This is a genomic window from Knoellia sp. p5-6-4, from assembly GCF_029222705.1.
Classification (GTDB): domain Bacteria; phylum Actinomycetota; class Actinomycetes; order Actinomycetales; family Dermatophilaceae; genus Pedococcus_A.
On the sequence record NZ_JARGZF010000001.1, the window covers coordinates 790,850 to 846,844 of the forward strand.

General features: G+C 71.6%; 55 protein-coding genes and 1 tRNA gene (2 of these 56 only partly in view). 21 read left to right on the plus strand and 35 right to left on the minus strand.

What is annotated here, in order from left to right; all coding sequences use genetic code 11:
• Window positions 1-328: the 5' portion of a hypothetical protein gene (locus P2F65_RS03770; protein WP_275804315.1), read on the minus strand. The gene continues 302 nt to the left of window position 1, outside the view; only the first 328 of its 630 coding nucleotides appear in the window; it begins with the start codon at window positions 326-328; its stop codon lies beyond the left edge, outside the window.
• Window positions 329-433: 105 nt separating this feature from the next.
• On the opposite strand from P2F65_RS03770, the gene P2F65_RS03775 reads away from it, so the two are divergent.
• Complete coding sequence (locus tag P2F65_RS03775) at window positions 434-1,060, plus strand: GNAT family protein (protein WP_275804317.1); 627 nt, start codon at window positions 434-436, stop codon at window positions 1,058-1,060.
• On the opposite strand, the gene P2F65_RS03780 is transcribed toward P2F65_RS03775, so the two are convergent.
• From P2F65_RS03780 to P2F65_RS03810, 7 genes are all read right to left on the minus strand, one after another.
• A complete protein-coding gene (locus tag P2F65_RS03780) occupies window positions 1,053-2,171 on the minus strand; it encodes an MraY family glycosyltransferase (RefSeq protein ID WP_275804319.1) in 1,119 nt (372 codons plus the stop codon). The two genes, P2F65_RS03775 and P2F65_RS03780, sit on opposite strands and share 8 nt — an antisense overlap.
• A gap of 31 nt (window positions 2,172-2,202) precedes the next feature.
• On the minus strand, window positions 2,203-3,489 hold the full coding sequence (gene glyA / locus P2F65_RS03785) for a serine hydroxymethyltransferase (protein ID WP_275804321.1): 1,287 nt from the start codon (window positions 3,487-3,489) through the stop codon (window positions 2,203-2,205).
• Window positions 3,486-4,262 carry an L-threonylcarbamoyladenylate synthase gene (locus tag P2F65_RS03790; protein WP_275804323.1) on the minus strand — a complete coding sequence of 259 codons (777 nt, stop codon included), beginning with the start codon at window positions 4,260-4,262 and terminating at the stop codon, window positions 3,486-3,488. Before P2F65_RS03790 ends, glyA begins: the two co-directional genes overlap by 4 nt.
• 45 nt (window positions 4,263-4,307) lie before the next feature.
• On the minus strand, window positions 4,308-4,985 hold the full coding sequence (locus P2F65_RS03795) for an NAD(P)-binding domain-containing protein (RefSeq protein ID WP_275804325.1): 678 nt from the start codon (window positions 4,983-4,985) through the stop codon (window positions 4,308-4,310).
• 63 nt (window positions 4,986-5,048) lie between these two features.
• Window positions 5,049-5,942, minus strand: a complete 894-nt coding sequence (locus P2F65_RS03800) for an LLM class F420-dependent oxidoreductase (protein ID WP_275804327.1) — start codon at window positions 5,940-5,942, stop codon at window positions 5,049-5,051.
• Window positions 5,942-6,814 (minus strand): SDR family oxidoreductase, encoded by an 873-nt coding sequence (locus P2F65_RS03805; protein ID WP_275804329.1) that lies wholly within the window; start codon window positions 6,812-6,814, stop codon window positions 5,942-5,944. Before P2F65_RS03805 ends, P2F65_RS03800 begins: the two co-directional genes overlap by 1 nt.
• A gap of 1 nt (window position 6,815) precedes the next feature.
• Window positions 6,816-7,490: an NAD(P)-binding domain-containing protein gene (locus P2F65_RS03810; protein ID WP_275804331.1), complete on the minus strand. Its 675-nt coding sequence runs from the start codon at window positions 7,488-7,490 to the stop codon at window positions 6,816-6,818.
• A 133-nt stretch (window positions 7,491-7,623) separates the two neighbouring features.
• On the opposite strand from P2F65_RS03810, the gene P2F65_RS03815 reads away from it, so the two are divergent.
• On the plus strand, window positions 7,624-8,220 hold the full coding sequence (locus P2F65_RS03815) for a TetR/AcrR family transcriptional regulator (protein WP_275804333.1): 597 nt from the start codon (window positions 7,624-7,626) through the stop codon (window positions 8,218-8,220).
• 24 nt (window positions 8,221-8,244) lie between these two features.
• Here the strand turns inward: P2F65_RS03815 and prmC are convergent, their stop codons facing one another.
• The 3 genes from prmC to rpmE form a co-directional block, all read right to left on the minus strand.
• Window positions 8,245-9,093, minus strand: coding sequence for a peptide chain release factor N(5)-glutamine methyltransferase (gene prmC / locus P2F65_RS03820; RefSeq protein ID WP_275804335.1), 849 nt, complete (start codon window positions 9,091-9,093; stop codon window positions 8,245-8,247).
• Window positions 9,090-10,169 (minus strand): peptide chain release factor 1, encoded by a 1,080-nt coding sequence (prfA, locus tag P2F65_RS03825; RefSeq protein WP_275804336.1) that lies wholly within the window; start codon window positions 10,167-10,169, stop codon window positions 9,090-9,092. The genes prmC and prfA overlap by 4 nt, the downstream gene beginning before the upstream one ends.
• 97 nt (window positions 10,170-10,266) lie before the next feature.
• Window positions 10,267-10,482, minus strand: a complete 216-nt coding sequence (gene rpmE, locus P2F65_RS03830; protein ID WP_091755781.1) for a 50S ribosomal protein L31 — start codon at window positions 10,480-10,482, stop codon at window positions 10,267-10,269.
• A gap of 236 nt (window positions 10,483-10,718) precedes the next feature.
• On the opposite strand from rpmE, the gene P2F65_RS03835 reads away from it, so the two are divergent.
• Window positions 10,719-12,056, plus strand: coding sequence for a PQQ-binding-like beta-propeller repeat protein (locus P2F65_RS03835; protein WP_275804339.1), 1,338 nt, complete (start codon window positions 10,719-10,721; stop codon window positions 12,054-12,056).
• On the opposite strand, the gene P2F65_RS03840 is transcribed toward P2F65_RS03835, so the two are convergent.
• From P2F65_RS03840 to P2F65_RS03905, 14 genes are all read right to left on the minus strand, one after another.
• A complete protein-coding gene (locus P2F65_RS03840) occupies window positions 12,050-14,137 on the minus strand; it encodes an ATP-binding protein (RefSeq protein ID WP_275804341.1) in 2,088 nt (695 codons plus the stop codon). The genes P2F65_RS03835 and P2F65_RS03840 overlap by 7 nt on opposite strands.
• A complete protein-coding gene (locus P2F65_RS03845) occupies window positions 14,134-15,576 on the minus strand; it encodes a glycosyltransferase family 2 protein (protein WP_275804343.1) in 1,443 nt (480 codons plus the stop codon). The genes P2F65_RS03840 and P2F65_RS03845 overlap by 4 nt, the downstream gene beginning before the upstream one ends.
• The gene (locus tag P2F65_RS03850; protein ID WP_275804345.1) at window positions 15,573-16,634 is read right to left on the minus strand and encodes a HEAT repeat domain-containing protein; all 1,062 of its coding nucleotides are present in this window, start codon (window positions 16,632-16,634) and stop codon (window positions 15,573-15,575) included. The genes P2F65_RS03845 and P2F65_RS03850 overlap by 4 nt, the downstream gene beginning before the upstream one ends.
• Window positions 16,625-17,011 (minus strand): response regulator, encoded by a 387-nt coding sequence (locus P2F65_RS03855; RefSeq protein WP_275804346.1) that lies wholly within the window; start codon window positions 17,009-17,011, stop codon window positions 16,625-16,627. Before P2F65_RS03855 ends, P2F65_RS03850 begins: the two co-directional genes overlap by 10 nt.
• Before the next feature lie 82 nt (window positions 17,012-17,093).
• Window positions 17,094-17,732 carry a hypothetical protein gene (locus P2F65_RS03860; RefSeq protein ID WP_275804348.1) on the minus strand — a complete coding sequence of 213 codons (639 nt, stop codon included), beginning with the start codon at window positions 17,730-17,732 and terminating at the stop codon, window positions 17,094-17,096.
• On the minus strand, window positions 17,729-18,514 hold the full coding sequence (locus P2F65_RS03865; protein WP_275804350.1) for an ABC transporter permease subunit: 786 nt from the start codon (window positions 18,512-18,514) through the stop codon (window positions 17,729-17,731). The genes P2F65_RS03860 and P2F65_RS03865 overlap by 4 nt, the downstream gene beginning before the upstream one ends.
• Window positions 18,511-19,338 (minus strand): ABC transporter ATP-binding protein, encoded by an 828-nt coding sequence (locus P2F65_RS03870; protein ID WP_275804352.1) that lies wholly within the window; start codon window positions 19,336-19,338, stop codon window positions 18,511-18,513. Before P2F65_RS03870 ends, P2F65_RS03865 begins: the two co-directional genes overlap by 4 nt.
• A gap of 189 nt (window positions 19,339-19,527) precedes the next feature.
• Window positions 19,528-21,411 (minus strand): transcription termination factor Rho, encoded by a 1,884-nt coding sequence (gene rho / locus P2F65_RS03875; RefSeq protein WP_275807267.1) that lies wholly within the window; start codon window positions 21,409-21,411, stop codon window positions 19,528-19,530.
• Between the two features lie 315 nt (window positions 21,412-21,726).
• Complete coding sequence (gene thrB / locus P2F65_RS03880) at window positions 21,727-22,701, minus strand: homoserine kinase (protein WP_275804354.1); 975 nt, start codon at window positions 22,699-22,701, stop codon at window positions 21,727-21,729.
• Window positions 22,701-23,798 carry a threonine synthase gene (gene thrC / locus P2F65_RS03885; RefSeq protein ID WP_275804356.1) on the minus strand — a complete coding sequence of 366 codons (1,098 nt, stop codon included), beginning with the start codon at window positions 23,796-23,798 and terminating at the stop codon, window positions 22,701-22,703. The genes thrB and thrC overlap by 1 nt, the downstream gene beginning before the upstream one ends.
• Complete coding sequence (locus P2F65_RS03890) at window positions 23,798-25,138, minus strand: homoserine dehydrogenase (RefSeq protein ID WP_275804358.1); 1,341 nt, start codon at window positions 25,136-25,138, stop codon at window positions 23,798-23,800. Before P2F65_RS03890 ends, thrC begins: the two co-directional genes overlap by 1 nt.
• Before the next feature lie 111 nt (window positions 25,139-25,249).
• Window positions 25,250-26,728 carry a diaminopimelate decarboxylase gene (locus tag P2F65_RS03895; protein ID WP_275804360.1) on the minus strand — a complete coding sequence of 493 codons (1,479 nt, stop codon included), beginning with the start codon at window positions 26,726-26,728 and terminating at the stop codon, window positions 25,250-25,252.
• A 50-nt stretch (window positions 26,729-26,778) separates the two neighbouring features.
• Window positions 26,779-28,425 carry an arginine--tRNA ligase gene (gene argS / locus P2F65_RS03900; RefSeq protein ID WP_275804362.1) on the minus strand — a complete coding sequence of 549 codons (1,647 nt, stop codon included), beginning with the start codon at window positions 28,423-28,425 and terminating at the stop codon, window positions 26,779-26,781.
• A gap of 10 nt (window positions 28,426-28,435) precedes the next feature.
• Entirely contained in the window at window positions 28,436-28,846 is a 411-nt protein-coding gene (locus tag P2F65_RS03905; protein ID WP_275804364.1) for a response regulator, read from the minus strand.
• Between the two features lie 56 nt (window positions 28,847-28,902).
• Between P2F65_RS03905 and P2F65_RS03910 the strand changes: the two genes are divergently transcribed.
• Both P2F65_RS03910 and P2F65_RS03915 read left to right on the plus strand, forming a co-directional pair.
• Window positions 28,903-28,974, plus strand: a tRNA-Arg gene (locus P2F65_RS03910).
• A 160-nt stretch (window positions 28,975-29,134) separates the two neighbouring features.
• Window positions 29,135-30,100, plus strand: a complete 966-nt coding sequence (locus tag P2F65_RS03915; protein ID WP_275804366.1) for a hypothetical protein — start codon at window positions 29,135-29,137, stop codon at window positions 30,098-30,100.
• Between the two features lie 6 nt (window positions 30,101-30,106).
• Here the strand turns inward: P2F65_RS03915 and P2F65_RS03920 are convergent, their stop codons facing one another.
• Window positions 30,107-31,138 (minus strand): hemolysin family protein, encoded by a 1,032-nt coding sequence (locus tag P2F65_RS03920; protein ID WP_275804368.1) that lies wholly within the window; start codon window positions 31,136-31,138, stop codon window positions 30,107-30,109.
• Entirely contained in the window at window positions 31,135-32,523 is a 1,389-nt protein-coding gene (locus P2F65_RS03925; protein ID WP_275804369.1) for a hemolysin family protein, read from the minus strand. The genes P2F65_RS03920 and P2F65_RS03925 overlap by 4 nt, the downstream gene beginning before the upstream one ends.
• 278 nt (window positions 32,524-32,801) lie before the next feature.
• Between P2F65_RS03925 and P2F65_RS03930 the strand changes: the two genes are divergently transcribed.
• The 4 genes from P2F65_RS03930 to P2F65_RS03945 all read left to right on the plus strand — a co-directional run bounded on the left by P2F65_RS03930 (window position 32,802) and on the right by P2F65_RS03945 (window position 40,184).
• Window positions 32,802-33,812, plus strand: a complete 1,011-nt coding sequence (locus tag P2F65_RS03930; RefSeq protein WP_275804371.1) for an ABC transporter ATP-binding protein — start codon at window positions 32,802-32,804, stop codon at window positions 33,810-33,812.
• Window positions 33,809-34,612, plus strand: a complete 804-nt coding sequence (locus P2F65_RS03935; protein WP_275804373.1) for an ABC transporter permease — start codon at window positions 33,809-33,811, stop codon at window positions 34,610-34,612. The genes P2F65_RS03930 and P2F65_RS03935 overlap by 4 nt, the downstream gene beginning before the upstream one ends.
• 223 nt (window positions 34,613-34,835) lie before the next feature.
• Window positions 34,836-38,732, plus strand: a complete 3,897-nt coding sequence (locus P2F65_RS03940; protein WP_275804374.1) for a multifunctional oxoglutarate decarboxylase/oxoglutarate dehydrogenase thiamine pyrophosphate-binding subunit/dihydrolipoyllysine-residue succinyltransferase subunit — start codon at window positions 34,836-34,838, stop codon at window positions 38,730-38,732.
• Between the two features lie 138 nt (window positions 38,733-38,870).
• A complete protein-coding gene (locus P2F65_RS03945) occupies window positions 38,871-40,184 on the plus strand; it encodes a DUF2252 domain-containing protein (RefSeq protein ID WP_275804376.1) in 1,314 nt (437 codons plus the stop codon).
• A 3-nt stretch (window positions 40,185-40,187) separates the two neighbouring features.
• Here P2F65_RS03945 and P2F65_RS03950 read toward each other — a convergent pair whose 3' ends face one another.
• Both P2F65_RS03950 and P2F65_RS03955 read right to left on the minus strand, forming a co-directional pair.
• Entirely contained in the window at window positions 40,188-40,862 is a 675-nt protein-coding gene (locus P2F65_RS03950; RefSeq protein ID WP_275804378.1) for a GDSL-type esterase/lipase family protein, read from the minus strand.
• On the minus strand, window positions 40,846-41,022 hold the full coding sequence (locus P2F65_RS03955) for a DUF6104 family protein (protein ID WP_275807270.1): 177 nt from the start codon (window positions 41,020-41,022) through the stop codon (window positions 40,846-40,848). The genes P2F65_RS03950 and P2F65_RS03955 overlap by 17 nt, the downstream gene beginning before the upstream one ends.
• Before the next feature lie 280 nt (window positions 41,023-41,302).
• Between P2F65_RS03955 and P2F65_RS03960 the strand changes: the two genes are divergently transcribed.
• Entirely contained in the window at window positions 41,303-41,845 is a 543-nt protein-coding gene (locus tag P2F65_RS03960) for a hypothetical protein (RefSeq protein ID WP_275804380.1), read from the plus strand.
• A gap of 49 nt (window positions 41,846-41,894) precedes the next feature.
• Here P2F65_RS03960 and P2F65_RS03965 read toward each other — a convergent pair whose 3' ends face one another.
• The 3 genes from P2F65_RS03965 to P2F65_RS03975 all read right to left on the minus strand — a co-directional run bounded on the left by P2F65_RS03965 (window position 41,895) and on the right by P2F65_RS03975 (window position 44,001).
• Entirely contained in the window at window positions 41,895-42,572 is a 678-nt protein-coding gene (locus P2F65_RS03965; protein WP_275804382.1) for a hypothetical protein, read from the minus strand.
• Between the two features lie 100 nt (window positions 42,573-42,672).
• Window positions 42,673-42,921 carry a hypothetical protein gene (locus P2F65_RS03970; RefSeq protein ID WP_275804384.1) on the minus strand — a complete coding sequence of 83 codons (249 nt, stop codon included), beginning with the start codon at window positions 42,919-42,921 and terminating at the stop codon, window positions 42,673-42,675.
• A 108-nt stretch (window positions 42,922-43,029) separates the two neighbouring features.
• A complete protein-coding gene (locus P2F65_RS03975) occupies window positions 43,030-44,001 on the minus strand; it encodes a zinc-binding dehydrogenase (protein ID WP_275804386.1) in 972 nt (323 codons plus the stop codon).
• Window positions 44,002-44,196: 195 nt separating this feature from the next.
• Between P2F65_RS03975 and P2F65_RS03980 the strand changes: the two genes are divergently transcribed.
• The 4 genes from P2F65_RS03980 to P2F65_RS03995 all read left to right on the plus strand — a co-directional run bounded on the left by P2F65_RS03980 (window position 44,197) and on the right by P2F65_RS03995 (window position 48,301).
• Entirely contained in the window at window positions 44,197-46,263 is a 2,067-nt protein-coding gene (locus tag P2F65_RS03980) for a fibronectin type III domain-containing protein (protein WP_275804388.1), read from the plus strand.
• A gap of 23 nt (window positions 46,264-46,286) precedes the next feature.
• On the plus strand, window positions 46,287-47,399 hold the full coding sequence (locus P2F65_RS03985) for a glycosyltransferase family 2 protein (RefSeq protein WP_275804390.1): 1,113 nt from the start codon (window positions 46,287-46,289) through the stop codon (window positions 47,397-47,399).
• A 153-nt stretch (window positions 47,400-47,552) separates the two neighbouring features.
• Window positions 47,553-48,062 carry a hypothetical protein gene (locus P2F65_RS03990; RefSeq protein ID WP_275804391.1) on the plus strand — a complete coding sequence of 170 codons (510 nt, stop codon included), beginning with the start codon at window positions 47,553-47,555 and terminating at the stop codon, window positions 48,060-48,062.
• 89 nt (window positions 48,063-48,151) lie between these two features.
• Window positions 48,152-48,301 (plus strand): hypothetical protein, encoded by a 150-nt coding sequence (locus P2F65_RS03995; RefSeq protein ID WP_275804393.1) that lies wholly within the window; start codon window positions 48,152-48,154, stop codon window positions 48,299-48,301.
• A 16-nt stretch (window positions 48,302-48,317) separates the two neighbouring features.
• On the opposite strand, the gene P2F65_RS04000 is transcribed toward P2F65_RS03995, so the two are convergent.
• The gene (locus tag P2F65_RS04000; protein ID WP_275804396.1) at window positions 48,318-49,760 is read right to left on the minus strand and encodes a polysaccharide biosynthesis tyrosine autokinase; all 1,443 of its coding nucleotides are present in this window, start codon (window positions 49,758-49,760) and stop codon (window positions 48,318-48,320) included.
• Window positions 49,761-49,852: 92 nt separating this feature from the next.
• On the opposite strand from P2F65_RS04000, the gene P2F65_RS04005 reads away from it, so the two are divergent.
• From P2F65_RS04005 to P2F65_RS04020, 4 genes are read left to right on the plus strand one after another with little or no spacing between them, the layout of a single operon-like run.
• On the plus strand, window positions 49,853-50,680 hold the full coding sequence (locus tag P2F65_RS04005) for a hypothetical protein (protein ID WP_275804398.1): 828 nt from the start codon (window positions 49,853-49,855) through the stop codon (window positions 50,678-50,680).
• A complete protein-coding gene (locus tag P2F65_RS04010) occupies window positions 50,677-50,937 on the plus strand; it encodes a hypothetical protein (RefSeq protein ID WP_275804400.1) in 261 nt (86 codons plus the stop codon). Before P2F65_RS04005 ends, P2F65_RS04010 begins: the two co-directional genes overlap by 4 nt.
• Window positions 50,930-51,868, plus strand: coding sequence for a nucleotidyltransferase family protein (locus P2F65_RS04015; RefSeq protein WP_275804402.1), 939 nt, complete (start codon window positions 50,930-50,932; stop codon window positions 51,866-51,868). Before P2F65_RS04010 ends, P2F65_RS04015 begins: the two co-directional genes overlap by 8 nt.
• Window positions 51,865-52,158 (plus strand): hypothetical protein, encoded by a 294-nt coding sequence (locus P2F65_RS04020; RefSeq protein WP_275804404.1) that lies wholly within the window; start codon window positions 51,865-51,867, stop codon window positions 52,156-52,158. The genes P2F65_RS04015 and P2F65_RS04020 overlap by 4 nt, the downstream gene beginning before the upstream one ends.
• Here the strand turns inward: P2F65_RS04020 and P2F65_RS04025 are convergent.
• Together P2F65_RS04025 and rfbB are read right to left on the minus strand one after the other, a co-directional pair.
• Window positions 52,148-52,615, minus strand: a complete 468-nt coding sequence (locus P2F65_RS04025) for a hypothetical protein (protein WP_275804406.1) — start codon at window positions 52,613-52,615, stop codon at window positions 52,148-52,150. The two genes, P2F65_RS04020 and P2F65_RS04025, sit on opposite strands and share 11 nt — an antisense overlap.
• 620 nt (window positions 52,616-53,235) lie before the next feature.
• Window positions 53,236-54,231, minus strand: coding sequence for a dTDP-glucose 4,6-dehydratase (rfbB, locus tag P2F65_RS04030; RefSeq protein ID WP_275804408.1), 996 nt, complete (start codon window positions 54,229-54,231; stop codon window positions 53,236-53,238).
• A 40-nt stretch (window positions 54,232-54,271) separates the two neighbouring features.
• On the opposite strand from rfbB, the gene rfbA reads away from it, so the two are divergent.
• From rfbA to P2F65_RS04045, 3 genes are all read left to right on the plus strand, one after another.
• Window positions 54,272-55,150, plus strand: a complete 879-nt coding sequence (rfbA, locus tag P2F65_RS04035; RefSeq protein ID WP_275804410.1) for a glucose-1-phosphate thymidylyltransferase RfbA — start codon at window positions 54,272-54,274, stop codon at window positions 55,148-55,150.
• Between the two features lie 59 nt (window positions 55,151-55,209).
• On the plus strand, window positions 55,210-55,599 hold the full coding sequence (locus tag P2F65_RS04040) for a dTDP-4-dehydrorhamnose 3,5-epimerase family protein (protein ID WP_345803691.1): 390 nt from the start codon (window positions 55,210-55,212) through the stop codon (window positions 55,597-55,599).
• Between the two features lie 258 nt (window positions 55,600-55,857).
• Window positions 55,858-55,995 carry the start of a nucleoside-diphosphate sugar epimerase/dehydratase gene (locus P2F65_RS04045; protein WP_275804412.1) on the plus strand. Its footprint extends 1,632 nt past the window's final position, so 138 of the gene's 1,770 nt are visible here — the first part of the coding sequence; the start codon lies at window positions 55,858-55,860; its stop codon lies beyond the right edge, outside the window.

A 55,995-nucleotide genomic window follows, 5' to 3' on the forward strand; every position in this document is an offset into this window, starting at 1 on the left:
AGGCGGCCCCTGCCGCGATGGCGAAGCTGGTGATCGAGGCGATGAAGCCGAGCTGCCAGATGAGCACGGCGGCGGCGACACCGAGCGGGATGGCGGCCAGCGAGAAGAGCAGCCCGCGGCCGACGTTCTCGACGACCGGCACGGAGACACCGGCGCGCAGGGCGGCGGCCGACTCGGTGGCCGCGGCGGCCGCCTCCGCGCTCGGGACCGGCGCAGCGGACTGCAGCGGCGCCCCACGCAGCGGCACGTCGCCGGCGGAGCCGTTGGCGAACGGCACGCTGCCGGGTGCGGTGGTGGGCTCGTCGCCCGACGGGTGCGTGTAGGTCACAGCGGGTCTCCCCCTCGTTCCGGGGCCGGCGGGTCTCGTCGGCGGGCCGACCGTAGGGGAACACGTCACCCGATGTGGGTGGAATGCGGCAGATATCCTCCGTTCGTGCCAGCCACCGCCCCCACCGGACAGCCGCTCCTCGGCCGCTTCGTGCGCCTCGACCCGGTGCAGCCAGCAGACGCCGAGGGCCTGCACGAGGTCCTGGCCGACCCGGTCGTCTACACGCAGGGCTTCATCATGAGGCCGCCCCCGGCCGACCTCGTCGAGACGCAGCGGCGGGTGGCGGCAGACGTGGCCGCGCGCGAAACCGGACGCACGGCATACACGGTGCGCCTGGTCGGGGACGGCCCCCTCGGCGAGGCGGGCACGGTGGTGGGCACCTCCTCGCTCGGCGACCTCGACCTCGTCAACGAGCGGGTGCACCTCGGCTGGACGATGTACGGGTCGCGGTGGTGGGGCACGCCGGTCAACCCCGAGACCAAGCTGCTGCTGCTCGCGCACGCATTCGAGGACTGCGGGTTCGGGCGCGTGAAGATCCAGACCGACGCGGTGAACCAGCGCTCGCAGGCCGCCATCGCCAGGCTCGGCGCCACCCGCGAGGGCGTGCTGCGACGGCACACGCGCCGCGCCGACGGCACGTTCCGCGACACGGTCGTGTTCAGCATCCTGCGCGACGAGTGGCCCCTGGTGCGCTCTCGCCTCGAGGAGCGGCTGGCGACCGGCGTCAGCTGAGCACGTGCGGCTTGTGGCGGGGCGTCGACCACCGCGGCAGCCAGACGGTCAGCACCACGGCCACCACGATCGCGCACAGCACCCCCGCGGCTGCGATGCGCGCGTCGTCGATGAAGACGAAGCTCACCGAGCCGAGCGCCGCCACGGCCGCCCAGAGCCACAGGAGCAGCACGGCACGCCGGTGGCCGTGCCCGATCTGCAGCATCCGGTGGTGCAGGTGCAGGGCGTCCGGCTGCCACGGCCGCTGGCCGGCCCGGGTGCGCCTCACCACGGCCAGCATCACGTCGACCAGCGGCAGCAGGATGATCGCGAACGGCAGCACCAGCGGCAGCAGCGTCGCTGCGACGTCGTTGGTGCTGACGTCGGTGGGTGTCACGCTGCCCGTCGTGGAGATCGTGGCCGCGGCGAGCAGCAGGCCGAGCAGCAGCGCCCCGGAGTCACCCATGAAGAGGCGCGCGGGGTAGAAGTTGTGCGGGAGGAAGCCCAGGCAGCAGCCGATGAGCGCGGCTGAGATGAACGTCGCCGACGAGAACACGTTGGGCGGGTCGTAGCTGCGCGAGATGAGGTAGCTGTAGACGAAGAACGACGTCGCCGCGATCCCCACCACCCCGGCCGCGAGGCCGTCGAGGCCGTCGATGAAGTTCACCGCGTTGGTCGACACGATGACGGTGAGCACGGTCAGCCCCACCATGATCGGGGCCGGCAGCACGGTCACCCCGCCGAGCGGCAGCGAGAACAGCTGCACGCCCTGGAACGCCATGAACCCCGCGGCGATGATCTGGCCACCGAGCTTGGTGAGCCAGTCGAGCTCGCGGATGTCGTCGATGGCGCCGACGAGGCAGACCAGCGCGGCCCCCCACAGCACGCCCTTGAGCTCGGGGCCGGCCTCGAACACCTGGCCGAGCCGCGGCAGGTGGCTCGCGGCGAGCATCGAGGCTGCGAACCCGAGGAAGATCGCCACCCCGCCCAGGCGCGGGATGGGCACGCTGTGCACGTCCCGGTCCCGCACGGGCGTGAACGCCCCGGTCTTGACCGCGATGGCGCGCAGCAGCGGTGTCGCGGCGTAGGTGATCACCGCGGCCACCATCAGGACGAGGAGGTACTCCCTCAACTACGGCGCGCCTTTGCGTCGGTGGGCGGGGTCAGCGGGGGTATGCCGGGAAGCGCGTCACGAGCTCGCCCACCCTGGCGCGGACCTCCTTGGAGACCGCGTGGTCGGGGTCGGCGTCGCCCTTGGTGACGGCGGTCGCGATGAGCTCGCCGATGACCTTCATCTCCTCGGTGCCCATCCCCTGGGTGGTGACGCAGGGGGTGCCGACACGGATACCGGAGGCGATGTTGGGCTTCTGCGGGTCGAACGGGATCGCGTTCTTGTTGAGCACGATGCCGGCCGCGTCGGAGCGCTCCTCGGCCTCCTTGCCGGTGACGCCGACGCCCTGCAGGTCGTGCAGGCTCAGGTGGGTGTCGGTGCCTCCGGTGGTCGGGCGGATGCCGTTCTCCCCCAGCGTCGTGGCGAGCTGTCGCGCGTTGGCGATGACCTGCTTGGCGTAGGTCTGGTACTCCGGGGTCGCACACTCCTTGAAGTTGACCGCCTTCGCCGCGATGGTGTGCATGAGCGGGCCGCCCTGCATCATCGGGAAGACCGCCTTGTCGATCTTGGCCGCGTGCTCCTCCTTGCACACGATCGCGCCGCCGCGGGGTCCGCGGAGCACCTTGTGGGTCGTGAACGACACGACGTCGGCCCACGGCACCGGGCTCGGGATGGCCTTGCCGGCGACGAGGCCGATGAAGTGCGCGGCGTCCACCCAGAAGATGGCCCCGACCTCGTCGGCGAGGTTGCGGAAGAACTCGAAGTCGATCAGGCGCGGGATGGCGGAACCGCCGGCCAGGATGACCTTGGGCCGGTGCTCGCGGGCGAGCGAGGCGACCTGGTCGTAGTCGATGTCCTCGGTCTCCTTGTCGACGCCGTAGTGCACGGCGTTGAACCACTTGCCGGAGAAGGAGACCTTCGTGCCGTGGGTCAGGTGTCCGCCGTGCGGCAGCGACATGGCGAGGAGGGTTTCGCCGGGCTGCAGGAACGCGCCGTAGACGGCCTGGTTGGCGCTGGCGCCAGAGTGGGCCTGCACGTTGGCGTGGTCGGCGTCGAAGAGCGCCTTGCAGCGGTCGATGGCGATCTGCTCGGCCTTGTCGACCTCGGAGCAGCCGCCGTAGTAGCGCCGGCCGGGGTAGCCCTCGGCGTACTTGTTCGACAGCGTGGAGCCGAGGGCGGTCAGCACCTGCGGCGAGCAGAGGTTCTCGCTGGCGATGAGCTGCAGGCCGCCGCGGATGCGGTCGAGCTCGGAGAGCAGCACCCCCGCGATGTCGGGGTCGAAGGACTGCAGGGCCCCGAAGTCGGAGCCGTAGAAGGTGTCGTCGCTCGGTGAGGTCATGACTGCTGCTCTCCTGCCGGTGGGGTCGAGTCCGCAGGCAACTGTATGCCGTCGGGCTGGGGGTCCTCGTCGGCGTCCGTTCCGTCGTCGGCGCCGGTGGTGTAGGTGGGGCGCGGCGGCTCCTCGGCCTCCGCCGGGAAGTGCGCCGCGAGCACCTCCTGGAGCTGCTCCTCGCTGAGGGCACCCACCCGCAGGACCTCCGGGTGCTCGCCCGTGCAGTCCACGATGGTCGAGGGGGTGTTGTCGGCGCGGGGACCGCCGTCGAGGTAGACCTTGACCGCGGCGCCGAGCTGCGCGGCGGCGTCGGTGATCGTCGTGGCCGGGGGCTGGCCGGTGAGGTTGGCGCTCGTGACGGCCATCGGCCCCACCTCGGCGAGCACCTCGAGCGCGATGTCGTCCTGCGGCATCCGCAGGGCAACCGTGCCGTTGGTCTCGCCGAGGTCCCACATGAGCGAGCTCTGCGCCTTGAACACCAGGGTGAGCGGGCCGGGCCAGAACGCCTTGATGAGGTCGCGTGCCCACGGCGGCACGTCGGTGGCGAGCCCGTCCACGGTGCGGACGTTGGGCACCAGCACCGGCGGCGGCATGTCCCTCCCCCGGCCCTTGGCGGCGAGGACGGCGGCGACGGCCTCCTCGGAGAACGCGTCGGCGCCGATGCCGTAGACGGTGTCGGTGGGGATGACGACGACCTCGCCGCCGCGCACCGCCTCGACGGCCCTGGCCACGCCCTCGGCGCGGCCGGACTCGGTGCTGCAGTCGTAGACCGGGCTCATGCGTCCCAGCCTATTGCGACCGGCCGGCGCGGCCCGCGACGGGCGTCAGCGGACGATCTTGAAGTTGAACGAGCCGGTGCCCAGCACCTGCCTGAGCCGCAGCCACACCGGCATCATCATCTCGGTGCCGCGAGCGGTGGTGATGTCGCCGAGGTCGATGACGTCGGTGTGCCCGAAGCTCTCGAGCAGGTCGGCCACGGCGGCCTTGGCGCCGGCGTCGTTGCCCGACATGAAGACCGTGGTCTCCTCGCCCAGCACCTGGGGGTTGACCATGAGGTGCGCAGTCAGGGTGTTGAGCGTCTTGACGACCAACGCCCGCGGGTGGGCGCGCTGGATCTGCTCGCCCAGCGAGTCGGTGTCCTTGACGAACAGGGTGGGCGGGACGCCCTGCGAGAGGTCGAGCGGGTCGGAGATGTCCATGAGCACCTTGCCGGCGAGGTTGTCGGCGCCGGCGAGGTCGAGCACGGCCAGGGAGGCGCCGCCGTTGGTGGCGTTGACCACGAGCTCACCGTGGGCCGCGGCGCGGGCGAACGGCTCGAGTCCCACCTGCGGGTGGTCGGCCGACCACGCCGAGAAGGGCGGGTCCTCCGGGCCGCGGCCCCCACCGCGCCCCATGGTCTCCTCGGGGTCCCGGGTGCCGATGCGCACGTCGTGGCCGAGCCGGGCCAGCGCGGCGGCGAGGTGCTTGCCGACCGTCCCGGTCCCGAGCACAGCGATCTTCATGGCGCTCCTCCGTCCGACGTCGACCTGCGCCCCCATGCTGGCACCCTGCCTGCTCCGGGAAGGTCAGAACAGCCCAGAGAGCCGGGGGACGACGTGCTCGCCGAGGCCGTCGACGAACGGCACCGGGTCGCCGGACCACGGCATGACGTGCACCTCGCTGACGCCCACCGCGGCATACCGCTCCATCTGCGCGGCGAAGGCGGCGCCTCCCGCGGCGGTGCTCGGGTCGAGCCCGGCGGCCCAGAGCACGGTCTTGCGGATGCCGTCGAAGTCGGTGCCCTCGCGCTCGCAGTGCGCGCGGAGCACCTCGAGCTTGGCGGCCACCGCTTCGGGCGGCGACTGCGGCCCCGCGAAGAGGTTGCAGGCGTCGGCGTACCGCGCCACCAGACGCAGGGTCTTGCGCTCCCCCGAGCCGCCGACCATCACCGGCACGCGCCGCAGCGGTTGCGGCGAGCAGATGGTCTCGGCGAGCTGGTAGTGCCGGCCGGCCCAGGGACCGTTGTCCGGGCTCCACATCTGGCGCACGATCTGCAGGGTCTCCTCGAGCCTCTCGAACCGCTCGGCCAGCGGCGGGAAGGGGACGCCGTAGGCCGCGTGCTCGCGTTCGTACCACCCGGCACCGAGGCCGAGCACCGCCCTGCCGCCGGACAGCACGTCGAGGGTGGCGACGATCTTGGCGAGCAGCCCCGGGTGGCGGTACATGACCCCGGTGACGAGGAGCTGCAGCTCGACGGTGCTGGTGTGGGCGGCCAGGAACCCCAGCGTGGCGTAGCCCTCGAGCATCGGGGCGTCCACGTCGCCGACGCCCACCCCTCCGATCTGCAGGTAGTGGTCCATGACCGAGACGTTGGCCACGCCGGCCCGTTCGGCGGCCTCTGCGGCTCGTGCCAGCGTCGGTGCGATCGCCGCCGGTCCCGCGGGGGCGCCGAAGTTGACGAGGTGGACGCCGACGTCCATCACGCCTGCCCTCGTCGGGCAGAGGCGGACGGCAGGCCCACGAGCTCGGCGGAGACCCGCCACAGGCGGGCGGCGGCCTCGGTGTCGTAGGACGCCTGCGACGAGCGCTTGGGCTGCTCGTTCGCGAAGTACTGCCCCGTGACGCCCTCGACGTCGGGCGAGGACGCGAGGTGGATCGAGGTGCGGGCACCCTTCTCCGGGGTCTTCATGAACGGTCGCATGACCGGCAGCAACAGCCGCATCCAGCCCTGCGAGTCCTCCTGGCCGAAGGCCGTCCGGACGACACCGGGGTGCAGGACGTTCGCGGTCACCCCCGAGCCCTCGAGCCGCCGGGCGAGCTCGTAGGTGAACAGCACGTTGGCGAGCTTGGACTGGTTGTAGGCCCGCTGGCCGTTGTAGCTCGCCTCCCCCTGCAGGTCGTCGAAGTCGATGCGACCCATCGCCTGCGCCCCCGACGACACCGTGACGACGCGGGCCGGAGCGCTCTCGCGCAGCCGGTCGAGCAGCAGGTTGGTCAGCAGGAACGGCGCGAGGTGGTTGACGGCGAAGGTGCGCTCCAGCCCGTCCTCCGTGGCGTGCCGGCGGGCCCAGTAGCCGCCCACGTTGTTCACGAGGACGTCGAGGCGGGGGTATGCCGCGAGCACCTGTTCGGCCAGCGCGCGCACCTCCCGCTGCGCCGAGAGGTCGGCGGTGAAGACGTCGACCTCTCCCCCTGCCGCACGGATGCGATCGGCCGCCGCTCGCGCCCTGGCCTCGTCGCGCCCGACGATGCCGACGCGGGCGCCGAGACCGGCGAGGCCACGCGCCGTGGCCTCGCCGATCCCGCCGGTCCCGCCTGTGACCAGCACGGTCCTACCGCTCTGGGTCGTCATGTCAGCGGACGATCTTGAACGTGAACATCGGGGTGCCCAGCGCGCCCCAGAGCCGGATCCAGACCGTCATCAGCGACTCGGTGCCGCGGGCCGTCGTGATGTCGCCGAGGTCGATGATGTCGGTGTGGCCGAGGGACTCGAGGAGCTCGACCACGAGTGCCTTGGCTGCCGCGTCGTCGCCGGACACGAAGTTCGTGAAGTCGCCGCCGGCGACTTGCTTGGGGTCGACCATGACGTAAGCGTTCATCGTGTTGAGCGCCTTGACCACCCGCAGGTCGGGGAAGGCTCGCTGGATCTGCTCCCCGAGCGAGTCGGTGTTGCTGACGAACAGGCTCGGCGGCATGCCGTTGCCGAAGTCCAGCGGGTTGGCGATGTCGAGCACGACGGTGCCGGCGGCGACCTCGGCTGCGCGGATGCCGTCGACCGAGGCCGCGCCCGAGAGGGCGTTGACCACGAGGTCGGCACCCTTGGCTGCTTCCGCGAACGGCGCCACACCGATGGCGCCGTGCTCGCAGGCCCAGGTGCCGAAGCCTGGGCTGCCCATCCCGTCGGGCTCGGTGCGGGCGAGGGAGACCTGCGGGTCGCGGGTGCCGACCACCACGTCGTGGCCGAGCTCGGAGAGGCGGGCGGCGACAGCCTGTCCGACCATGCCGGTGCCGAGGACTGCGATCTTCATGGGTTCTCCTCGAGAGAAAGTTCGGGGTTCAGGCAGACAGGTCTGTCTACTTCGATGCAGGAAACCTAACAGACAGATCTGTCTACTCGCAAGGTATGCTCGGAACCGACACGCCGGACCACGGAGGAACACGATGCCCACCCCCACCCCGCAGCGACCCAGCGCCGCTCGCGAGCGGATCCTCGAGACCGCCTTCGCGCTGTTCTACGCCCGCGGCATCCGGGCGGTCGGGGTCGACCTGATCATCGCCGAGTCCGGCGTGGCCAAGGCGACCTTCTACAAGCACTTCCCGGCCAAGGACGACCTCGTGGTGGCCTACCTCGACAGGGTCGACGGCGTCTGGTCCGGCCAGCTGCACCAGGCGGCCGCCGCGGCCGGCCCCGACCCCGCGGACCAGCTCGTCGGCATGTTCGACGCCCTGCGCACCGCATGCCGCCGGGAGGGCTACCGCGGCTGCGCCTTCATCAACGCCGCTGCCGAGTCGCAGCCGGGCACCGCGGTGCACGACCGCACGGTGGCCCACAAGGCCGCGGTGCTCTCGTGGGTGCGCGGCCTGGCGGAGCAGGCCGGGGCGCGCGACCCCGAGTCGCTGGGGCGCTCGCTGACCCTGCTGCTGGACGGCGGCCTGGCCAGTGGCTCGCTCGACGCCAGCCCCGACGCGCCGGAGGCCGCGAAGGCCTCGGCGAGAGCCCTCGTCGACGCCGCCACGCGGGCGGGCCGCGCCGCCTGAGCCCGACCGCTCACCAGGGTCGGGTCAGGCGCGCACGGCCACCGTCGCCCGCGGACGGGCGGTGAGGTCCTGGTGGTCCTCGATCTCACGCCACCGCCCCGTGCGGGCGAGCGCGGCCGGAAGCGACTCGCCCTGGGTGTCGGCGTGCTCCATGACGAGCACCCCTCCCGGACGGAGCAGCGCTGCCGCCCGGGCTGCCACGGCGAGCGGGATGGCGAGGCCGTCGTCGCTGCCGCCGTAGAGCGCGAGGTCGGGGTCGTGGTCTCGCACCTCCGGGTCGATCGACACCATGCCGACCGGGATGTACGGCGGGTTCGACACGACGACGTCCACCTGGCCCTCGAGCTCGGGGAAGGCGGTGGTCGCGTCGCCCTGCACGAGCGTGATGTCGAGCCCGGTCGCCGACCGGTTCTGCGCAGCCCAGGCGTGCGCGTCCTCCCCCAGCTCCACGGCATACACCTGCGCCGCCGGCACCTCGTCCTTGACGGCGAGCGCGATGGCGCCCGAACCGGTGCACAGGTCGACGACGAACGGCCCCTCTCCAGCCTCGCGAGCCGCGTCGACGGCCAGGCCGGCGACGAACTCGGTCTCGGGTCGGGGCACGAAGACCCCGGGCCCGACGTGCAGCTCGAGGCGGCGGAAGCCCGCCCTCCCGGTCAGGTGCTGCAGCGGCACCCGGGCGGCGCGCTCCTCCACCAAGGCCTCGTATGCCGCCGGCGCCGGTGCGCCGAGCACCATCGCCTTGCGGACCTCACCCGCAGAGGTGCCCATCGCGTGGGCGGCGAGCAGCACCGCGTCGGTCTCGGCGGAGGCGATGCCCGCCTCCGCGAGGCGCTGGGTCGCGGCGCGCACCGCGGAGCGGAGGTCGGTCACGAGCCCTCGGCGACGGCAGCCATCCGTGCCTGCTCGTCGGCGTCGACGGCCGACTGCACCACCGGGTCGAGGTCGCCGTCGAGCACGGCGTCGAGGTTGTAGGACTTGTAGCCGGTGCGGTGGTCGCTGATCCGGTTCTCGGGGAAGTTGTAGGTGCGGATCCGCTCGGAGCGGTCGACGGTGCGCACCTGCGAGCGCCGCGCGGCCGAGGCCTCGGCGTCGGCGGCGTCCTGGGCGATCTGGTGCAGGCGGGCGCGCAGGACGCGCAGGGCGGAATCCTTGTTCTGGAGCTGGCTCTTCTCGTTCTGGCACGAGACCACGGTGCCGGTCGGCAGGTGGGTGATCCGCACTGCCGAGTCGGTGGTGTTGACGCTCTGCCCGCCGGGGCCCGAGGAGCGGTAGACGTCGATCTTGAGGTCGTTGGGGTCGATGGTGACCTCGACCTCCTCGGCCTCCGGCATCACCAGGACGCCCGCCGCCGAGGTGTGGATGCGCCCCTGGCTCTCGGTGACGGGCACGCGCTGCACGCGGTGCACCCCGCCCTCGTACTTCAGCCGCGCCCAGGGGGCCTGGCCCGGCTCGGGCGTGCCCTTGGCCTTGATGGCGACCTGCACGTCCTTGTAGCCGCCGAGGTCGGACTCGGTGGCGTCGATGAGCTCGGTCTTCCAGCCGCGGCGCTCGGCATAGCGCAGGTACATCCGCAGCAGGTCGCCGGCGAACAGTGCCGACTCGTCGCCGCCCTCGCCGGCCTTGACCTCGAGGATGATGTCGCGGTCGTCGTCGGGGTCACGCGGGACGAGCAGGCGGCGCAGCTTCTCCTCCGCGGCGTGCAGCGTCGCCTCGAGCGCGGGCACCTCGGCGGCGAACCCCTCGTCCTCCTTGCCGAGCTCGCGGGCGGCGGCGAGGTCGTCCTGGGCCGCGTGCCACGCGTGGTAGGCCGCGACGGTCGGCGCGAGCGCGGCATACCGCTTGTTGAGCTGGCGCACCTTGTCCTGGTCGCCGAACACCGCAGGGTCGGCGAGCTGCGTCTCGAGGTCGGCGTGCTCCTGCACCAGGGCGGCGGCGGACTCCAGCATGGGCGTCCCTCTCGGGGTCGACGGGTCGGACAGGCGGGTGGGGAAACGCAATGCGCCGGCCCTGACCGTGGTGGTCAGGACCGGCGCATCGGAAAAGCTACTTGGCGGCCTTCTTGCCGTAACGGGCCTCGAAGCGGGCCACGCGGCCACCGGTGTCGAGGATCTTCTGCTTGCCGGTGTAGAAGGGGTGGCACTGCGAGCACACGTCGGCGTGGATCTTGCCGGACGTCGCGGTGCTGCGGGTGGTGAACGTGTTGCCGCAGGTGCAGGTGACCTCGGTCTCCACGTACTGGGGGTGGATGTCCTTCTTCAACGTGTGCTCCTTGAGTCGTTGCGGCCGGGTCGGCGGGATCTGCCCTGTATGCCGTGAACCGGTCAGCGGTCAAGTGTGCCAGAGAGCGGCGCACATCTCCTAAACGAGAGGGCCCTGCTCGGCATTCCCTGACGGCGCAGCCGGCCAGGGCACTCGATGGCGCGCTCTGGTTGCGCTCCGGTCACAGTCAGCGGGTATGCCGCGTGGCCGGCTCGCGTCCGCGGCACCCTGTGGGCGTGCGGGGGGTTCGCTGGTCGGTCGGTGCCGTGGGGGCGGGTGTTGCGCTCCTGCTGGCGGCGTGCACGCCACCGGGCTGCGACTTCGACCCCTGCCCGCCGGGCAAGGGGTGGGTGAGCGCCGTCGACGACAGCGGTGCCGAGCGCTGGCGCACCGAGCTGGTCGATCGCTCCGAGACCGCTCCCCTGGTCACCGGAGACCACGTCGTCGTCACCGGCTGCCGGGCCGTGCACGTGCTCGACGCAGCCACCGGGCGCGTCGTGCTCAGCACCGAGGAGGTCGCCGATGCCGTCGGGGTCGCGGGCGGGATGGTCTGGGGCCGGGACGCGGGCGACGAGGACGGCCCCGGCCGGGGCGTGCGGGGCGTGCCGCTCTCCGGCACCGGCGGTCAGGGCATCACCCACGCGGGCGGCCGCGACGGTGAGACGGGAGACTTCGGGCGCACCTTCACGGTCTCGGGCGACCGCCTGGTCGGGACCCACGGTGACGTCCTGTCGGTCCACCCCGCCAACGGCGGCCCGGACCGGTGGGTGCAGCTCCCGGTGCGGCCGTCGCAGCGGGTCGTCATGGTGGGAGACCGGCTGGCGGTGGCCGCGTCCAGCGACGGGTCGGTCGTCGGCGTCGACCTCGAGCCGATGCGGCTGGCCTGGCGGGTGGTGCCCGACCAGGTGAGCCGGCGCTTCGCCCTGCGCGTCGAGGCGCACGGGACGACCGTGCTGGTCTCGGTGCTCGCCGACTCGAGCGCCGCTCGCCTGACGGAGGTCTTCGCCGTGGCCGCGGAAGACGGCGCGGTGCTCTGGCGGCGGGTCGGGTGGGCGCTCGCCACGGCCGACCCGGCCGTGAGCGTGGTGACCTCGCCGACCGCCGTGGCAGCCGTCGACACCGCCACCGGCCGCGAGCGCTGGAGCCGTCGGGCGGCTGCCGGCTACACGACCGGCTACCGCGACGTGGACCTCGACACCGAGCAGCCGCACGCCGGTCTGGCCGGTGACACGGTCGCCCTGCCCGGGCGGGACCTGAGGGCCCGCGACGTCGTGCTCGGCGTGGACGCCAGGACAGGACGTGAGCGGTGGCGGCTCGAGGTCGGACAGGAGCAGGCGGTGGGTCTCGACCGCGCTGTCGGCATCAACCCGGCGGAGGGCGACCTGCCCGCCACGCAGGGCCAGAGGTGGCTGCTGGCCCTCGACGCGCTCAGTGGTGACCGACTGTGGCAGCACCAACTGCGGGCAGAGCCGCGCGGCGAGGCGAGACCTGACCAGCACCTCGCTGCCGACCCGGCTCGTGCGCAGACGGTCGTGGCCGACCTGCCCGGGGTCCCCCGGGGCGGCTGCTACTGAGGCGCCACGCTCGCGGCTCGAGCCGCGGGCAGGAAGACCCGCACCGTGGTGCCCTCCCCCTCGGACGAGGCGACGAACATCTGGCCGCCGTGGCCCTCGACGATGGTGCGCACGATGGCCAGGCCCAGCCCGGTGCCCGGGATCGCCTGGGCCGTGGCGTTGCTCGCACGGAAGAACCGGCTGCCGAGGCGCTCGAGGTCGTCGTGCGGGATGCCGATCCCCGTGTCGGTGACCGAGATGGCGATGCGGTCGCCGCTGCTCTCGGCACTGATCCGCACCTGTCCGCCGGCCGGGGTGAACTTGACCGCGTTGGAGCCGAGGTTGATCAGCGCGCGCTCGAAATGGGTGCGGTCGACGTGGACGCACAGGTCCGCGTCCGGCGGGTCCACCACGAGCTCGAGGTCCCCGTTCGCGGCGGCCGGACGCAGCACCTCGACGACGTCGTGGACGATGTCGGCGAGCGCCACGTCTTCGGGCTTGGCGTGCAGACCCGACGTCTCGATCTTGTTGAGCACCAACAGGTCCTCGATGAGTCCGCGCAGCCGAGCGGTGTTCCGGCCGATGACGCCGAGCGCGCCGAGCTGGGGCTCGGTGAGCCGGCCGTAGTCACCGTCCTCGAGCAGCTCGAGGTAGCCGCTGATCGACGTCAGGGGCGTGCGCAGCTCGTGGCTGACCGTGGCCATGAAGTCGGTCTTCTGCCGGTCGAGCGCGGTGAGCCGGGTGACCTGCTCGTCCTGCATCTGCACCAGCCGCGCGGAGACGATGCCCTGGGCGATGTAGGACACGCACTGCTGCACGCCCTGGATCTCGTAGCGGCGCCAGCGCCGCGGCAGCTCGACGGTCATGAGCGCGAGCACGCCGAGGCCTCGCTCGCCGACGCCGACGGGGACCATGAGCAGGGCGCGGGCGCCGGTGGCCCGGTGGTAGGCCGCGACCCGCTGCTCGTCCCGCACCGCGGGGTCGAGCATGTCCGGGAGGCGGAAGACCGTGGCCTCACGACGCAGCTCGTCGTTGACCGCGGCCACCTGTCCCATGAGCGAGGGCGGCAGCGGGGGCAGCGGCGGCAGGTCGTCACGGTGCCACTGTGCGCTGCCCTCGACGGCCCCGCCGTCGTCGACGGTGTAGAGGAGCACCCGGTCGAGGGACAGGCCCGTGCCGAGCGAGGCACACACGAGCTCGAGTGCCTCGGCGATCTGGTCGACCGAGCGCACCCGGCGGGCCACGTCGAGGGTGAGCTGGTGGATGAGCAGCATCTGTGCCTGCTCCTCCTGGAGCAGCTGCCGGCTGCGGACGAGCTCGTTGTAGTCGGCGGCCAGCGCCCGGATCTCCGACGACCCCGTGTGCTCGTCGGCGCGGACCACCCGGTCGCCGTCGCGCTGGCGCCGGACCACGGCCCGCAGGTGCACCAGCGGCTCCACCATCGACGCGGTGACGAGGCGGCCCCCGAAGAACACGATGAGCAGCGCGAGGAGGCCGCCGACCACCGCGACGGCGGCGACCACCCACACCGACGCACGCGAGAGGGTGCGCGCCACCTGGCGGTCCTCGTCCAGGGCGCTCGCCAGGGTCTGGTTGGCCTCGTCGAACTCGGCGAAGTTCTCCAGCGCTGGTGTCTCCGCGGCCTGGCGGGCCGCCGCGGACCCCCCGCTCGCGGGCTCGGCCGCGCCCGCTGCCGCGAACCACGCCCGCACAGCTCCGCGCTCGCGGTCGAGCAGCACGGCATACCGGGCCTGGTCGTCGTCACTGATCTCGTCACGGTCGAGGTCGTGGCGCACGGCCCGCAGCAGCGCGTCGACCTGCGCCTCCCTGGCGCCCCAGTCTGCGGCCTCGCCGCCGGTGGCACCGTCCATGGCCGCGTGCCACGCGGCCTGGGCCTGCGTCATCGCCAGCAGGGCCTCGCTGTTGTGCTGGTATGCCGGGCCGAGGGCGAGGGTGAGCTGGCGGACGTTGCGCTGCTCGCCGCGGGCGACCACGAGCGCGGTGGCGACCACGGCGGGGATGAGCACCAGCAGCACCAGGACGAGCACCCGGACCTGCGTCGCCGCGGACACCTGGACGACCTGGCGCAGCCGCTGCCTCACGAGGTCTCCTCGTTGAAGCCCGTGCGCGTCATGACGCCCCACACCTGCTTCTTGCCGCGCAGGCTCGCCCACCAGCCCTCGAGGCGCCACCAGACGGTCAGCTGGCGGAAGCCGACGTTCTCGAGCACCGAGGCCACGAGCGCGATGCCGAGGTCCCGCCAGCGCTCGTGGCGGTGGAAGGCCCATTCCTCCAGCGTCATCGCCGCCAGCGTCACGAAGGACGCGTAGCCGTAGGCCAGGGCGAGGAAGAGCAGCGCGAACGGCACGTTGATCACGTCGAGAGCCAGGGCGATCGGCACGACGACGATCCCGTAGAGCTCGAGCAGCGGGGCGACGAGCTCGAAGAGCCAGTAGTACGGCAGTGCCACCAGGCCGACGCGGCCGTAGCGCGGCCGGAGCAGCATGCCGCGGTACTGCCAGAGGGTCTCCCAGAGCCCCCGCTGCCAGCGTCGGCGCTGGTTGCGCAGCACCCGGAACGTCGACGGCACCTCCGTCCACGACACCGGCTCGGGCACGAACTCGACCCGGTAGTCGACGTCGGCGTCGCGCATGAGCTTGTGCATGCGCAGCACGAGCTCGAAGTCCTCGCCGATGCTGTCGGGGTCGAGCCCACCGGCCTCGACGAACGTGTCTCGCCGGTAGAGCCCGAAGGCGCCGCTGATGAGGATGAGCCCGCCGAAGCGCGACCACCCGGCGCGCCCGACGAGGAAGGCACGGAGGTACTCCACCACCTGGATCCGCGGCATCCACGGCTTCGGCATGGCGACCGACACGATCCTCCCGGCGACCACCCGGCAGCCGTTGACGGGCCGGATCGTCCCTCCGGTGGCGATGACGCGGGTGGGGTCGTCGGCGAAGGGCTTGGCCACCCGCAGCAGCGCGTCGGGCTCGAGGATCGAGTCGGCGTCGATCATCGCGACCAGCGGCTCGGTGGCCGCGTTGACGCCGACGTTGCTGGCCTCCGAGCGCCCGGAGTTCTCCTTGCGCACGACGATGAGGCGGGTGCGGCCGTCACGCGGCACGTACTGACCGAGCACCCTCGCCCGCACCGGGATGTCCTGCGGCACGTCGCGCGGCAGCTCGACGAGGTCGAAGGCCTCCTCCAGGCGGGCGAACGTCGCGTCGGTGCTGCCGTCGTCGACGACGACGACCTCGTGCCCGGGGTAGCGCAGGGACAGCAGCGCCTTGACCGAGGTGACGATGCCCGCCTCCTCGTTGTGCGCCGGCACGACCACCGAGACACCCGGCGTGAGCTCACCGCCGAGGGCGTCGACCACGGTCTTGCGGCTGCGCACGTGCGACCGGAAGCCCAGCGCCCCCAACAGGATCAGCACCAGGTAGGAGGTGTTGATGAGCACGAAGTAGGCCAGCACCGGCACCGCGGTGACGTCCATCAGCCAGACCACGGCACCGCGCAGCGGCTCCAGCAGCTCCCTCACCGCAGCACCCCCTGCAGGGCCGCCACGCTGAGCGCGCTCTGCACCGACCGCTCGTCGGCGGCGGCGTCGAGCGCTGCGCGACCCGGCTCGCCCAGCTGCACCAGCGAGGTCGCGGCGATCTCCGCCAGCCGTGGGTCGGCGTCGCGCAGCAGCGCCGCGAGGGTGGGCACTGCTGCGGGCTCGCCGAGGCTGCCGAGCGCGGCCGCGCACCGGCGGCGCAGCGCCTGCGGGTGCTCGACCTGGGTGTGCCGGGCCAGCGCCGCGACGTCGTCGGCGCGACCGATGCTCCCCAGGGCCCTGGCGGCGTAGGAGCGGACCGCGAGGTCGGGGTCGGCGGCGAGCAGCCGGCGCAGCACGGGCAGCGGCCGGGTGAAGCTGGCTGCGCCGCAGAGGTGGGCGGCGACCGCGCGGGTGCGCGCGTCAGGGTCGTCGAGCGCGTCGGCCAACGCACCGGAGATGCCGACGCCCATGCCCAGCAGCGCGTCCGCGGCCAGTCCCGCCGGCAGTCCCGCGCCGGGTGCGCCGACGGCCTCGAGCAGCGGTGCAGCCGCGCGCGCGTCACCGATCAGCCCCAGGGCATAGGCGGCGCTCGCCCGCACCTCGGGAGCCCTGTCGGCGAGCGACTCGACCAACGGGTCGACGGCATCCGGCACGCGGCTCACCCCCAGCAGCTGGGCCGCCCGGGCGCGGCGGACCGGTGAACGGTGGCGCAGGTCGGCCAGCGCGTGGGCCAGGGCCCCCTGGCGGTCGAGCACCTCCACGAGCTGCTCGGCGGGCAGGCCGCGGACCTTGCCCAGCAGCCCGGTCACCGCCTCGACGAGGGCCGCGACGGACCGCCCCGAGGCGCCGGCGAGCAGGCTGCGGCTGCGTCCGTCGGCATCCTCCCCCGCGGAGAGCGCGATGAGGTGGGGGCGCAGCGGCGCGAGGAGGACCGCCTGCCGGCGGGCCCGCCCCTCACGGCCGACCTTCGTCAGCACCAGGGTGGCCGCCAGCGCGGCACAGCACAGCAGGACGGCAGCGGTGGCGAGGAGGGTGACCGGGGCGCCGGTCACGCCCATGCCCGGGCCAGCATGGTGTTGACCCGGTGCAGCAGCTCGCGCGGGCTGAAGGGCTTGATGACGTAGTCGTCGGCGCCGATCGCGAAACCGGTGTCGACGTCGCTGTCGCGCGACTTGGCGCTCAGCATCAGCACCGGCACCCGCGGGTGGTCGCTCTCGCGGATCTTGCGGAGCACGTCGAAGCCGGACAGGCCCGGCATCATCACGTCGAGCACCGCCAGGTGGGGCGGCTCGGACTCGAACGCCTCCCACGCGGCAAGGCCGTCGGCAACGGCCCGAACCGCATACCCCGCCTGGGAGAGCTTGAACTCGACGAGCTCGCGGATGTCGGCGTCGTCGTCGGCGACGAGTACTCGGCACCCCTCACGTGTGGACACTGCCGTTACCTCTCGTTACTGCGTGGTTGCGTCGAGGCAAAAGTAGTCCAGTCTTCACCGATTATCCCGCTTTGCGGGCGTTTCACGGCGGGGGCGCGGCCTCCGGATGCCCCCGCCGCCGCTCGCGCCGCCTGCGCCACCCCGTCAGCAGCACCAGCCCTCCCGCGACCGCCGCCGGCACGCCGACGACCACGGGGAGCACGCCGCCGCTGTTGACGTCGATGTGCTCGCCGACGGTGAGTCGCACCGGCGCGCTCACCGCCACCCCCGTGCCCTCCGGCTGGCTCACCGTCACCCACAGCAGCAGGGGCCCGCTGTCGACGGCCTGCACCTGCCACACGGGAGCGGTGGTCGCGCCGGGGGCGAGCTCGTCGAGGAACACCGTGCGCGCCGTGCACCAGTCCTCCGGGTCGACGTAGCGCGCGGGGTCGGTGCCGACGACGTCGATGTGGGCGATCAGGCCGCGCAGGGGCGTGGGGCCGTCGTTCTCGATGGTGGAGACCAGCTCGAAGCCCTGCCCCACGCCGACCGCGACGTCCTGGCGGTCGAGGGTGACGGTGACCGGCGGTGGTACGCCGGCAGCGGTCGCGACCGCGCCCGCAGCACGCGGCGGCGTTGCGCTCGACGGCGTTGCACCCAGGGCAGCGCCGACAAGGAGGGCGCCGGTGACGAGGGCGAGGACCCCGAGCCCACGGGCCAGCACGGCCCGCCCCCGGTTCACGACCGCCCCCGCGGCACCAGCGTCAGCCGGCCGGCGGCGAGGAGGGCCAGCGCGGGCAGCGCGACCGCCGCCACCACCAGGGGCGTCAGCAGCCCCAGGTCCTGGCCGATCGGGTGCCCCTGGAGCACCATCTGGTCGAGGTAGGGGAAACCCTGCGTGAACGGGTCCAGGCGCTGCACCGCCTCCCCCGCCCAGCCACGCAGCGAGGCCGCCGGCATCATCGCCGGGGCGTGCAGGGCCAGCAGCAGGAAGAGCGCCAGCCCCAGGCTCGTGCGCTGCGAGCCGGCCCACAGGCTGAGGAGCAGCCCGAGGCCGCCGAGGAAGAGCGCCATCAGCGTGCCGACGAGCAGGCTGGCGAGCAGCACCTCGCCGAGCCGGCTGACCCCGCGTCCGAGGATCCACAGGTAGGGAAGCGCGAAGAGGTATGCCGCGGCCCACAGCGTGAGCGCGGAGAGCCCCTTGCCCGCGACCAGCGACCGGCGGGGCACCGGCGTCAGCAGCAGGCTCTCGAGGGTGCCCCGCTCGCGCTCGCCGCTGACCGCGTCGGCGCACCACAGGACGACGAGCAGGCCGCCCACCGTCAGCACCACCCGCACGACCAGCGCCAGAGCCTCCCGCTGCTCCAGGAACGTCAGGGCCTCGTTGGTCGCGGCGAGGTAGGTCGTGACGCTCAGCAGCAGGGTGTAGGCGAGCATCAGCAGCAGCCCACGGCCGGTCAGCCAGTTGTCGCGGATCTCCCGCCAGGCCACGACACCGGCAGCCCTGACACCGGCGGCCCTCATGGCTGGTCCTCGGTGAGGGCGAGGAAGGCCTCGCCGAGCCGGCCGCCGCCCGCGCTGGCCGCATCGATGCCGTTGGCCCGCAACACCTCCAGGGCCCGGTCGAGGTCGTCGACAGGCACCTCGAGGGCGCCCCGCTCCGGCTGGCCCGCCGCTCGGCTCACCGTCTCGGCCACCGTGCCGTCGGAGACGACCCGCCCGCGGTTGAGGATGACCACGCGGTGGCAGACCTGCTCGACCTCGGCGAGGAGGTGCGAGCTGAGCACCACGGTGACGCCGCGCTCCCCGGCGACCCGCGTCACGAGCGCCAGCACCTGCCGCTGGCCGGCCGGGTCGAGGCCGAGCGTCGGCTCGTCGAGGAAGACGACCTCGGGGTCGTTGACCAGGGCCCGGGCGATCCCGAGCCGCTGGCGCATGCCCCGGCTCATCGACCGGATGGGCGTGGAGCCCTGCGCGGCCAGGCCCACCTCCCCGAGCAGCCGCCGGGCCGCAGCCACCGCGTCCGGTCGCCGCAGGCCGAAGAGCTGGCCGTGGTAGACCAGCCACTCCTCGCCGGTCTGCGACCCCGGGTAACCCGCGCTCTCCGGCAGGACGCCCACCCGCCGGCGGATCCCCGACGGGTCGGTATGCGGGACGTCGGCGACGGAGAAGCTGCCCGCGTCGGGGGCCAGCACGGTGCTGAGCATGCGGATCGCCGTGGTCTTGCCGGCACCGTTGGGCCCGAGGAAGCCCACCACGGTCCCGCGCTCCACGGCGAGGGTCAGCGACTCGACGGCCACCGTGGCCCCATAGCTCTTGCGCAGCCCGCTCGCGACGATCGCGTCCATGGGTGCCTCCCCCGGGGGACAGCCGGTGCCCGGCCCCCAGCGGGGCAAGGTCCCCTCGTTCGCAGTATAGGAACGCCGCCGCACGGCCGAGGCCTGAATCAGCGCCCCGGGGCATGCCGCCGACGACGGCAGCCCGCCACCGCCGAGGCGGTGACGGGCTGCCGTCAGAGGAGAGCGCGCAGGCGGGTCCTAGTGGTCCCGCTCCTCGCCGTCGAGCCTGATCGAGGACGTCTGCTGCACCTGCATGAGGAACTCGATGTTGCTCTTGGTCTTCTTGAGCCGGTCGATGAGGAGCTCGATGCCCTGCTGCTGGTCGAGCGCGGCGAGCACCCGGCGCAGCTTCCACATGATCTTCAGCTCCTCGCCGGAGAGGAGGATCTCCTCACGGCGGGTGCCCGAGGCGTTGATGTCGACGGCCGGGAAGATCCGGCGGTTCGCCAGGCCGCGGTCGAGCTTGAGCTCCATGTTCCCGGTGCCCTTGAACTCCTCGAAGATGACCTCGTCCATGCGGGACCCGGTCTCGACCAGCGCGGTGGCGAGGATGGTGAGCGAGCCGCCGTCCTCGATGTTGCGGGCCGCGCCGAAGAACTTCTTCGGCGGGTACAGCGCCGCGCTGTCGACGCCACCGGAGAGGATCCGGCCGCTCGGGGGCGCCGAGAGGTTGTAGGCCCGTCCCAGCTTGGTGATCGAGTCGAGCAGCACGACGACGTCGTGGCCCATCTCGACCAGCCGCTTGGCCCGCTCGATGGCCAGCTCGGCGACCGTGGTGTGGTCGTCGGCGGGGCGGTCGAAGGTCGAGGCGATGACCTCACCCTTGACCGCGCGCTGCATGTCGGTCACCTCCTCGGGGCGCTCGTCCACGAGGACGACCATGAGGTGGCACTCCGGGTTGTTCGTCGTGATCGCGTTGGCCAGGGCCTGCATGACCATCGTCTTGCCGGCCTTGGCCGGGGCGACGATCAGGCCGCGCTGGCCCTTGCCGATCGGCGCAACGAGGTCGATGATCCGCGTGGTCAGCTGCGTCGGGTCGGTCTCGAGGCGCAGCCGCTGCTGCGGGTAGAGCGGGGTCAGCTTGCCGAACTCCACGCGCTTCTTGGCGTCCTCCGGGCTCATCCCGTTGACGGTGTCGAGGCGCACCAGCGCGTTGAACTTCTGGCGCGAGTTCTGCTGCTGCTCCTCGGTCTGCGCCTTGACGGCACCGGTGACGGCGTCACCCTTGCGCAGGCCGTTCTTCTTCACGAGGCCGAGCGGCACGTAGACGTCGTTCGGGCCGGGCAGGTAGCCGGAGGTGCGCACGAAGGCATAGTTCTCGAGCACGTCGAGGATGCCGGCGACCGGCACGAGGACGTCGTCCTCGGCCAGCATGGGCTCGTTGTCGTACTCCCGCTCACCGCCGCGGCGCTTGTCGCGACCCCGGCTGCGGCTGCGGCTGCGGCGGCGGCCGCGGCCGTCGCCCTCGTCCTCGCCACCGCGGTCGTCGCGCACCTGGCGGTCGCCGCGCTCGTCGCGCACCTGGCGGTCACCGCGGTCGTCACGGGCCTGGCGGTCACCGCGCTCGTCGCGCACCTGGCGGTCGCCACGGTCGTCACGGGCCTGGCGGTCGCCACGGTCGTCACTTGCCTGCCGGTCACCGCGGTCGCCACGGTCGTCGCGCTCGCGGCGGCCCTGGCGGGTCTGCTCGCCCTGCTCGGCCTGGCCGCGCTCGGCGCGGGACTCGCGCTCCTGCCGCGGGGGGCGCTCGTCGCGCTGCGCGGGGGCCTGCTGGTCGCCGGCCTGCTGGTCGCCGGCCTGCTCGCGGACGGCCCGGCGCTCGCGACGCTCGGCGCGGCCCTGGCCCTCCGGACGGTCCTGTCCCTCCGGGCGCTCCTGGCCCGCAGCGCCGTCGGTGCGCTCAGGGCGCTCAGGGCGCTCGGCGCGCTCGACGCGCGGGGCGGCGGCCTCGGTCTTGTCGACCGCCGGCGCGGCGCCGGACTGGCGGGCCTTGATGGCGGTGATGAGGTCACCCTTGCGCATCTTGGCGGTGCCCGTGATCCCCATGCTGGAGGCCAGGCCCTGGAGCTCGGCCAGGCGCATGGCGCTCAGGGCGCCGGATCGGCGGGGCTTCTCGCTGCCGCCCTGCGGTGCGGCGTCGAGAGTGGTGGTGTCTGTCACGAAGGATCCTTCCCCCTCGTATGCGGTCCGGGATCAGACACCCGAACCGGGGCGTGGGCCAGAACGGCCGAATGGGAGCCACGCGAGGACACGACGAGCCAAGGGCAACGATCGTGTTGCCTTCGCGTGGAGAGTGCACGTGTCGCTGGAGGCGGAGGAAGTCTGCCATCCGCTGCGTGCGCCTTCAATGTAACACTCCGCAGGAGCGGACCGTGACAGGCCTCCCCCGAACGTCGCTCAGGGTGTGACCTGACGGACGATGACGCCCTCCTCGGGCACGCCGGGGGCCAGGGCCTGCCAGGGCTGGGCCGCGTGGGCCAGCACCGCGTCGGCGGTGGCCCTGGTCGCGAGCACCAGCACCGACGGCCCGGCACCGGAGATGACGGCGGCGTGCCCCTCGCGGCGCAGCCGGTCGACGAGCTCCATCGAGTGGGGGTACGACGGCCGGCGCGCCTCCTGGTGCAGACGCTCCTGGGTGGCCGACAGCAGGTGCCCGGGCTCGTGCCGCATGGCGTGCACGAGCAGCGCTGCGCGAGCCGAGTTGTATGCCGCGTCGGCCAGCCGGACGTGCGACGGCAGCACCGAGCGGGCCCGGGCCGTGGAGAGCGTCTCGGAGGGGACGAAGACGACCGGCACGACGTCGGGGTGCAGCGGCACCCTGACGGTGGTGGTGGCGGCCTTCGACGACTCCCCCGGGTCGTCGCTCCACGAGAGCGTCATGCCGCCGTAGACGCTGGCCGAGGCGTTGTCGGGGTGGCCCTCCACCATGCTGGCGATGTCGTTGGTGAAGGCCAGGTCGAACGGTCGGTCGTCGCCCCGCGAGAAGTGGCAGAGGCCTTGTGCCGCAGCGATGCCCGTGACGATGGCGGTGGCCGACGAACCCAGGCCGCGGCCGTGGGGCACGGCGTTGCGACAGCGCAGGTGCAGGCCGGGCGGCACCTCCACGGCGTCGGCGGGGTCGAGGTGGTCCCAGGCGGTGAGCATCGAGCGGTAGACCAGGTGCCGCTCGTCGAGGGGCACCTCACCGGCGCCCTGGCCCTCGACCTCGATGACCAGGCCCGGCTCGTCGGTGACGGTGGCGGTGCACTCGTCCCACAGGCCGAGCGCGAGCCCGATGGAGTCGAACCCCGGTCCGAGATTCGCGCTGCTGGCCGGGACGCGCACGTGCACCGAGGTGCCGGGTGCCAGCCGGTGCGCCGCGCGCTCGGCCATCAGCCGTCCAGCCCGAGCGCCTGCGCTGCCGAGTAGGCGTCGACGGGGACCCGCGTCGGCGTGACGTCCGAGCCGTCGGCGCCCTTGAGCGCCCACTGCGGGTCCTTGAGGCCGTGGCCGGTCACGGTGCAGACGACGGTCGCCCCCGCCGGCACCTGCCCGGCGTCGTGGGCCATGAGCAGCCCCGCCACGCTGGCGGCCGAGGCGGGCTCGACGAAGATGCCCTCGCGGGAGGAGAGCAGCCGGTGGGCGGCGAGGATCTGCTCGTCGGTGACGGCCTCGATGCGCCCGCCGGACTCGTCACGCGCCTGCTCCGCCTGCCTCCACGAGGCCGGGTTGCCGATCCGGATCGCGGTCGCGATGGTCTCGGGGTGGTCGACGGGGTGGCCGAGCACGATGGGCGCGGCGCCCGCGGCCTGGAACCCCCACATCTGCGGGAGCCGGGACGCCACCCCGTCGGGAACGCCCTCGATCCCGTGCCCCGCGGCATACTCGCGGTAGCCCCGCCAGTAGGCCGTGATGTTGCCGGCGTTGCCGACCGGGAGGCAGTGGATGTCCGGGGCGTCGCCGAGCGCGTCGACGACCTCGAAGGAGGCCGTCTTCTGGCCCTCGATGCGCGCAGGGTTCACCGAGTTGACGAGCTCGACCGGGTAGGCCTCGGCGAGCTTGCGGGCCAGCGTGAGGCAGTCGTCGAAGTTGCCGTCGACCTGCAACAGCGTGGCCCCGTGGGCAATCGCCTGGCTGAGCTTGCCCATGGCGATCTTGCCCTCGGGCACGAGCACGCCGCAGGCCATGCCGGCCTTGGTGGCGTAGGCCGCCGCGGACGCCGAGGTGTTGCCGGTGGAGGCGCAGATGACGGCCTTGGCGCCGTGCTTGGCGGCCATCGAGATCGCGGTCGTCATGCCGCGGTCCTTGAACGAGCCGGTCGGGTTGAGCCCCTCGTACTTCACGAAGACCTGCGCGCCGGTGAGCTCGGAGAGGTGCTCGGCCGGGATGAGCGGGGTGCCGCCCTCCTGGAGGGTCACGACGGGCGCACCCTCGAGCATCGGCAGCCGCTCGGCATACTCGCGCATCACGCCTCGCCACAGGTGGGCCATCAGGCGCCCTCCACCCGCATCACCGAGGTGACCTCGTCGACGGCCGGCAGGCTCGCGAGCGCGTCGACGGTGGCCGACAGCGCCGAGTCGGGCGCGGTGTGGGTGACGACGATGAGGTTGGCGCGGGCCTTGCCGGTCTCGTCGTCGGTGAACACCTGCTGGCGCACCGTCTCGATCGAGACGCCGTGCTCGGCGAAGGCCAGCGCCACCTGGGCGAGCACGCCCGGGCGGTCGGCCACGTCGAGGCTGATGTGGTAGCGGGTCAGGGCCGACCCGATGGGCAGCACCGGCAGGTCGGCGTACGCCGACTCCCCCGGCCCCTTGGCGCCGCCGACGCGGTGCCGGGCCACGGCCACCACGTCGCCGAGCACCGCGCTGGCCGTGGGGTCTCCCCCGGCGCCCTTTCCGTAGAACATGAGCTCCCCGGCCGCGGCGGCCTCGACGAAGACGGCGTTGTAGGCGTCGCGGACCGAGCCGAGCGGGTGGCTGCGCGGGATCATCGCCGGGTAGACCCGCACGCTGATGCCGAGGTCGCGGCCCTCCTCGTCGCGGGTGCGCTCGCAGATGGCGAGCAGCTTGACCACGCAGTCCATCTCCTTGGCGGCCTGCACGTCGGCGGCGCTCACCTCGGTGATGCCCTCGCGGTGGACGTCCTGGCTCGAGACCCGGGTGTGGAAGGCGAGGCTGGCGAGGATGGCGGCCTTGGCTGCGGCGTCGAACCCCTCGACGTCGGCGGTGGGGTCGGCCTCGGCGTAACCGAGCGCCTGCGCCTGCTCGACGGCCTCGGCGAAGCCCTGCCCGGTGGTGTCCATCTTGTCGAGCACGTAGTTGGTGGTGCCGTTGACGATGCCGAGCACCTTGCGCACCTCGTCACCGGCCAGCGACTCGCGGATCGGCCGCAGGATCGGGATCGCCCCGGCGACCGCGGCCTCGTAGTAGAGGTCGACACCGAAGCGGTCGGCCGCGGCATACAGGTTGGGGCCGTCCTCGGCGAGGAGCGCCTTGTTGGCGCTCACGACGGACGCGCCGTTCTCCATCGCCTTGAGGATGAGGCTGCGGGCGGGCTCGATGCCGCCGATCACCTCGATGACGATGTCGGCCTTGGTGACCAGGGAGTCGGCGTCGGTGGTGAACAGCGTGGGGTCGACCGGCAGGTCCGAGCGGTCGCGGCCGGCGCGGCGCACGGCGATGCCGACGAGCTCGAGGGGGCGGCCGACGCGGGCGGTGAGGTCGTCGGCGTGCTCGGTGAGCATGCGGGCCACCGAGGACCCGACCACGCCGCACCCGAGCAGGGCCACCTTGAGGGGCTCCCCCGCCTGCTTGCTGCCGACTTCGCTCACCATCTGCTCCTTGTGCCCGGTAGGGCTTCGTAGGACCCTGCCATCGTGCCGGTGACCACTACGTGGACGCTCATTGTTCCGGCATCCGGACCGTGCGGACGTGGATTCTCCTTACGGGACGTCCAGCGCGAGGAGGTCGTCCACCGTCTCCCGGCGCACGATCACCCGTGCCTCCCCTCCGCGCACGGCGATGACGGGCGGCCGCGGCACGTGGTTGTACTGGCTCGACAGGCTGCGGCAGTAGGCACCGGTGCCCGGGACGGCGATGAGGTCGCCGGAGGTGATGTCGTCGGGCAGGTACTCGTCCATCACGACGATGTCGCCGCTCTCGCAGTGCTTGCCCACCACGCGCGAGAGCCGCGGCCCGGCCTCGGAGCGGCGGCTCGCCAGGGTGCAGGAGTAGTCGGCGTCGTAGAGCGCGGTGCGGATGTTGTCGCTCATCCCGCCGTCGACCGAGACGTAGGTGCGCTTGGCGCCGTGGCCGAGGTCGACGTCCTTGACGGTGCCCACCTCGTAGAGCGTGAAGGTGCTCGGCCCGACGATCGCCCGGCCCGGCTCGATGGAGATGCGCGGCACGGGGAAGCCGTCGCCGTCGGCGCTGCCGTCGCCGTGGGCGCTGCCGTCGCCGTTCCTGCCACCGAGGGCCTTGAACTCGCGGCGCACGAGGTCGGCCATCTGCTCGCCGAGCTCCTGGGCCGTCAGCGGGGTGTGCTCGGAGGTGTAGGCGATGCCGTAGCCGCCGCCGAGGTCCATCTCGGGCATGTGCAGGCCGTGCTCCCGCGCCACCTGCGCGTGCAGGGCGATGAGCCGGCGGGCGGAGACCTCGAAGCCGGAGGTGTCGAAGATCTGGCTGCCGATGTGCGAGTGCAGGCCGAGCAGGTCGAGCACGTCGGCGCGCTCGACGATGCGCTCGATCGCCTCGGCCGCGCGGCCGCCCGCGAGGGAGAACCCGAACTTCTGGTCCTCGTGGGCCGTGGCGATGAACTCGTGGGTGTGCGCCTCGACGCCGACGGTGACGCGGATCATCACGGGGGCCCGCACGCCGAGCTCCGTTGCGACAGCGGCGATCCGGTCGATCTCCTCGAAGGAGTCGACGATGATCCGCCCCACGCCGTACTCCAGCGCCTGCTGTATCTCGGTGAGGCTCTTGTTGTTGCCGTGCATGCCGATCCGCTCGGCGGGGAAGCCGGCGCGCTGGGCGACCGCGAGCTCGCCGCCCGAGGCGACGTCGAGGCAGAGCCCCTCCTCGGCCACCCAGCGGGCGACCGCCGTGCAGAGGAACGCCTTGCCCGCGTAGTAGACGTCGACGCCGCCGCACACCGGCTCGAACGGCCCTGCGAACCCGTCGCGGAAGGCCCGCGCCCGGGCGCGGAAGTCCTCCTCGTCGACGACGTATGCCGCGGTGCCGTACTGCTGCGCGAGCGTCACCACGTCGACGCCGCCGACCTCGAGGCGTCCGGTGCCGTCGCGCCGGACGGTCTGCGGCCAGAGCTGCGGGAGCAGCTCCATGACGTCGGTGGGCCAGGGCAGCCAGTGCGGCGGCCCTCCGTAGCCCTCGGCGTGGAGGGCGCCTGCCTCGTGCGCGCGCATCTCGGCTCCTCAGGTCTGGGTCGGTGTGCCGGGCTGGCTGGGGCCTGTCGTTACATCCGCTCTGGCGCCGAGACCCCAAGCAGGTCAAGGCCGTTCGCGAGCACCTGACGGGTGGCGTCGTTGAGCCACAGCCGCGTGCGGTGCAGGTCGGTGACCTCCTCGTCGCGGTTCATCGGGCGCACCCGGCAGGTGTCGTACCACTTGTGGAAGCGGCCGGCGAGGTCCTCGAGGTAGCGCGCGACGCGGTGAGGCTCGCGCAGCTTGGCCGCCTGGGCCACGACGCGCGGGAAGTCGCCGAGGACCGCCAGCAGCGCCGCCTCGGTGGGGTCGGTGAGCAGCGAGGGGTCGAACCCGTCCTCGCGGCGCACGCCGTCCTCCTCCGCCAGGCGGTGCACGTTCGAGGTGCGGGCGTGGGCGTACTGCACGTAGAAGACAGGGTTCTCGTTGGTCTGCTTGCGCAGCTCCTCGCCCTCCATCGACAGCGGGCTGTCGGCCGGGTAGCGGGCCAGGGAGTAGCGGATGGCGTCGGTGCCGATCCAGCTGATGAGGTCGCGCAGCTCGATGATGTTGCCCGCGCGCTTGGAGAGCTTGGCGCCGTTGAGGTCGACCAGCTGCCCGATGCGGACCTCGATGTTGTGCTCTTTGTCGTCGCCGGCGCAGGCCGCAATGGCCTTGAGCCGGTTGATGTAGCCGTGGTGGTCGGCGCCGAGCAGGTAGATCTTCTGGTCGAAGCCGCGGTCCTTCTTGCTCAGGTAGTAGGCGGCGTCGGCGGCGAAGTAGGTGGGCTCGCCGTTGGCGCGGATCAGCACCCGGTCCTTGTCGTCGCCGAAGTCGGTGGTGCGCAGCCAGACCGCGCCGTCGAGGTCGAAGACGTGGCCCTGCTCGCGGAGCCGGTCGACGGCCTGCTCGACCGCGCCCTCCTGGTGGAGCTTCTTCTCCGAGAACCAGACGTCGAAGTCGACGCCGAAGTCCGCGAGCGTCGCCTTGATGTCGGCGAGCTGGGCCTCGTAGGCGAGGTCGCGTGCCAGGGGCAGCGCCTCGTCCTCGGGCAGCGTCACCAGGTCGGGGCGCTTCTCCAGCGCGACCTTGGCCAGGTCGTCGATGTAGGCACCCGGGTAGCCGCCCTCCGGGGTCGGCTCGCCCTTGGCCCGGGCCAGGACGCTGCGGCCGAAGTTGTCCATCTGCGCGCCGGCGTCGTTGATGTAGTACTCGGCGGCGATGTCCGCGCCGGAAGCCTTGAGCAGCCGGTGCATGGCGTCGCCGAGCGCGGCCCAGCGGGTGTGCCCGAGGTGCAGCGGTCCGGTCGGGTTGGCGGAGATGAACTCCAGGTTGATGACCTCGCCCTTGGCAGCCTCGTTGTGGCCGTAGGTCGCCCCCGCCTCGACGATGCTGCGGGCCAGCTCGCCGGCCGCGGCCGCGTCGAGGGTGACGTTGAGGAAGCCGGGGCCTGCCACGTCGACGGCCTTGACGCCCGCCACCTGCCCGAGGCGCTCGGCGACCGCGGTCGCGAGCTGGCGCGGCGGCATACCGGCGCTCTTGGCCAGCTGGAGCGCGATGTTGGTCGACCAGTCCCCGTGCTCGCGGCTCTTCGGTCGCTCCACCCGCACCTCGGCCGGCACGGCGGCGGAGAAGTCCCCGGCGTCGACGGCGTCGGCCAGGACGGTGCGGATGGCGATCGAGAGTTCTTCGGGGGTCACCCGCGCAAGTCTAGGGCGCGGGCGCGTGCTGCCTGCCCTCGGCCATGAAGCCGTCGACGAGCTCGACCAGGTAGTCGGGGTCGAAGGGCTTGGGCACGAACGCGTCGAGGCCGGCAGCCTTGGCCTGCACCCGGTCGTGGTACTGGACCGACGCCGTGACCATGAGCACCGGGACGTGGTCGAACCGGCGGTCGGCGCGGATCTGGCTGATCGCCCACCACCCGTCGCGCGGCTCCATCTGCGCGTCGAGGATGACCAGGCCCGGCAGCTCGGCGTCCTCGTTCCACAGGCGGGTCAGCAGCTGCTCGCCGTCGCAGACCTCCTCCACGGTGTAACCGTCGAGCTCGAGGTTCATCCGGATCAACCGCCGAATGGGCTCGGTGTCATCACACACGAGCACCAGGCCCCCTCCGCGTTCCATGTTTCCCACCCTAGGCTGCTAATGTCCTCCGGGCGCAGGTTGCTGCGCCCGAGTTGGCCCCCGTAGCTCAGGGGATAGAGCACCGCCCTCCGGAGGCGGGAGCGCAGGTTCGAATCCTGCCGGGGGCACTTTCCGTGCCATGGCCCTCCGGGGCCCGCCATCCCTTCCCGCGTCGACACGCTGGGAAACGGCCCTTCGCCGCGCCCCCAAGGGCGATTTCCCAGCGCGTCGTCGTCCACCTGTGGACGACCGCGCAGTCGCTTCGCTCCTCGCGGACAGGCTGGCGGTATGCCGCGTGTGCCGCTCCCCGACGAGCTCACCCCTCGCGCGTTCACCACGTCCGAGGCCCTCGGGCTCGAGGTCGGCACCAAGCGGCTGCGCGGCAGCGACCTGAGCCGGCCGTTCCACGGAGTGCGCGCCGCAGCCGCACCAGAGGACGCCGTCACGCTGGCTCGTGCGGCGCGACTGGTCCTGTCCGACGACGTCACCTTCTCGCACTGCACCTCGGCGGCGATCCACGGCCTGCCCCTGCCCTCGGTCCGCGAGCACCTCGAACCCGTGCACGTCATGCGCAAGACCGGGAGGCACCGCACCCTCCGCGCCGAGTGCATCCCCCACCGCGGCCTCGAGACGAGGGAGACCGAGACCGTCAAGGGTCTGCCCGTCGTGGGCATGGCCGACACCTGGTGCGACCTCGGCCCGTTGCTCGGCCACGACGACCTCGTGGTGCTCGGTGACCAGGTGGCGAGGCTGCTGGGCTCCGTCGAGCCCCTGCGCGCCGCCCTGGCCACCCGGGTGCGCCCGCGCGGCGGGGTTCGACTGCGGGAGGCGCTGCGCTGGATCCGCCTCGGGTCGGCCTCCCCGACGGAGACGCGCACCCGCCTGTTGTTCGTGCGGGCCGGGCTGCCCGAGCCGGAGCTCAACACCAAGGTCGTGCACCGAGACGGCGAGTTCCTCTGCTGGGCCGACTTCTACTGGCGCGAGCAGAGGGTCATCGGTGAGTACCAGGGGGCCGACCACTTCGGCAGCTTCGAGCGAGGCGATGACGACATCTCGCGACGGCTGCTGGCCGAGGACTCCGAGCACAAGTACATCGAGGTGACGAAGAAGGACTTCTTCAACGCCGGTCGCAGACACGCGATGCTGACCCGGTTCGCCCACTTCCTCGGCGTCGACACGCTGGCATTTCGCCCTTCGCAGTCGATCGAAGGGCCGTTTCCCAGCGTGTCGACGGTATGCCGGGGGCGGCGGTGAGGAGGGTCAGCGCTGGGAGGCGTCGGTGACCTCGCCCACGAGCTCCTCGAGCACGTCCTCGAGGAAGACCACCCCGAGGTCGCGGCCCTCGTCGTCGACGACCCGGGCCAGGTGGGCACCGGTCAGCTGCATGGTGGCCAGCACCTCCTCGACCTCGTCGGCGGGACGCACCGTCGCGAGCTTGCGCACCCGCTTCACCGGCACGGGCAGGTGGCGCTCGACCTCGTCGGCATACAGCACGTCCTTGAGGTGCAGGTAGCCGGTGAGGGCCCCGGCGGCGTCGACCATGGGGTAGCGCGAGAAGCCCTTCTTGGCGACCAGCCGCTCGACGTCGTCGGGCGTCGCGGTCAGGGGCAGGGTGACCAGCGAGTCGAGCGGCACCGCCACGTCGATGGCGTCCTTGTCGCTGAACTCCAGCGCCGCGCCGACGAGCCCGTGCTGCTCCGCCTCGATGAGGCCCTCACGGCGAGACTCGGTGACGATGTGGTGCACCTCCTCGGCGGTGAAGGCCGAGGTCACCTCGTCCTTGGGCTCGACCCGCATCAGCCGCACGATCGCCTTGGAGGCGCGGTCCATGACCCAGATGACCGGCCCGAGCACCTTGGTGACGTAGAGCAGCACCGGCACCAGCAGCATCGCCGACCGCTCGGGCCCGGCGATGGCGATGTTCTTGGGGATCATCTCGCCGATGACCACGTGCAGGTAGACGACGACCAGCAGGGCCAGCGCGAGCGAGACGCCGTCGGTGAAGGCGGGCGGCACGCCGATCCGCTCCATCACCGGCTCGAGCGCGTGGTGCAGCGCAGCCTCTGAGATGGCGCCGAGCAGCACCGAGCACACCGTGATGCCGAGCTGGGCGCACGCCAGCAGCACGCCCATGCGCTCCATGGCGTCGATGCAGATCTGGGCGCGACGGCTACCCTGCTCGGCCAGCGGCTCCAGCTGCGAGCGCCGGGCGGCCATCGCCGCGAACTCGGCGCCGACGAAGAAGGCGTTGGCCAGCAGCAGCAGGATGGTGACCCAGACCGCCGCGCTCATCGGGAGCCCCCCTCGGAGCGGACGCCACCGTCGGACCGGCCGCCACCGTCGGACCGGCCTCCAGCCTCGGACCCGTCAGCCGCGTCGGGCTCGCCCATCGGCGTGAACCGCAGCCGGTCGACCCGCATCCCGTCCATCGCGACGACGCTGACCTCCCAGCCGGGCATGGAGACGGAGTCGCCCACGACGGGCACCCGCCCGAGCTCGGCCATCACCCACCCGCCCGTGGTCTCGTACGCCGGCCCCTCGGGCACGGGGGCGCCGAGCCTCTCGAGCACCTCGTCGGGGCGCCACAGGCCGGGCACCGTCCAGGACCCGTCGGTCATCTCGCGGCCGGTGGTGCGGAAGCGGTCGTGCTCGTCGCTCACCTCGCCGACGATCTCCTCGACGACGTCCTCGAGGGTGACCACGCCGGCGGTCCCGCCGTACTCGTCGACCACGATGGCCAGCTGCAGGCCGGACTCGCGCAGCAGGAGCAGCAGCGGGTCGAGCCGGATCGTCTCGGGCACCAGCAGCGGGGGCACCATGAGCGCCGAGACCGGCACGTCGGCCCGGCGGTCGTGCGGCACGGCGATCGCGCGCTTGACGTGCACGATGCCGTCGATGTCGTCCCAGTCCTCCCCCACCACGGGGAAGCGGGAGTGCCCGGTGCGACGGGCCAGGCCCAGCACGTCCTCGGCGGTCGCGGTCCGCTCGATGGCGGTGGCCCGGGCGCGGGGGCTCATGACGTCGGCCGCGGTCTGCTCGCCGAACCCGAGCGAGCGGGTCACCAGCCGGGCCGTGCCGACGTCGAGGGTGCCGGCCGCGGCCGAGGTGCGCACCAGCGAGGCCAGCTCCTGCGGGCTGCGGGCCGCCGAGAGCTCCTCCTGCGGCTCGATGCCGATCCGCCGCAGGAACCAGTTCGCCGAGCCGTTCAGGACCGAGATCAGGGGCTTGGCCGCGATCGTGAAGATGCGCACGGGCATCGCCACCACCCGGGCGGTGGCCAGCGGCACCGAGATGCCGAGCACCTTGGGCACCATCTCGCCGACGATCATCGAGAAGAGCGTCGCGATGACCATGGCGAGCACGGCCGCCACCGAGTCGACCGCCGAGCCCTCGAGCCCGAGGGCCGTCAGCGGGCCCTGCAGCAGGGCGCCGATCGAGGGGTTGGCGATGAAGCCCAGCACCAGCGTGGTCAGCGTGATGCCCACCTGGCAGGCCGACAGCTGCGTGGACAGGCTGCGCAGCGAGGCCAGCACCGAGGGGGCCCGGCGGTCACCGGCGTCGACGGCCCGCTGCACGGTGGGGCGGTCCAGCGCCACGAGGGAGAACTCCGCCGCGACGAAGATCGCGGTGCCGACGGTCAGTGCGACGCCGGCAAGGACGAGTAACCACTCGGTCATAGTGCGGCCATCCTAGGGGCGGCAGGCGTGGCCGCCGCGCCGACGCCCGCCCAGGCCCCGACCCCGCCGTCCACCAGGCCCCGACCCCCGCCGTCGACACGCTGGGAAACCGCCCTTCGCCGAGACCGGAAGGACCGTTTCCCAGCGTGTCGACGGGGTCAGGGCGGGTATGCCGCGTGGCCGGCTGCCGCCCGGCGGCGCGCCGGGGCAAACCCCGTTGACCCCCACGTGGGGTCAGTTGGGAGGATGTGGCTCATGAGACTTCAGCCGGGGGCAGCATGAAGACCGCTCCGACCAGCCCGTCCACACCAGCCACGCCGACGCCGGCGAGCCAGCAGGGCGCCCGCATCGAGGTGCACGACCTGACCAAGCGCTTCGGCGACTTCACCGCCGTCGACAACCTGTCGTTCTCGGTCGAGCCCGGCCGCATCACGGGGTTCCTCGGGCCCAACGGCGCGGGCAAGACCACGACGCTGCGCATGCTGCTCGGCCTCATCAAGCCGACCGCGGGCACCGCGACCATCGACGGCCGCCGCTACCACGACATCGAGGTGCCGATGCGCATGGTCGGCTCGGCGCTCGAGGCGACCAACTTCCACCCCGGCCGCACCGGACGCGACCACCTCATGGTGCTGGCCGACACCGCCGGCGTGGGCGCCGCGCGCGTCGACGAGATGCTCGAGCTGGTCGGCATCCCGGCGGCCGCCCGCAAGCGTGCCGGCGGCTACTCCATGGGCATGCGCCAGCGCCTCGGCCTGGCCGCCGCGATGCTCGGCGACCCGCAGGTGCTGATCCTCGACGAGCCGGCCAACGGCCTCGACCCCGAGGGCATCCGCTGGCTGCGCGGCTTCCTGCGCCACCTCGCCGGCCAGGGGAAGACGATCCTCATCTCGAGCCACATGCTCCAGGAGGTGGAGCAGACGGTCGACGACGTCGTCATCATCACCAACGGCAAGCTCGTCAGCCAGGGCGCGATGACCGACCTGCACGGCGAGCCGCGTGCCCTGGTGCGCACCTCCGACTCTGCCGCGCTGGCCGGGGCCCTGCGGGTCGCCGACGTCACCAGCACCGAGGACGGCACGGGCGCCCTGGTCGCCGACACCGGCGACCTGCGGCTCATCGGTGACGTCGCCCTCAGGGCGGGGCTGCCGGTCTACGAGCTGCACGGCATACAGAACGACCTCGAGCAGCTGTTCTTCGCGCTCACCGAGAACACCAACCGCAACCTCGGCCGGCCTGCGCCGACCGAGCGCGACGCCATCGCGGCGCAGGAAGGGGCGAACGGATGACCGCCGCCATCAGGGCCGAGTTCCGCAAGTTCTTCACCACCCGCCTGTGGTGGGGCATGGCCATCGCGATCTTCGTGTCGGGCATCCTCTTCGCGCTGCTCTTCGGCTTCCTGCTCACCGGCGAGGAGGCCACCGGCGGCGCCGGACCGGGCGGCATGCCCACCGGCACCGACGAGCAGATCGTCAGCTCCGTCTACACCGGCGGCCTCGGCGTCGGCTACCTGCTGACCCTGACCATCGGCGTGCTGCAGATCGGCAGCGAGTACCGGCACAAGACCATCACCGGCACCTTCCTCGGCGTCCCCAAGCGGGGCCGGGTCATGCTCGCCAAGGTCATCGCCCTGCTCGGGCTCGGTGCGCTCTACGGCCTGCTCTCGCTCGCCGGGTCGGTCATCACCGGCGCGATCGTGCTCAACGCGCGCGGCTTCGACCCCTTCCCGAGCAGCGACATCATCCGCACCCTGGCCCTGGGCCTGCTGGTGCTGGGCCTGTGGGGCCTGATCGGCCTGGGCGCCGGCATCCTCATCCCCAACCAGGTGGCGGCCCTGCTCATCGCGGTCGGCGTGGCGTGGATCGTCGAGCCGCTCATCGGGTTCGCGCTCACCTTCTGGGACTGGGGCGCTGAGAACATCGCCAAGTTCCTGCCCAGCTCGGCCACCAACGCGATGATCAACGCGGTGCAGAACAGCCCTGACGAGGTGCGCCTCGAGTGGTGGGGCGGCGCCCTGGTGCTGGCGCTGTATGCCGCGGTGCTGGCCGGGGTGGGCAGCTGGCGGACCGTGCGGGCCGACATCAGCTAGAGGCGTCCCGCCAGGGGCCCCAAGTGGCGCCACCACCTCGTCGACACGCTGGAAAACGGCCCCTGCCGGGCCCGCGGAGGGCCGTTTTCCAGCGTGTCGTCGCGTGCCTGGAACCCCTCACAGACGGGTGCCGGGCCGCTGGGGCGGGCGAAGCGTGACGGCGATAGGCTGGGCCTACCCGTTTGCTCGTCATTGTCGACGCTATGAAAGAGGCGTATCCGCCGTGCCAGACCAGTCTCCGACCAACGACCCCATGGCGGCCTTCGGCCCCAACGAGTGGCTCGTGGACGAGCTGTACCAGCAGTACCTGAAGGACAAGAACTCCGTGGACCGGGCCTGGTGGGAGTTCTTCGAGGACTACCGCCCCGGCGAGGCCGGCCCCAACGGCACGAACGGCACCACGGCCGGCGCCGCGACGGCAGCCCCGGGTGCTCCGTCGCAGGCCGCGGACGGCACCGCGAGCGCCCCGGCCACTGTGCAGAAGCAGGCCACCACCACCGACAAGCCGGACGCGAAGTCCGACAAGGCCGTCGCCGACAAGCCCGAGGACAAGGAGGCAGCGGTGGGCGGCCAGACCGCCGCGGCCAAGGTCGCTCCCCCGCGCGAGCAGACCCAGCCGGCCCAGGCCGCCGCCCCCGTCCAGGAGCCGCCCAAGCCGCGCGAGCCCGCCGGCCTGAAGTCGACCGGCCCGGTCAACGAGAACGAGGTCAGGCCGCTGCGCGGTGCTTCGGCCCGCACCGTCACCAACATGGAGTCCTCTCTCCAGGTGCCCACCGCCACCAGCGTGCGCGCCGTGCCGGCCAAGCTGCTGATCGACAACCGCGTCGTCATCAACAACCACCTCAAGCGCTCCCGCGGCGGCAAGGTCTCCTTCACCCACCTCATCGGCTACGCCCTGGTGAAGGCCCTGCAGGTCATGCCGGAGATGAACAACGGCTACACCACCGACGAGAAGGGCAAGCCCGCCCTGCTCGTGCCGGCGCACGTCAACCTCGGCCTGGCGATCGACCTCGCCAAGGAGGACGGCACCCGCCAGCTGCTCGTGCCCAGCATCAAGTCGGCCGAGGCGATGGACTTCGCCCACTTCTGGACGGCATACGAAGACGTCGTCCGCAAGGCCCGCAACGGCAAGCTGACGGTCGAGGACTTCCAGGGCACCACCATCTCCCTGACCAACCCGGGCACCATCGGCACGGTGCACTCGGTGCCGCGCCTCATGGCCGGCCAGGGCGCCATCATCGGCGTCGGCTCGCTGGACTACCCGGCCGAGTGGCAGGGCGCGAGCCAGGAGACCCTCAACCGCAACGCCGTCTCCAAGATCCTCACGCTGACGAGCACCTACGACCACCGGATCATCCAGGGCGCCCAGTCCGGCGACTTCCTGCGCATCGTCAACGCCCTGCTGCTCGGCGAGAACGGCTTCTACGACGAGGTCTTCGAGAGCCTGCGGATCCCCTACGAGCCGGTGCGCTGGGTGCAGGACATCTCGGCCCACCACGACGACGACGTCAACAAGACGGCGCGCGTGCAGGAGCTCATCCACGCCTACCGCGTGCGCGGCCACCTCATGGCCGACACCGACCCGCTCGAGTACCGCCAGCGCCGCCACCCCGACCTCGACGTCACCAGCCACGGCCTGACCCTGTGGGACCTCGAGCGCGACTTCGCCACCGGCGGCTTCGGGGGCGACTCGATGCTCAGGCTCCGCAAGATCCTCGGCATCCTGCGCGACTCCTACTGCCGCACCATCGGCACGGAGTACATGCACATCCAGGACCCCGAGCAGCGCGAGTGGATCCAGGCCAAGATCGAGGTCGGCTTCACCAAGCCCACGGCGGACGAGCAGCTGCGGATCCTGCGCAAGCTCAACGCCGCCGAGGCGTTCGAGACCTTCCTGCAGACCAAGTTCGTCGGCCAGAAGCGCTTCTCCCTCGAGGGCGGCGAGTCGGTCATCGCGCTGCTCGATCGCATCCTGTGCCGGGCCGCGTCCGACAAGATGGACGAGGTCTGCATCGGTATGCCGCACCGCGGCCGCCTCAACGTCCTCGCCAACATCGCGGGCAAGTCCTACGGACAGATCTTCCGCGAGTTCGAGGGCAAGCAGGACCCGCGCTCGGTGCAGGGCTCCGGTGACGTGAAGTACCACCTCGGCACCGAGGGCGAGTTCCACGCCGAGGACGGGAGCAAGACCAAGGTCTACCTCGCCGCGAACCCGAGCCACCTCGAGGCCGTCAACCCGGTGCTCGAGGGCATCGCCCGCGCGAAGCAGGACCGGCTCGACCTCGCCGGCGAGGCCTTCACCGTGCTGCCGGTGCTGCTGCACGGCGACGCGGCGTTCGCCGGCCAGGGCGTGGTCGCCGAGACCCTGAACCTCAGCCAGCTGCGCGGCTACCGCACCGGCGGCACGATCCACGTCGTCATCAACAACCAGGTCGGCTTCACGACGAGCCCGAGCAGCTCGCGGTCCTCGACCTACTCCACCGACGTGGCCCGGATGATCCAGGCGCCGATCTTCCACGTGAACGGCGACGACCCCGAGGCCTGCGTGCGGGTGGCCGAGCTCGCCTACGAGTTCCGCCAGGAGTTCAACAAGGACGTCGTCATCGACATGGTGTGCTACCGCCGCCGCGGTCACAACGAGGGCGACGACCCGTCGATGACGCAGCCGCTGATGTACAACCTCATCGAGGCCAAGCGCAGCGTCCGCAAGCTCTACACCGAGGCCCTCATCGGCCGCGGCGACATCTCGGTCGAGGACGCCGAGGCCGCGCTGCGCGACTACCAGCAGCAGCTCGAGCGGGTCTTCATCGAGACCAAGGAGGCCATCAAGGAGGCCGCCGCCGGGCACGACGGGCAGGCCGACCCCACCCTGGCCGGCACCGACGTCGAGGGCCACACCGGCCTCGAGCCGCCGACCGCGCAAGCCACCGACCAGGCCACCCGCTCGGCGACCGACACCGCCGTGCCCCGCGAGGAGCTCGAGCACATCGGCGACTCGTTCACCAACATGCCCGAGGGCTTCACGATCCACCCGAAGCTCAAGCAGGCCATGGAGAAGCGCGCGCAGTCGGTGCGCGAGGGCGGCATCGACTGGGCGACCGGCGAGCTGCTCGCGTTCGGCACCCTGCTCAAGGAGGGCACCCCGGTGCGCCTCGCCGGGCAGGACTCCCGCCGTGGCACGTTCGTCCAGCGCCACGCGGTGCTCATCGACAAGGTGACCGCCGAGGAGTGGACCCCGCTGCTCTACCTCGGTGAGGGCCAGGCCCGCTTCTGGGTCTACGACTCGTTGCTGTCCGAGTACGCCGCGATGGGCTTCGAGTACGGCTACTCCGTCGAGCGGCCCGACGCGCTGGTGCTGTGGGAGGCGCAGTTCGGCGACTTCTTCAACGGCGCGCAGACCATCGTCGACGAGTTCATCTCCTCGGGCGAGCAGAAGTGGGGCCAGCGCTCCTCCGTGGTGCTGCTGCTGCCGCACGGCTACGAGGGCCAGGGTCCCGACCACTCCTCCGCGCGCATCGAGCGGTTCCTCACGATGTTCGCCGAGGACAACATGACGATCGCCTACCCGTCGACGCCGGCGAGCTACTTCCACCTCCTGCGTCGCCAGGCCTACGCCCGCCCGCGCCGGCCGCTCATCGTCTTCACCCCGAAGTCGATGCTGCGCCTGAAGGCGGCGGCGAGCGCGGTCGAGGATTTCACCACCGGCACGTTCCGCCCGGTGCTGCCCGACCGCCACGAGCTCGACCCCAGCGCGGTGACCCGGGTGCTGCTCGCCAGCGGCAAGGTCGTCTACGACCTCGAGGCCGCTCGCGAGAAGGCCGGCGACACACAGACGGCGATCGTGCGGGTCGAGCAGCTGGCTCCCCTGCCGGCGCACGACATCGCGCACGAGCTGCGCAGGTACCCCAACGCCGACGTCGTCTGGGTGCAGGACGAGCCGCAGAACCAGGGCGCTTGGCCGTTCATGGCACTCAACCTGCCGGGCATGCTGCTCGAGTTCGGCGAGCAGCGTCCGCTGCGGGTCGTCTCGCGCCGGCCCTCGGCCTCGCCGGCCACCGGCTCGACCAAGAAGCACCAGGCCGAGCAGCAGGAGCTGGTCGAGGCGGCCTTCCGCCGCTGAGCCCTACCGCACTTCTGGCCACTCACACGGCATACGGAGGCTGAAAAGCCGCCACTGTGCCGAGTGGGTGGCCAGAAGTCGTTGGTGGGGTATGCCGTGGGGCTGGCTGAGGTGCCCCGCTCCCCCTAGGGTCCAAGGGTGCCCACCGCGACGAAGCGCACCCAGCAGATCATCGACGTGATGGGCGACGCCTTCGCGCCGCTGATGAAGGCCGACCCGCTGGCGTTCCGTACCAAGTTCCGCAAGATGGCCAAGGACCCGCACGCGTTCTACCGCGGCTCGGCCTGCCTCTTCTACGCCGACGTGACGGCCGAGAAGGACGACTACGCCGACGAGCGGAGCAGCCGCATCTGGATCCACGGCGACCTGCACGCCGAGAACTTCGGCACCTACCTCAACTCCGACGGCCGGCTCGTCTTCGACGTCAACGACTTCGACGAGGCCTACATCGGCCACTACACGTGGGACCTCAAGCGGTTCGCGGCCAGCCTGGCCCTGCTCGGGTGGCAGAAGGCCCTCCCCGAGGCCGAGGTGCGCAGGCTGGTCGCCCGCTACGTGCGCGCCTACCTCGCCCAGCTCAACCACTACCTGCACCACGACGACGACCAGGACTTCGCGCTGCGGCTCGACAACACCCACGGGCCGGTGCAGGAGGCGCTGATGACCGCGCGCACCATGCGCCGCGCCGACCTGCTCGACAAGCTGACCATCAAGGACAGCGCGCAGCGGTTCTTCCGCTCCGGGCCGACCGTGCGCCAGCTGACCCGGCCGGAGCGGCGGCGCGTGGTCACCGCGTTCGAGGGCTACCTCGAGACCATCCCCGACAACAAGAAGTTCGACCGGGCACTCTTCTACGACCTGGTCGACGCCGTGGGCACCTCGGGGCTCGGCATCGGCAGCGCCGGGCTGCCGGCATACAGCCTGCTCGTCGAGGGCTACAGCCAGGCGCTCGACAACGACGTGGTGCTGTCGATGAAGCAGGCCAACGTGCCGGCGGTGAGCCGCTTCATCGACACCGCCGAGGTCGACGCGCAGTTCGAGCACGAGGCGCACCGCACGGTGATCAGCCAGCGCGCGCTGCAGGCGCACACCGACCCGCTGCTCGGCTGGACCACCCTCGACGGCGTCGGCTACGTCATCTCGGAGGTCTCCCCGTATGAGGTCGACCTCGACTGGGGCGCCCTGACCGAGCCGGCCGAGATCGCCGCGGTGGTCGACCTGCTCGGCCGGGCCACGGCCAAGATCCACTGCGCCTCCGACGAGGACAGCGACCAGGACGTCGTCGACTTCCAGGTGGAGCACGCCATCGCCGGGTCGCTCGAGGGCCGCCGGCGGCAGTTCACCGACGACGTCGTCGAGTTCGGCGTGAGCTACGCGCAGAAGGCGCGCGACGACTACCGGCTGTTCGTGGAGGCGTTCCGCGAGAACAAGATCGGCATCTCAGCCACCTGAAGCTCAGCTGGAGATCTGCAGCCAGTCGTACCAGCCGTTGTGCAGCACCAGCCAGGCGATGAGGCCGTAGCCCGCCTGGCCCGGGTGCCCGGCCACCTTGCTGGCGGCGAGGTCGGACTGCCACTGCTCGTGCCCCATCAGCGGGCGGAAGCAGTCGACGAACGGCACGCCGCGGCGCGCGCACACGTCGGCCTGCGCCTCGACGAGCACCTCGAGCTTGTGGTTGAGGTCGGGGTCGCCGACCGGCGGCGGGCTGACCACGAACGTGCCGATGCCGGCGCTGGCGGCGTCGTCGAGGATGTTGGCGAGGTTGAGCCGGTGCCGGGCCAGGGTCATCCCCTTGGCCGCGTCGTTGCCACCGACCGAGACCACGAGCCGCTTCTCGGAGCGGCCGGCCCACCGCGGGGGGCACTCGGTGCGCCACCGGTTCAGCACGTCGGCCGAGGTGTCGCCGCGCACGCCGAGGTTGTAGGCCGTGATGTCGACGTCCGGGTGCTGGGTGCGTCCCACGACCCGCGAGACCCAGCCCTGCCCCTTGGGGTCGCCGACGCCGGCGACGAGCGAGGCGCCGATGAAGATGAGCCCCACGTCTCGGGGGCCGCCGTCGGTCGACACGTGGAACTCGGCGCTCGGGGTGAACTCGGGCTCGGTGCTCAAGGGATCAGTCCTCGTCGTCATCGAGGCGGGCCAGCCAGGTGGCGAGCCGCTCGATGGGGGTCTCGAATTCGGGGTTCAGGTCCACGAAGGTGCGCAGCTGGTCGGCCAGCCACTCCAGGGAGACCTCTTCCTCTCCGCGGCGGGCGGCGAGCTCCTCGATGCCCCGGTCGGTGAAGTACACGCTGGCGAGGTTACCGCGCCCCATCAGGTGACGGAGAGCAGGCTCATGCAATGGCTGCTGTGCGCCGGTGCCGGCCGGAGCCACAGTGGTGCTGCCACCGAGAGGGTCGCCGGAGACGGCGGCACTGCTGGGGTCAGCCCTCTCGGTGGACCAGGGCCGCGACGCGGTCACGGACCTCCTCGCGGGACGGGCCCTGGCCGGTGGTCGACCGGTGGGTGGCAGCCGTCAGCCCGGATCGGGTAGACAGGGGCGACCCACCCGTCGACCACGCAGGGGACCCATGAGCAACACCGACCAACTGATCGCCGCCGTCCGCGAGGCCGCCGAGGGCAGCCCCTACGTGGTGCACGAGAAGCCCTACGGCTTCGACCTGCGCATCGACATCGTCGACGCGCAGTGGTGGACCCTGCTGCGCAAGAGCGGCGTCAAGCGGGTGTTCACCTACGAGGTCCGCACCAGCGACCGCGCGAAGAAGATGTCGATCACCGACGTCTCCAACACGGTGCGCTGGAGCGGTGGTGGCGGGGTGTCGAGTACGCCGAGCCTGCACGCGGAGAAGTCGTTCCAGCGCGGCCGCGTCTACCAGTACAGCTTCCAGAAGGAGGTCGGCGTCGACGCCCGCACCGGGCGGCTCGGCATCCCGGTGAGCTACTCGTTCCGCTCCGGCGAGGGCCGCGACCTCATCCGCGACGCTGCCGAGCGCACCGGCTGGACCGAGAAGATGCCGCTGGAGCAGAAGGGCGCGCTCATCTTCGCCGGGGCCATCGTGGCGGTCGGCGCGCTGGTCGGCCTGGTCTTCCTCGCGATGGCGATCGTCGGCTGAGCAGCGGTATGCCGCGTGGCTCGGCCACGCGGCATACCCCTCCCCCCTGTCAGGGTGAGTCTTCGTCGAGGCTGCCGCGCAGCGCCACCAGCCTCTTGAGCGCGGTGGTCGAGCCGAGCTCGCCGGTCCACCACGGCTCGAGGATCTCGCGCATGTAGATGCGCAGCTGCAGGTCGGGGCCGCTCTCGAGCACCTGGTCCTCGACGGGCGCGGGCCGCAGCTCCTCCGGCGGGGCGAAGAACTGCCGGTGGAGGTGCTCGATGGCGGGCGCGGCGGAGGTCCAGTCATCGACGGGGGGCGGCTCCACGTCGGCACCCTCCGTGGGCTCCGGCTGGTGCTCGCGCGCCTCGGTGTCGTCGTGGCGGTGCTTCAACACGCCCGGCACCTTCACGGAGGGCTTCTTGAGCCGCTTGCGGGAGGCGTGCCTCTCGGCCTCGGCGAGGGCTTCGTCGTCCAGGCGCGCCTGGACCGCAGCGGCTTCCGCTGCGAGCCGCTCCTCCTCGACCGCCCTGCGCTCCTCCTCGGCGACCTTGGCCTGCAGGGCGGCGCGCGTCTCGGGGTCGAACTCCGGCGGCCGGTAGGTGCGGGTGCTGCTGCGGGCGACGGGGCTGCGCCAGCCGTCCGGGTCGACCGAGCCGACCGGTGGCAGGAGCAGCGACGCGATGGACGGCCGCGGCTCGTCAGCGGGCTCGGCCTGGTGGTCCTGGCTCAAGGGTGTGGTCGTCACCGTTTCATGGAACGGCTCTTTGGGCTCGCCTGACATCGTTTCCCCCCACTCTTTGCCAAGTGCTTACCTGCCAACCCGGACGACCCGGGCAAAGGGTGCGTCAGAGCTGGAGGTCGGCCAGCCGCTTGAGGCGGATCAGGGTCTCGCGCGAGCTGGCCTCACCGAACTGCCAGGGCGAGATGATCTCGGCCATGAGCTCGCGCAGCACGCGGTTGTGCGCGCTCTCCTCCACGGGTGCGGCGGTGGGGCGCGCGCCGAGGCCGCTGGTGTCGAGGCCGCTGGTGTCGAGGTACTCGTTCCAGCGCGGGTCGATCACCGGCTTCTCTGACGAGCTGTTCGGGTTTCGCACGCGGTAGAGGCTAGGTCAACGCCGCAGGTCAGCGACCGGGTGGCGCGGGAACGCGGCGGCAACTCTGGCCGAAAGTACGACCCCTGCGCACCCCTCGGGCGGCGCCCCTCAGGAGACGGTGAAGACGACCTTGCCGAACAGCTCGCCCGCGGCCATCTTCGCGAAGCCGTCGCGGGCCTGCTCGAGCGGCATCACCGAGTCGATGACCGGGGCGATGCGCTGCTGCACGACGAACTGGGCGAGCCGCTCGAGCTCCTGGCGCGTGCCCATCGTGGAGCCGATGACGCGCAGCTGGCGGAAGAAGATCTGGGTGAGCTCGGCCTTGGGCGGGGCGTCGCCGGAGGTGGCGCCGCAGATGACGATGGTGCCGCCGGGCTTGAGCGACTTCACCGAGTGCGACCAGGTGGCCGCGCCGACGGTCTCCATGACGGCGTCGACCCGCTCGGGCAGCCGCTCCCCTGAGGCGAACGCGCGGTCGGCGCCGATCTCGAGCGCCTTGGCGCCCTTGGCCTCGTCGCGGCTGGTGACCCACATCCGGTAGCCGGCGGCCGCGCCGAGCTGCACCAGCGCGGTGGCGACGCCGCCGCCGGCGCCCTGCACCAGCACGGTGGCGCCGGGGGTGAGGCCGGAGTTGGAGAAGAGCATGCGGTATGCCGTGAGCCAGGCCGTGGAGAGGCAGGCCGCGTGCTCCCACGACAGGCCCTCGGGCTTGGGCACGACGTTCTGCCGCGGCACGAGCACCTTCTGGGCGAGGGTGCCGTCGTGCAGCTCGGAGAGCAGGGTGCGCCTGGGGTCGAGGGTCTCGTCGCCCTGCCAGCCCTCGCTGGGCACGACCGCGTGCACGATGACCTCGTTGCCGTCCTCGTCGACACCGGCGCCGTCGCAGCCGAGGATCATCGGCAGTCGGTCGGCGGGCAGGCCGACGCCCATGAGCGAGAACAGGTCGTGGTGGTTCAGGCCGGCGGTCTTGAGGGTCACCGTGGTCCAGCCGGGGCGTGGCTCGGGGTCGGGGCGCTCCCCGACCTCGAGGCCCGAGAGCGGGTCGTCCTTGGACTGGCTGGCGGCGTAGACAGCGAGCATGCCCCGACCTTAGGGGACGCCGAAGACGTTCGGCCGAATGGCGTATCCCGAGCTCCAGCCCTCGGCGGACCCGCGACCGTCCCCGAGGCGGTTCACTGAGCCATCTGCGCCGACCGGGCGGCGGCGCAGGCGAGGGGGCTCGAGATGGACTTTGTGGGACGCCGCGCTGGGGCGCGGAGGCGTTGGGTGGTGCCGGTGACGGCGGCGGCTCTGGTGGTGGGACTGCACGGGATCTCCCTCGCGCTGCCCGCCGAGGCGCAGATCCTCGGCACGCCGGCCCGCACCTGGGGTGTGGGGCCGGCGGAGACGACGGTCGCCGCGATCGGGAAGCCGCGAGTGCTGGCGATCCTGCCCATCGGCGACCGTGTCGTCGTGGGCGGCACGTTCGACACGGTCATCGACCCGGCCGGGCGGGAGTACCCCGCCAAGAACATCGCCGTCTTCTCGGCCACCACCGGCGCGGCCGACCTGACCTTCCGGGGCTCGACCAACAACACGGTGACGTCGCTGGCGACCGACGGCGCCGGCACGGTCTTCGTCGGTGGCGACTTCGGCACGGTCAACGGCCAGACCCGTCGGGGCCTGGCCGCCCTGTCGGTGGCGACGGGGGACCTGAAGACCTGGGCACCCTCCATCGTCTCCCCCGGGCAGGTCGACGCCCTGGCCTACGCGGGCGGGTCGGTCTACGCGGGTGGCAACTTCGCCGGCCTCACCGGCGGCGGCGCCACCTCGAAGGCCTTCCTCGCGAAGGTCAGCGCGTCCACGGGCGCGGTCGACGCCTCGTGGGCGCCGGCGCCCAACGACCGGGTGCGCACCCTCAACGTCGCGGCCGACGGCTCCGGCAGGCTCTTCGCCGGCGGCGACTTCACCGCCGTGTCGGCCAAGTCGGGCACCAACAAGATCGCCGCGGTCTTCCTCAGCGGCGCCGGGGCGGTCGACACCGCCTTCCGGGCCGGCCCGGCCAACTCGGGCAGCTACTCCCCGGTCTACGACCTCACCTCCGACGCGAGCAGGGTGTATGCCGCGGCCGCCGGCGGCGGGGGCGCGTGCACCGCCCTGAGCACCACCACCGGCGCCACCCTGTGGACCGACCGCTCCAACGGCAACCTGCAGTCGGTGCGCCTGCACGGCGGCCTGCTCTACTGCGCCGGGCACTTCAGCGGCACCGGCTCCTTCATGGGGCAGACCCGCTACAAGATCGCCGCGGTGGTGCCGAGCACCGGGGCGCTGACGGCGTTCGCCCCCAAGATCGACAGCTCGCAGGGTCCGTGGGCGCTGGCGACCGACGCCACGCGGGTCTACATCGGCGGCGACTTCAGCACCGTGTCACGGGTGGCGCAGCCGCACTTCGCGATGTTCGTCGACTCCGCGGCCCAGCAGGCGCCGCAACGGCCCGCCTCGCTCACGGCCCAGGCGTCCAACGCCAAGGTGAACCTGTCGTGGGGACCTCCGTCGAGCGACGGCGGGTCGGCGCTGCAGAAGTACAAGCTCTACCGGGCGACCAGTCCCGGAGGGCACAACCTGGGCGGCTCGCCGCTGGCGACACTGTCAAAGAGCACGCTGACCTACGCCGACACGAGCGTGGCCAACGGGGTCACCTACTACTACGTGGTGGTGGCCACCAACGCCCTTGGGACGAGCGCGCCGTCGGTGCAGGTCGCCGCGACGCCGAGCTCGACGGCGATCGTGACCAAGCCCGGGGCGCCGACCGGGCTCACGGCGACCCCCCAGCCGGGAGCGATCCGCCTCGCGTGGAACCCGCCCAGCGACACGGGCGGGGCGAGCATCACGTCCTACCGGGTCTACCGGGGCCCGGCGGGTGGGCAGGTCAACCTGACCACGCCCGTCGCGACGACCTCGTCGACGATGGTGGACGACAGCTCCGGCCTCACCGCTGGCGCGAGCTACTCCTACGTGGTCAAGGCGGTCAACCAGGCCGGTGAGGGTGCGGCCTCGACGACGGCGACCGCCACCGCCATGGCCGGCACGCCCGGCGAGCCGGTGCTGACCGGCTCGCTCGGGGCCGGCCCCTCCGCGGTGCTGAAGTGGACGGTTCCGCCGAACGGCGGCGCGCCGATCACGAAGTACGTCATCCTCAAGGACTCGGTGCGGCTGGTGAGCCTGTCGGCGACGTCCACCGGCCCGACCACCTACACCGACACGACGCTGGCGTCGAAGACGAGCGCGGTCTACCAGGTGAAGGCGGTCAACGAGATCGGCAGCGGGCCGCTCTCGGCGAAGGTCACCGTCACGGCCCCATAGCCGGCCGGCAGAGCGTCATGGCAATGGCCAGCACCCCCCACGGCGAACCCTTGGTCGACGTCGTGATTCCTGTTCACTCAGATGCTCGCCCCCTGGAGCGGGCCATCAGATCAGTGGTCGACGGTGGCCTGCCTCTCGCGCCTCACAGTGGAGGTGTCCGCATCACTGTGGTGTGCCACAACGTGGCACCCGAGCGCATCCGTGCCTCGATCTCCCCTCCCTACCGAGACCTCGCCCGCCTGCTCGAGCTTCACGACCCACACAGGAGTCCCGCCGGGCCGCGCAACCATGGACTGCGGTCGAGCACCGCCACGTATGTCTCCTTCCTGGACAGCGACGACTACTTCCAGCCTGGAGCGCTCGCGCGTTGGGTAGCGGTGGCAGAGAGACACGGCTCCGATTTCGTGATCCCTCGGGTTGAGGATGACCGCGGGCACGCACTGCGCTCGCCGTTACCGCGGTTCCTCCGGAAGCGAAAGGTCGACGGCCTCAAGGATCGGCTCTTCTACAGGACCGTCATGTTCGGCCTGCATCGCAGGGAGTTCACCCGCGCCAAGCAGCTCAGCTTCAACTGCAACGTGGTCACCGGGGAAGACCTGGAGTTCGGTCTCCGGATCTACTTCAGCGACGCTCGGATTGACTGCGTCCCCACCGCCCCCGGCTATGTGCTGAGCGACGATGCCACCGATCGCGTTCGTGCGGCACCCCGGCCGGTGCGTGAGGACCTACAGGCCTGTTGCAGCCTCGTGGCGAACCCGTGGTTCCGAAGGCTCTCCGAGTCCGAACGGACCGCCATCGTCGTGAAGCTCATCCGAGTGCACGTCCTCGGCGCCGTCTCGGATCGTCGTGCCAGCGACCTGTGGACGGGCGAGGAGCGACGTGACCTGAGCTGCGTCTCGTCCGAAATCCTCGGGGCGGCGCCACACGCCCGTCACTACCTGTCTGTCGCTGAGGACCGCCTGCTCTCTTGGGCCCTGGATGCGTCTGCCACCGACGACGGCATCCGGCGTTCCGACCTGAGTCAGCACTCTGTCTTGCACCTGCGATGGGACCTCCTGGTCGCGGCCTCCCCCCGCTGCTCGCTCAGCCGAGACGCACCCCTGCGGATGTTCCTGGCCAAGGCACTCGTTCGCTGAGCCTCGGCTGATCTGCCACGCCGAGGGCAGGTCGGCGGGTGCCGGTGACCGTGTTTCACCCTTCTGGATGAGGTGCTTGACGCCCCGCTGCCGCAGCGTTGCCCGGGGAAGCGGGCGTGCCGTCTCCGTCAGACTGCGAGGGAAGGACTTGCTGTGACCGCGAAGAGCGACTTCACCGAGGAAGAGTGGTCGCGGATCGTGCGGGCGCCGCTGGTCGCCGGGATGGCGATCTCGCTGGCCGACCCCGGCGGACCCATCGAGGCGGCGAAGGAGTCGATGTCAGCGATCAAGAGCGCGACGAACCCCCCGAGCCGTGAGCAGCTCCTGGCCGAGGTGGCGCTCGAGGTGCAGGCCATGACCCAGCAGCGGCAGAACCCCCTCAGCGGCTACCGCCCCACAGCCGAGGGCAGCCCGCCCGGTGAGCAGGTGCTCGACGAGCTGCGCGAGGTGCAGGCCATCGTGGCGGCCAAGGCCACGCCCGACGAGGCGGCAGCCTTCGGGCGGTGGCTGGTCGCCTCGGCGCAGGGCGCTGCCGAGGCAGCCAAGGAGGGCGGGTTCATGGGGTTCGGCGCGGAGCAGGTCAGCGAACGTGAGCAGGCGATGCTCGACCAGGTGCAAGAGGCCGTGTCCGCGGAGGCGGGCCCGGCGTCACCCGCCGACTGACACAGATCCCCGCCGTCTCGCAGGGATGTGGCGAAATCCATGCGTGCTCTTGACCGAGCCCTGAACCGGGGCTGCGTACCTTGCCGCCCATGCCTCTGCGAGACCAATGCCCCGTGTGCTGGTGGTCGGTGCGCTGCGACGACGGGAAGGTCGTCGAGCACGACCGCGACTCCTACGGCCAGCTCGAGCGCTGCCCCGGTTCGGACAAGCCCGTAGCAGCGGGAGTCGCGGCCGCCTGAGGCCCGTCGGGCAGGGTCAGCGCGCGGCAGGCTCGCTGACCACCGGCCGCTCGGCCGGCGACGCGGTGGAGCGGCCGGCCGGCCGCGAGGCGTAGTCGCCGCTGTAGTAGCCGGCGCTCGAGCTCTTGGGCGAGACGCGGTTGAGCACCACCCCGAGGGTGTGGCCGTTGACGGCGGCCAGGTTCGCGAGCGCGTCGCGCAGCTGCGTGTCGAGGGTCTGACCCGCGCTCACCACCACGAGCGCGCCGTCGGCCGAGGCGGTGAGCACGGCGGCATCGGTCACCGGCAGCAGCGGCGGCGCGTCGACGATCACGGTGTAGTCCTCGGCCAGCCGCTCGAGCAGCCTGCGCATCGCCTTGGAGCCCAGCATCTCGCTGGGGTTCGGCGGCACCCGCCCGGCGGCGAGCACGACGAGGTTGGGCAGGCCACCCACCTGCTGGGCGACCTCCTCGAAGTGCACGCTGCCAATGAGCACGTCGGTGAGCCCGAGGCCCTCGATCAGCCCGAAGCTGTCGGCGAGCACCGGCCGGCGCAGGTCGCCGTCGATGAGCACGACCCGCCGGTCCGACATCGACAGCGCGGCGGCGAGGTTCATCGCCACGGTCGACTTGCCGTCGCCGGGCAGCGGGCTGGTGACCACGATGACCCGCGGTGGGTTGTCGATGTCCATGAACTGCAGGTTGGTGCGCAGCTTGAGGAACGACTCCGCCGAGTGGACCGGGTCCTTGTCCTTGCGCGGACCGGTGACCACGAGCGGCACCAGGCCGCCCTTCTTGCGCACCAGGGCGGGGGTCTCGGGGATCGCGCCGGCGACGGTGACGCCGAAGGCGCGCTCCACGAGCTCGGGTTCGCGCACCCGCCGGTCGAGCTGGCTGCGCAGCAGCGCGTAGCCGAGGCCGAGCATCAGCCCGAGCACGAAGCCGAGCGCGAGGTTGCGCTGCGTGTTGGGCGAGACCGGCGCGGTCGGCAGCGCGGCCGACTCGATCGGCACGATCCGCAGGGCCTGCTCCGCCTTGCCGGTCGGGTTCTCGACGGCCTGCACCTGGCGGGCCAGCGCGGCCACCCACGCGTCGGCGAGCTGCTGCGCCTCCACAGGGGTGGCTGCGCGGGCGCTGACCTTGATGGACACGGTGTCGAGCGGCTGCTTGACCGTGATGCGCCCGATGAGGCCGGCCGGCTGGGCGTCGAGGCCCAGCGTCTTGATGACGTCCTGCGCGGTAGCCCGGCTCTTGGCGAGGTCGACATAGGAGGTGGCGCGCGACTTGGCCAGCGAGTCGCCCACCGAGGCCTCACCGGGGTTCGTCGCGGTGCCCGCACTGACGAACCCGCTGGCGTCGGCCTGGTAGACCTTCGGCGTGGCAAGGCTGACCCCCGCTGCGGCGGCGACGCCGAGCAGCACGAACGCGACGATGCCCCGCCAGTGGGCACGGGCGACGCGCAGGTAGTCGGTGAGTTCCACAGCCGGTGAGTCCCCTCAAGAGTGCGCCGACGGGCGGCGCGAAGTCAGCGATTCGGAGGCTAACCGCCACTTCGCCCCCCTAGGGTGTGAATGTGGCAATTCGACCCGACCTCCCGAGGGGGCACGCCGTCCGTCTGGTCGCCCTCGGCGCCACGGTGGAGGTGCGGGTCGACGGCGACCGGGCCGACGACGCCGCGGCCGAGATCGAGCGGGTCTGGCACCTGTGCGCCGCGCCGGACGCCGGCCCCGTCGACGCGGTGGTGCACGCCACGTGCGACAACGCCAGCGCCAGCCTCGCCGACATCGATGCCGGCGTGGTCCAGGGGCGGAGCCTGCCGGATCTCATGCAGGCGCTCACCCAGGCGGTGACCCGCGCGGCGATCGACGCGCAGAAGGGCCGGCTCGTCATGCTCCACGCCGCCGGCATCCAGTGCCCCGACACCGGCGCCGTCGTCGCCCTGGTCGGCCCTGGGGGCACCGGCAAGACCACGCTCATCCGCACGCTGTGCCCCGGCCGCGGCTACGTCACCGACGAGACGGTCGCCGTCACCGGCGACGACACCGTGCTCCCCTACCCCAAGCCGCTGTCCGTGCGGCGCGATCTCGGCAGCCTCTGGAAGGACGAGACCGACCCGCTCGAGTTCGGCGTGCTGGAGCCGATGCGGCCCGCGCCGTTGGCGGCGATCGTGATCCTCGACCGCCAGGACGGGTATGCCGGTCCGCCGGCTGTGGAGCCCCTGTCCACCCTCGATGCCATCGCCGCGCTCACCCCGGAGACCTCGCACCTGCCCGAGATGGACAAGCCGTTGCAGCGGATGGCTGCCCTGTGCGACAACGTCGGTGGCGTCATGCGGGTCACCTACGCCGAGGCCGAGCACCTCGCCCCGCTGGTGCACGGCTGGCTGGGGGCCGGGTCGTGAGGGCGCGTCGGGTGCCGGTGCAGGACGAGGTCGTCCGCAACGGCGAGTCGGTGGTGCTGCTGGGTCGGCAGGTGATCCGCTTGTCGGCGATCGGCACCACGCTGCTGGAGCTGACCGGCGAGTGGCGCGAGGTCGACGACCTGACCGTCGACCTCACCGACCGGTTCGGCCACCCGCCCGAGGGCTACAGCGCGACGGACATGACCGAGGCGGCGCTGCAGGCGCTGCACGCGCAGGGGCTGGTGGAGCTTGGCTGAGACCGCCGAGCTGCGCATGTCAGAGGCGGTGCCCCTGGCCCACGCCCTGGTGGCAAGGCTCGCGGAGCTCGAGGACGTCCGCCTCCTCTTCGTGAAGGGCCCGACCGCGGTGGCCCTCGGCGCCCGCCCGCCACGTCCGTCGACCGACGTGGACGTGCTGTGCGAGCCCGGTGGCATGGAGCGGCTGGGGGCTGCGCTGGAGCGGTGCGGCTGGCGCCGGCGGGTGCCGAAGAGCAGCGTGCATCAGCTCGAGCATGCAGCGAAGTACCTCTTCGAGCACTCGGTGCACTACATCCACGACGAGTGGCCGTGCGACCTCGACATCCATTTCAACTTCCCCGGCTTCCTCGCGCCCGATGACGTGGTGTTCGAGGAGCTGTGGAGGCGCCGGACGACGGTCGACGTCGCGCACTGGCCTGTCCCGAGTGCAGACCTGCTCGGGCAGGCTGCGGTTGTCGCCCTGCACAGCCTGCGCGACCCGCAGTTCGCCCACACCAGTCCTGACCCCAGCTTCGTCGCGGAGTCCCTTGAGCGACAAGGGCCAGAGGCAGTTGAGGCGTTCGCGCAGCTGGCCGCCGCCACCGGCAGCGCGGAGACGCTGCGTCCGCTGTTGGAGCGTCTCGGCGTTCCGCGGGTGGAGAGCACCGTCGACCCCGAACTGGTGCGGCGCTGGCAGGTTCGTCAACAGAACGCCGGCGCCTACACCACGTCATGGCTCATCGAACTGCGCCACCGGCCCTGGCGGGAGAAGCCGCGGCTGATCTGGCACGCACTCCTTCTGCCGTCTGACCAGCTGTTCAGCACCAACATCGGTATGCCGCGGACGCGGCGGAACACGGCCCGACTCCAGCTTCAGCGGTGGCTACGCGCCGCCCGCCACCTCCCCCGCGGCCTGCGAGCCGCGCGTCGCGCCGAGGAGCAGGTGCGATGACCCGGAACGACGCAGCGTGGTCGCGCTCAGCCGACGTGGCTTTCGTCGACGACGACGAACGCATCGTCCTCCTCGACCTCGGCAACCCGCCATGCCGTCCACGCCTGCTGAAGGGGCCGACCGCCGCCATCTGGCGCCTGCTGCGACGACCGCGCACCCTCAGCAGCCTCATGCATGAGCTGGACTGCCTCGATCACCGCCCCACGCCAGACTCCGATGCCCTCGAGGCGTTGCTCGGCGCCCTGGTCCAGCACGGACTGGTGCGGTCGGAGCACGACCTCAGATCTTGAAGGTCACCGAGCCGGTGGTCCTGCCCTCGTCCACCGTGTAGGTGAAGGTGTACGTGGCGGCCTTGGGCGTCTTGCCCTGGTAGTCCCACGTGATCGGGCCCGTGGCTGCGCTGCCCCCGGCTCCCACCACCGAGGTCTGAGGCAGCCCTGCCAGGTAGACGCCGCCCTCATCGTTGCGGGCAGAGGAAGTGACCGTCAGCACCTGCACCGTTCCCTGGCCGGTTCCGGTGTTCGAGAAGGTCAGCACGAACTCGACCTTGCCCGTCGGTCCGCCGGTCTTGGTCGCCGTGACGGTGGGCTGGCCGATCTGCGCGTATCCCGAGCCAGCGGCGGCAGGGGCTGCGACAGCGGCCATGACAACGGGCACGGACCAGGCCATGGCGCGGTTGACGGTCCGGCGGTCCAGCTCGACGGCGTCAGCGATAGCCTTGTTGAGCTGGGTCTCGTCCCTGCGCATGTTTCCCCCTGCAGCGGGCGGCAGGCCCCTGCGCCTGTCGCGTTGGGGAGAAACTAACCAAGAACGTCAGGAAACACCATGGCTTAGTAAAGACTTGTTAAAGGAATGGCCCTGATTGTCCATTTCTGGGCGCTATGGACACCGTTAGGACCGAAAAGCGCCTCGTCCGTTCGGCCCATGGGGTCAGCAACTTCAGGCGTTCGGGACCACCGATGGCAGGGCTTTGGCCAATGACTCACGCCAGTCCGGCAAGGGGGCTAGACGAGCCATCCGCCACGAGTCGTGGCCCCGCACGCTGTAGGCCGGGCGGGGCGCCGGTCGCGGGCACGCATCAGCGTTCGTTGGCTCCACCCACAGCCGGGTCGAGACCCAGGAGCCGGAAGTTCTACTGCGTGAAGCCGTGCCAGGTCGTCTCACCCTGCGACGTGCCGTGCCACACGCCGAACGGCGCGTTCAACGTCACGAGCCGCACGATGGCGTCAGCCCGATCGACGGTCCACGTCGGCTGCCCGCGCTGGTCGTCGACCAGCCAGGGTCTCCCGCTCGCCGGCCAACCCAGCCATGGTCTTGACGAAGTTGCCGCCACAGGCCGCCGGCTCCGGCGACCAGCCAGCGGAGCGTCAGCGTCCCAGCCGCTCGTACTTCGCCTCGGCAACGACCTTGGCGGTGCGCCACCAGTCCTCGTTGTCCGTGTACCACGCGATGGTGTCGGCCAGGCCCGAGCGCACGTCAGGGTGCACCGGAGTCCAGTCGGTCTCGGCGCGCAGTTTGGTGGCGTCGATGGCGTAGCGCAGGTCGTGGCCGGGCCGGTCGGGCACGTGCTCGAACCAGTCGGCCGGCTTGCCCATGAGCTCGAGGATGAGGGCGATGACATCTCGGTTGTTCATCTCGCCGTCGGCGCCGATCAGGTAGGTCTCCCCCAGCCGGCCCTGCTCGATGATCGCGATGACCGCGTCGTTGTGGTCGTCGACGTGGATCCAGTCGCGCACGTTGGCGCCGGCGCCGTAGAGCTTGGGCTTGACGCCCTCGAGGATGCCGGTGATCTGGCGCGGGATGAACTTCTCGGGGTGCTGGCGCGGGCCGTAGTTGTTGGAGCAGTTCGACAAGGTGGCCTTCAGGCCGAAGGAGCGGATCCAGGCGCGCACGAGCAGGTCGGCGCTGGCCTTGGAGGCGGAGTACGGGCTCGAGGGGTTGACCGGCGTGGTCTCGGAGAACTTGGCCGGGTCGTCGAGCTCGAGGTCGCCGTAGACCTCGTCGGTGGAGATGTGGTGGATGCGCTTGTCGTGCCGGCGCACCGCCTGGATCAGCTGGTAGGTGCCGATGATGTTGGTGTCGATGAACGGCCACGGGTCGTCGAGGCTGTTGTCGTTGTGCGAGTCGGCAGCGAAGTGCACCACGATGTCGTGGGCCGCGACGAGCTCGTCCACGAGGTCGGGGTCGGTCACCGAGCCCTTGACGACGTCGATGTCGCCGATCACCGTGTCGAGGGAGCTCAGGTTCGCGGCATACGTCATGGAGTCGAGCACGGTGAGCTTCCAGCCCGGGCGTACCTGACGGGCGCGGATGACGAAGTTGCTGCCGATGAACCCGGCGCCGCCGGTGACCAAAACCTTCATGGTGCCCGAGCCTACCGAGCGGCCACTAGGGTGCTGAACCATGAAGGGCATCATCCTGGCCGGCGGCTCGGGCACGCGACTGCACCCCATCACGCTCGGCATCAGCAAGCAGCTGATGCCGATCTACGACAAGCCAATGGTCTACTACCCGCTGTCGACGCTGATGATGGCCGGCATCCGCGAGGTGCTCATCATCACCACCCCGCAGGACAGCGAGCAGTTCCAGCGACTGCTCGGCGACGGGTCGGCGTGGGGCATCGAGCTCTCGTATGCCGTGCAGCCGGCCCCCGAGGGCCTCGCTCAGGCGTTCCTCATCGGCGCCGACTTCATCGGCGCCGAACCCGTCGCCCTCGTGCTCGGGGACAACATCTTCTACGGCCAAGGCCTCGGCACCTCCCTGGTCGCCAACCGTGATGTGCGCGGCGGGCACATCTTTGCCTACCACGTCACCGAGCCCTCGGCCTATGGCGTGGTCGAGTTCGACTCCCACGGCAAGGTCCTCTCCATCGAGGAGAAGCCGGCGCATCCAAAATCCAACTACGCAGTGCCGGGGCTCTACTTCTACGACAACGACGTCGTCGAGATATCACGCCGCCTCAAGCCGAGCGCGCGTGGCGAGCTCGAGATCACGGCGGTCAACGACGAGTACCTCCGCCGCGGCACCCTGACCGTGACGGTCCTTCCTCGCGGGACGGCGTGGTTCGACACCGGCACCTTCGAGGGCTTGATGGACTCCGCGCAGTTTGTTGCCACCATCCAGGCCCGGCAGGGTTTCAAGATCGGTTGTGTCGAAGAGATCGCGTGGCGCAACCGCTGGATTGACGACACCCAACTGGAGCACCTGTCCAAGGCGCTGGAGAAGAGCGGCTATGGCGACTACCTCGGTGGGCTGCTGGCCGAGAAGAGGGGCGAGCTGTAGGTGGACATCCGACCCCTGAAGCTTCGAGGTCACCCCCGAACAGTTCGCTGACCCGCGGCATCCACTACGCCGACGCGCCGCCGTCCCAGGCGAAATACGTCACCGCCGTCAGCGGCTCCTTCATCGACTTCTTCGTCGACGTCCGGGTCAGCGCCCCCGCCTTCGGCCTGTGGGACTCCGTCGTGCTCGACACCGAGGACAGCAAGGCGGTCTACCTGCCCGAGGGCATGGACACGCCCTGTTCACGCTCGAGGACGACTCGACGGTCCTCTTCTTGTGTTCGACGCCGTTCACGCCTGGCCGCGAACGCACAGTGCACCCGCTCGACGCCGAGATCCGCCTTGAGATCCCGGCCGGCATCGTGCTGGTCACCGCCGCCTGACCCGGGGAGCAGGGGCCCGCCAACTACGCATGCCGCGTGCGTGGAGTTCTACGACTCCCTCGACTAACGATCGGATCACGTCACCTAGTCCGTTTGGTCAAGTTTCCGTCCCATGGATACCGGCCGCGCATGCCCGCAGGTCGTTGACCTGCGGAAACCCGGTTATGGCCCGAGGCTCCGCAGACCGAGACATGTCCCGTTCTGTACGGACTTGCCGGTAAACTCCACGCTGGCTCTCGGGGGAGCCACCAGCAGGGGAGGTCACTGACACATGCCACAGCGCCGAGCACGACGCGACCGTTTCAGGCGATGGCTCTGGGCCCTCGTGGACCTGGTCATCTGGACGCTGGCGATCTTCGCGGCAGCCCTCCTGCGCTACGACTTCGACCTCCCCCGCCTGCCGGTCGACGAGACCACGGGCCTCGCCGGCCTGGCGCTCGCCCTCCACCTGGTGGCGGGCGCC

Bases quoted from the DNA above. Each gene is read 5' to 3' on its own strand.
- glyA (WP_275804321.1), bottom strand. From the start codon at position 3,489: ATGACCTCACCGAGCGACGACACCTTCTACGGCTCCGACTTCGGGGCC.
- P2F65_RS03790 (WP_275804323.1), bottom strand. From the start codon at position 4,262: ATGAGCCCGGTCTACGACTGCAGCACCGAGTCCGGCCGCGCCGAGGGC.
- P2F65_RS03795 (WP_275804325.1), bottom strand. From the start codon at position 4,985: ATGAAGATCGCTGTGCTCGGGACCGGGACGGTCGGCAAGCACCTCGCC.
- P2F65_RS03800 (WP_275804327.1), bottom strand. From the start codon at position 5,942: ATGGACGTCGGCGTCCACCTCGTCAACTTCGGCGCCCCCGCGGGACCG.
- P2F65_RS03805 (WP_275804329.1), bottom strand. From the start codon at position 6,814: ATGACGACCCAGAGCGGTAGGACCGTGCTGGTCACAGGCGGGACCGGC.
- P2F65_RS03810 (WP_275804331.1), bottom strand. From the start codon at position 7,490: ATGAAGATCGCAGTCCTCGGCACCGGCATGGTCGGACAGGCTGTCGCC.
- P2F65_RS03815 (WP_275804333.1), top strand. From the start codon at position 7,624: ATGCCCACCCCCACCCCGCAGCGACCCAGCGCCGCTCGCGAGCGGATC.
- prfA (WP_275804336.1), bottom strand. From the start codon at position 10,169: ATGCTGGAGTCCGCCGCCGCCCTGGTGCAGGAGCACGCCGACCTCGAG.
- P2F65_RS03850 (WP_275804345.1), bottom strand. From the start codon at position 16,634: ATGGGCGTGACCGGCGCCCCGGTCACCCTCCTCGCCACCGCTGCCGTC.
- P2F65_RS03865 (WP_275804350.1), bottom strand. From the start codon at position 18,514: ATGAGGGCCGCCGGTGTCAGGGCTGCCGGTGTCGTGGCCTGGCGGGAG.
- P2F65_RS03870 (WP_275804352.1), bottom strand. From the start codon at position 19,338: ATGGACGCGATCGTCGCGAGCGGGCTGCGCAAGAGCTATGGGGCCACG.
- rho (WP_275807267.1), bottom strand. From the start codon at position 21,411: ATGCGCCTGGCCGAGCTCCAGGGCCTGGCCTCCAGCATGGGGATCACG.
- thrB (WP_275804354.1), bottom strand. From the start codon at position 22,701: ATGGCCGAGCGCGCGGCGCACCGGCTGGCACCCGGCACCTCGGTGCAC.
- thrC (WP_275804356.1), bottom strand. From the start codon at position 23,798: ATGGCCCACCTGTGGCGAGGCGTGATGCGCGAGTATGCCGAGCGGCTG.
- P2F65_RS03895 (WP_275804360.1), bottom strand. From the start codon at position 26,728: ATGCGCGCGCACGAGGCAGGCGCCCTCCACGCCGAGGGCTACGGAGGG.
- P2F65_RS03905 (WP_275804364.1), bottom strand. From the start codon at position 28,846: ATGGAACGCGGAGGGGGCCTGGTGCTCGTGTGTGATGACACCGAGCCC.
- P2F65_RS03915 (WP_275804366.1), top strand. From the start codon at position 29,135: ATGCCGCGTGTGCCGCTCCCCGACGAGCTCACCCCTCGCGCGTTCACC.
- P2F65_RS03920 (WP_275804368.1), bottom strand. From the start codon at position 31,138: ATGAGCGCGGCGGTCTGGGTCACCATCCTGCTGCTGCTGGCCAACGCC.
- P2F65_RS03925 (WP_275804369.1), bottom strand. From the start codon at position 32,523: ATGACCGAGTGGTTACTCGTCCTTGCCGGCGTCGCACTGACCGTCGGC.
- P2F65_RS03930 (WP_275804371.1), top strand. From the start codon at position 32,802: ATGAAGACCGCTCCGACCAGCCCGTCCACACCAGCCACGCCGACGCCG.
- P2F65_RS03935 (WP_275804373.1), top strand. From the start codon at position 33,809: ATGACCGCCGCCATCAGGGCCGAGTTCCGCAAGTTCTTCACCACCCGC.
- P2F65_RS03950 (WP_275804378.1), bottom strand. From the start codon at position 40,862: ATGACGACGAGGACTGATCCCTTGAGCACCGAGCCCGAGTTCACCCCG.
- P2F65_RS03960 (WP_275804380.1), top strand. From the start codon at position 41,303: ATGAGCAACACCGACCAACTGATCGCCGCCGTCCGCGAGGCCGCCGAG.
- P2F65_RS03975 (WP_275804386.1), bottom strand. From the start codon at position 44,001: ATGCTCGCTGTCTACGCCGCCAGCCAGTCCAAGGACGACCCGCTCTCG.
- P2F65_RS03985 (WP_275804390.1), top strand. From the start codon at position 46,287: ATGGCCAGCACCCCCCACGGCGAACCCTTGGTCGACGTCGTGATTCCT.
- P2F65_RS03995 (WP_275804393.1), top strand. From the start codon at position 48,152: ATGCCTCTGCGAGACCAATGCCCCGTGTGCTGGTGGTCGGTGCGCTGC.
- P2F65_RS04020 (WP_275804404.1), top strand. From the start codon at position 51,865: ATGACCCGGAACGACGCAGCGTGGTCGCGCTCAGCCGACGTGGCTTTC.
- P2F65_RS04025 (WP_275804406.1), bottom strand. From the start codon at position 52,615: ATGCGCAGGGACGAGACCCAGCTCAACAAGGCTATCGCTGACGCCGTC.
- rfbB (WP_275804408.1), bottom strand. From the start codon at position 54,231: ATGAAGGTTTTGGTCACCGGCGGCGCCGGGTTCATCGGCAGCAACTTC.
- rfbA (WP_275804410.1), top strand. From the start codon at position 54,272: ATGAAGGGCATCATCCTGGCCGGCGGCTCGGGCACGCGACTGCACCCC.